The organism is Pseudomonas sp. GW822-FHT07A10 (genome assembly GCF_058798795.1).
On sequence record NZ_JBXAKV010000005.1, the window covers coordinates 170,880 to 228,550 of the forward strand.

Genomic DNA, 57,671 nt, shown 5'->3' on the forward strand with positions numbered 1-57,671 from the left:
TATCAAGCAGTACGTGGCGCAAACCGGCGTCCGAGGGCAGACCCTGGTGGCCATCGATTCCGGCGCGAATATCAACTTCGACAGCTTGCGTCATGTGGCCGAGCGCGCCGCGTTGAATGGCGCCCCGGCATAAGGGATGGGCGGATTATTCCTGAACGGCTTTCTCGACGTGGCTCGATGCCGACCAGATCCGGTAGCGCACTTCGATGTCTTTGGGCACGTAGAGCACGATCGGCAGTTTGCTGTTGTAGCGTAGCTTGAAACCATCACCGACCACTGGTACGAAGTCTTTCTTGCTCTTGCCGTCAGGGCAGGCCATCAATGTGCTCATTGGGCCGGTGACTTTTTCCAGCCGGTAGAATGGGTAGCCCCAGCCTTCGAGGTTCTTTTCCTCAAGCATGCCGCCCAGACGCTGACGGTTGCAGTCGACGGTCAGGGTCTTGCCGGCCAGAATTTCGACCTGGTAGGCGTCTTCCTGTTTTTGTGGAGCGAGATGAATGACCTGGCGGGTAAAGCCGCTCTCCGGCTTGGGGTACGGTGCGACGTCTTCGAGTGTCGCAGCGTGGGCTGCGGACGACAGAAGGACAACTATCAGCCCGACGGTCGTGTTAAAGGGCAAAGCACCCATAATGCCTCCTTGCGTGTGTGTGGGGTCAGCGGATACTGAAAAGATGGACTGCATTCTCACTGCCGTCCTTGCCCAATGTAAACCCGCCCTCAGAGGGGCTTGCAAAATGCAGGTATTGAAAACTGACCTTTCTTGCATTTTGCATGACGCAATGTGTTGCCATCTTCTCTAAAACCTTGATTTGCCGACGAGGCGCAGGGCGAAATTCCGGGCATGTTTTATGCTGAAGCTGTCTTGAGCTGACCACGGTCCCATTGAGTCAGCGCTGAAACAAAAAAACGGTCGGACGTTGGAACGATGAAGCCCGCAAGGAAGAAAAGAACGGGCGATCTGAGCTCCGACCGACAATTGATTTCGATTGGCAATCTCACAATACCGAGAGGGTGGCCATGTTTCTTTCTGCCTTGGAACTACGCAATATCGTTGAAAGCAGTTTTCTTCCGAAACGCTGCCAATGCACGCTATCGCCAGACCTGTCGATGACCGTCAAGGTGTATTCGGACAACGAGACTGACCATCTCGACTTGTGCGTTACCGGCATAGACGCCCATCGCCTCAATGGGTGTCGGGAGATTAATCATCTGATCGCCGAGTTACGCACCGACCTTGAGCACAAGACCCATAGCCAAATGTTCAGCCCAAAGTCAAAAGCCCATTAATTAACCGGCCGTTTCACGCAATTCGAGCGACACGCGCCGGGTCTGGATAAACCCCAGACCCAGCGCCAACTCCACCAGGATCGCCAGTAAGATACCCGGCCCGGCATGACCATTGAGCCATTCGCCGAAGCCCAGCGCTGCCAAGCCGAAACAGCCAACCATAAAGCCGCTGCATATCGCACTTCTCGCCGCCGAGGGCGGTGCCTGCCGCACGAGATAAAACATCACCCCAAGCGCACCGAACAGCACCGCACTGCGCCTGGCCACAAACCCCGCTGCGGACGAATACTCGATACTCCAGATCGCCAGCAGCCATTGCGGCATCAAACCCCACACCAGCGCCAGCAGAAAGCAAAGCGCGGCGGTGAACGTCGACAGTGTGCGAAACGAGAACGGCATGGCGAATCCTTTCGGCGGTAGAGGGGACGCCAAAGCATAGCGTCAGAATCCCCGCAGGCCTACCGCCAAGTGCCGAATCAGAATCGTCTGTCAGCTCTGATAACTGCACGCGTCAGAAAGTTTTCGATAGGTAATTTCTGCTGGCTTGCCCGAGGTGCTATCGATGTACTTCATGTCCGCCGTGACCACTTCGCAGTCCAGCGTCGACGGTTCGGTCATGGAAATGACCTTGCCCACATTCAGAGGCATACCGTAGTGATAAGGCACGGCCTGGGAGGACGACGTATCGTTGGCCTGAGCAAAACCGGCGAATGCGGTGCAGGCGAGGGCGGTGGTCATCAGCAGTGTTCGCATGTTCATGATTGGGTCTCCAGTGCAGAGGGGAAGCCAGTTCGATGCAAGAGCATCGAACCTGCCGCACTGGGCGTCAGAGGGTGCTGAGGGAGTGCGGTCCAGTAAAGTTTTGGACCGCAGGATTAATCGAAGGTTAAGTAGCGGGCTAATGGTTGTTGCTAGCCTGTTGTGCGGTCATCTATTCGAGGCGCACAACCTTGAACCCACGTCGATTTGGAGGCGTCTCTATACCAGCGGGTCCTTCCAACTGCCCCCTTCCAGCAACATAGTCATAGACCAGAAACTTCGCCGACACTTCATACCCGATATTAGGAATGACGAGCCGGACCTGCTCTCGTCCGAGGTACAGCCAACGTGGTAACGCCTTCTCGGCAAAATCTATTCGCTCGACGGTGTGAGTGACAGGGTTCTTGCGTAAAACGACGCCTTTTAAATACGGCGAGCCGTATGCGAAGGCGAATATCAGGCTGGAAGAAACACATTTTGCCAGGAAGACTTCGCCGAAAAAGTCGAAATCCGGGATGTCGGTAAAGGCCGGTTGGATTTTGCTGTCGAGTTTCACAAACAGGCGCTGGCCTTGCGCATTCGTTTCCGCCAGCAAGGACACCTGAGTTCTATCGGCCAAAGGGCAGGTGAGGATTGTCTGGAGTGGTTGCGCGTAGGCCGGGGCGGCTAGCAGTGCCGCGATGATGTACTTCCATGGTGTTTGCATTCGGGGAAATCCCTTCGGTTGTCGGGTCCTACATTACTCATGCGCTTTATCTGCCGACTCAGGATGGTTACGACCTGCTGCAGGTTGCGCAGCAGCGGATGATGGGGTGGAAAGCGCCGGTCTGACGGATACGGTATTACACGCAGGCCAGCCTCTTGCGGACGCTGTTGTTCGCCCATCCGAACAATGATTGGCTGAAGTCAAGTCAATCTGCCGCCACTATTATTCTTCACCTGACCAATACCAAATAGTATCGCCCCATCTCGAGTCGCTGAAGCTCGGCATGATTTCGCCCTGTTCGAAATAGCGACGAGATTCTGCTTGTGCAGGTGTAAACCAATAGCCTGCTTTACTGCAGGGTTGCCCTGCATTTATACGAGCAATCTGGGCAGTGTCGGTCGGTTGGTAATTTCTCGTGTATTCAACTAAGCCTTTTGGATAAACCCTATGATTAATTTTGCTGTCGTCGATACCGTACAGAAAAGCAATAGCACCAGCCTCCAGCGCTTCTACAAGCTTTTCCAATAATGGGATCAGGACTACGATCTCATTGCCAGCGGTGTAGCGTATCAGTATTTCCTTGAGTATCAGCTTCTGAAAGTATCTGGCTCTTAGCGATTTTTCTTGCTCGTCAGAGTCGGCCTGAAACGTATTTTCTTTGAAGAATTCAATCGAATCTTTGTAGTTGATAAAAAAATTATCGAAGCGGCTTGATCACCGTTTTTTCGGCGGCCATCCCGGAGTCCTGCTGGTAACTCACTGGCGCCAGCTTGCGGAACACCGTCTGGTCATCGCCGAACACCAGCTTGTGGCCGCTGGCCGAGTGCTGGAAGTGGAAATGGATGCCTTCCTCTTCGCAAAGACGCTGGATGAAATGCAGGTCGGATTCGTCGTACTGCACGCAATACAGGCACTTTTCGAGGCAATTGACCGCTACGTCAGATAAAAAGAAGGCCCCACAGAGGGGGCCTTCGTTTATGACTCAGCCAATGAATTCAAAGCGATTGCAGGGAAATGGTCGCGCTCTGAGAGTTTTGCTGGCTGTCAGCATCCATCCAGACCCACTGCGTACCGTCGCCTTGCAGATTATTGGAAATGCTCTGAATCTGCGAGTAACTGATCTTGACGGCCCCAACTTCACTTGCAGTAGGCCCGATCGTGGTGACTTGGCCGGAGAGCAGGCCGTTCGACGTCTCATTGACGACGAACACGGTCGCTTGCGCCTCACGGAACTGGCAGGAGAGGAACTGTGTAATGGTGCTGGTGATCGTCAGGTTCATCCATTTCGATGGGGGGACCGCATAGTAGCGGGTGTACTTGTTGAACGGATGCTGCTCACCATCGGCCGGCAGCGGATAGTTGCTGAGCCCCGATGTGTTGGTCGGCATGCTGACACTTCCCAGCCAGATTTCGACCTGTGATTTACCGGCGTTGCTGGACAGTGAGACCGAAACGGTTTGAGTATCGGTGCCCGAGACAAAACCCAACGATGCCAGGCCTGCATTGGCCGTGGTGCCAGGCACCGTGATCGGTACGGGCGGCTGGCTGTTGCTCCAGTTCACGGAGACAGTCGAGTTGTTGTCATTTTGCGCGGAGTTGTAGATAAAGATGCCATAAAGCTGGCCTGGGCTAAGTGCGGTACAGGTGGCTGTATCTCCTGCGGTGAGAGTTATACGTTGTCCGCCGTTCCAGTTAATTTGGGCAGCTGAGATAGCGACACTTTCCATGTTGGAGTTCCTTTTCCTGTTGTGGTGGTATAAGGATTCGCACAGCAGTTGTCCTTACCTGCGCCGTGCGTGGGAAAGATACTAGTTGAAGGCATGTGGCGGTCAAGCAACTACTTGGTTGTAATTGGCTGCGTGCAATTATTTTTTGGAATAGTTGCAAGTGTAAAGAGCTATAAATTTACTTCAAATTAAAAAATACATGGCTGTCAATAGCCGCTTATCTTTTGCCTGGATTTATAGTTTTAAATTGCAATAAGAATATATCTAAAAAACATAATGGGCGAAAAGATATAACGCCCAAAAGAACCATATGCAGGCTGTCTTTTATTCATGTCCGCCGGCAGGCCCTGAAATCAGGACCTGCCATAGCAGGGGAGGTATGAGGGCGTGTATTTCAGCTCAACTGCCGCCGATACGGTAAATCCGGCCCGGTCTTGCTGCAGGTCAACGCTGCAGCGCTCACCGCAAACCTGAGCATCGCGTCAATCTGCTCACGGCTCAGCCGCTGCACACCCGCAACCGAATCCAGCTGCTGCTCGGTCAGCCAGGTAATCAGCGCCGCCTGGAAGGTATCGCCAGCCCCCACGGTGTCGGCAATCTTCACCGAACAAGCCGGCACCGACCACGTGCCATGAGCCCGGCTGAACACCGTCGCGCCCTGACCGCCACGGGTCAGGAACACCAGCTGACAGCGATGCTCCAGCCAGCTTTCGATCACGCGCTGGGGATCCTGTTCGGGATACAACAGGTTCAAGTCTTCATCGCTGACCTTGATCAGGTCGGCAAGCTCCACCAGGGTGGCGATCCGTGAACGCCACAACTCGATGTTCGGCTCGGGATTCAGGCGCACGTTCGGGTCGAGGCTGATCAGGCGTTTGCCGCTTTCCCGCTGCACCAGCGCCAGCAAGGTATCGGCAACCGGTTGCACCACCAGCGAGAACGAGCCGATGTGCAAGCCGCGCACTTCAGGCCCCAGTTGCGGCAGATGCGCCAGGCTCAGCTGCCGATCCGCGCAGCCTTCGCCGCGAAAGCTGTAGTGGGGCGAGCCGTTGGCACCGACCGCCACCATCGCCAGCGTGGTCGGCGCGGCGAAGTCCACGAGGTAATCCGGGCGCACGCCTTCCTCCTGCAGCACTTGCTGCAAGCGGCGGCCAAGGTAGTCGGTCGATAGCCCGGCAAACAGCGCGGCATCCACGCCCAAACGACGCAAACCTACCGCGACGTTGAACGGCGAGCCGCCAGCAATTGCCTTGAAATTCACTTTGGACGCCAGGCCGCTGGCATCGTCTTCGCTGAAGAAATCGAATAGCGCTTCACCACACACCAGATACATAGTTGCTCGCTCTTTAAAGGGTTGCGACATGCTGTTGATAGCGTTCGTAGGCCTGCTGACAAGCCTGTACATTTTCTGCAATCGGCAAGGTTTCACTGGCCGGATCGAGCTTCACGCAGCGCTCGCACAAATCCGCCAGGCTGTCTTCGTGGCCGTTTGCCCAAGACTTGCACCACGCCGCCTGAATCGCTGCGCCAAGCGCCGCGGCCTCGCTCTGTTCGGTACAAATCACTGGCGTATTCATGATGTCGGCGACGATTTGCCGCCACACCGGGCTCTTCGAACCGCCACCGATCAGGCAGATGCTGCGGCTTTGTAAGCCATTGTGGCGCAGCAGGTCCAGCCCGTAACGCAAACCGAAGGTGGTGCCTTCCACCACGGCGCGGCACAAATTGGCCCGGGTCAGATTGGTCATGGTCAACCCCAGCAGGCTGCCGCTGGCATGGGGCAGGGCGGGAACGCGTTCACCATTGAGGAACGGCAGCATGCACACGCCTTCAGCACCAATCGGCGCGTGTTCGACCAAGGCGTTGAACTGCTCGATATCCAGTTCGAACAACTCGCGAATCGCGCCGGTGGCATTGGTCAGGTTCATGGTGCAGATCAGCGGCAACCAGCCGCCGCTGGAGGAACAGAACGTCGCCACCGAGGCGTCTGGACTGACGTGCGCTTGCTCGGCATAGGCGTAGATCGTTCCCGAAGAACCGAGGCTCATGGTGATCGCGCCGGGCTTGATGTTGCCGGTGCCGATCGCGCCCATCATGTTGTCGCCACCGCCGCTGGAGACCAGGGCCTTGGGGTTGATGCCCAGATGCTCGGCGATGCCTGGCAGGATCGTACCGACCGGCTGGTGGGCATCGATCAGCTCCGGGAGCGCGGCTTGCAGGCGCCCGGTGGGATCGATGTCGCGCAGCAGTTGCAAGTCCCACTGGCGGGTGCGTACGTTGAAATAGCCGGTGCCCGAGGCATCGCCGTACTCGCTGCAACTGCGGCCGGTAAGCCAATAGTTGAGGTAGTCATGGGGCAGCAGGATGCGGGCGGTCCGGGCGAAAATTTCCGGGTGCTGTTCTTTGGTCCAGAGCAGTTTCGACACGGTATAGCCAGGCGCGATGACCACGCCGAGGCGTTCCAGGGAGCCTTTTTCACCGCCCAGATGGGCGAGCAAGCGGTCGTTCTCCGGGGTCGATTCGGTGTCGCACCAAAGCTTGGCCGGGCGCAGTACCTGGCCGTGATCGTCGAGCAGTACCAGGCCATGTTGCTGGCCAGAGACGCCGATGCCGAGGATGGCCTGTCCGTCCACGTCCGCTGCGAGCAACGCGCGGCGGGTGGCCTGGGTAAAGGCTTCCAGCCACTGGGCAGTGTCTTGCTCGCGACGGCCATTGGGGCCGCTGATGAGGCTGTGGACAGCAGCGCCCTGACCGAGGACCTGACCGCTGTGTGCGTCGAGGATCACGGCTTTGGTGCCTTGGGTGCCGCAGTCGATGCCCAGGAATAGTTGTTGGTTTGCCATGGAAACACCCTACCGAAGATGAATGCATCAATGGACGCTCTACGTCCGCTTCTGGATGGGACGCGGAGCGTCCCGGGCTGCATTCCCACGCAGAGCGTGGGAATGATCAGACGGCCAGCACTCGTTCGAGCGTCTGCGTCACGCCAACCTCCCGCAAGCTGTTACAGCACCACTCGAACGCCGCGACGAACTCTGGCGAACGGGGAATCGCCGTGCCGAAAATCTCCTCAACCTCCAGCAGCCGCTGGGTGATCAACGCATCATCGGCCACCAGCGCCTGACAGAACGCCGCCCGCGGATCCGGAATTGTATAGGTGTGGCCATTTTCATCCACGCCTTTGAGGTACAGCGCCCAGGCCGCCACCACCAGCGCCGCACGTTTGGTCTCGCGGCCATCGGCGATCAAGCGGTTGAGGGTCGGCACGGTGAATTTCGGAAACTTCGACGAACCGTCCGAACATACACGCTCCAGCTGATCGGCAATCGCCTGATTGGAAAAGCGCGCCACCAGGGTGTTTTTATACTCGGTCAAATCGATGCCCGGCACCGGCGCCAGTTGCGGCGTCACGTCCAGGTCCATGTAGGCGCGCATGTAGCGCACGAACAGCGGGTCGTTCATGGTTTCGTGAACGAAGCGGTAACCCTTCAAGAACCCCAGGTAGGTCAGGGCCAGATGACTGCCGTTGAGCAGCTTGATCTTCATCTCTTCGTAAGGCGTGACGTCGTCGGTGAACTGCACGCCGACCTTTTCCCAGGCCGGGCGACCGTTGACGAATTTATCTTCCAGCACCCACTGCACAAACGGTTCGCAGACCACTGGCCAGGCATCGTCAATGCTGTGTTTGTCGTGCAATTGCAGGCGATGCTGGATGCTGGTCATCGGCGTGATGCGGTCGACCATGGCGTTGGGGAAGCTGACGTTGCGCTCAATCCAGTCGCGCAGGTCGGCATCGCGCAGGGCGGCGAACGCGAGCAGCGCTTTACGGGTCACCGCGCCGTTGTGCGGCAGGTTATCGCAGGACATCAGCGTGAACGCGGGCGTGCCGGCTGCACGCCGTTTGGCCAGCGCGGCGCAGAGGAAACCGAACACGGTTTTCGGCGCGTTCGGATTGCTCAGGTCGTGCTGGATCTGCGGCAAATGCGCCATGAACTCGCCGTTGCTGTCGTCGATGCAGTAGCCGCCCTCGGTGATGGTCAACGAGACAATGCGGATCTCGGGGCTGGCCAGTTTATCGATCAGCGCCTCGGCGCCGTCTTCGGCCAGCAGCATGTCGCGGATCGCGCCGATGACTCGCACTTCGGTGTCGTCGGTATCGCCGAGTTCAAACAGGGTGAACAGGTAGTCCTGTTCTTTGAGATCGTCCCGGGCACGACGGTCTTCGGCGCGCAGGCCAACGCCGCAGATGGCCCAGTCCAGTGCTTCGCCGGTGTTCATCAAAGCGTCGGTGTAGTACGCCTGATGTGCGCGGTGGAAACCGCCGACGCCAATGTGCGCGATGCCCTGGCGGGTGTCGCTCAGGGTGTAGGCGGGCAGGGCCACCTCGGGGGCGAGACGGTTGAGGTTGGACTTGTTCAGTTTCATCGCATGTTCTCTGATATCAGGCTGCGGCGCGCAGTGGACGGGTCAGCGCCACGCCGTTGGCATCGAATAAATGGCAGTGTTCGGCGTCCAGGTGCAGGCTCAGGGTTTCGCCATAACGGCTGGCCAAATCGCCGCGAACGCGCATGGTCAACGCTTCGCCGGACGACGTCAGCACATGGCAGAAGGTGTCGCTGCCCAAACGTTCGCTGACATCGGCGGTGACTTGCAACGTGCAGTCGCCAGGTTGCGCCAACTCCAGGTGTTCCGGGCGAATGCCCAGCGTTACCGCACCGCCGACGCTCAGGTTGGCAGCGCTCAGCGGCAGAGTGATGCGGGTACCGGCGTCCAGCAGCACTTCGCAGCCCTGGCTGTCGACACGGGTGACTTTGCCTTTGAGGAAGCCCATTTTCGGTGTGCCGAGAAAACCTGCGACAAACAGGTTGGCCGGCTGGTGATACAGGTCCAGTGGCGAACCGACCTGCTCGATCTTACCGCCATTGAGCACGACGACTTTGTCGGCCATGGTCATGGCTTCGACCTGATCGTGGGTCACGTAGATCATGGTGGCTTGCAGTTCTTTGTGCAGGCGCAACAGTTCCAGGCGCATCTGCACCCTCAGGGCGGCGTCGAGGTTGGACAGCGGTTCGTCGAACAGGAAAATTTTCGGGTTACGCACGATGGCCCGGCCGATCGCTACGCGCTGACGCTGACCGCCGGACAGCTGTTTCGGTTTACGTTCGAGCATCGGCCCGAGTTCCAGAATGCGCGCTGCTTCGCCGACCTTCTTCTCGACTTCGGCTTTCGCTACACCGGCCAGATCGAGGGCGAACGACATGTTTTTACGCACGCTCATGTGCGGGTACAGGGCGTAGGTCTGGAACACCATCGCCAGGTCGCGCTTGGCCGGGCTGACTTCGGTGATGTCGCGGCCATCGAGCTCGATGGTGCCGCCGCTGACTTCTTCAAGGCCGGCGATCAGCCGCAGCAGGGTGGACTTGCCGCAACCCGACGGGCCGACGAACACCACGAATTCCTTGTCGTTCACTTCCAGGTCGATGCCTTTGATGATGGAAAAACCTTCGAAGCCTTTTTGCAGATTTTTGATTTTCAGGTTGGCCATGATGGCGCTCCTTTATGTTTATTCTTTGAGGGCTATTTCACGGCGCCAAACGACAGGCCGCGGACCAGCTGTTTCTGGCTGATCCAGCCGAAGATCAGGATCGGCGCGCAAGCCAGGGTCGACACCGCCGACAACTTGGCCCAGAACAAACCTTCGGGGCTTGAGTAAGAGGCGATCAGTGCGGTCAGTGGCGCGGCTTTGGACGAGGTCAGGTTCAGCGACCAGAACGCCTCGTTCCAGCACAGGATCAGCGACAGCAACACCGTGGAGGCCAGGCCGCCCTTGGCGATCGGCAGCAGCACCCGGACCATTTCCTGCCACAGGGTGGCGCCGTCCAGGCGTGCCGCTTCGAGGATGTCCTTGGGGATGTCTTTGAAGTAGGTGTAAACCATCCAGACCACGATCGGCAGGTTGATCAGCGTGTAGATCACGATCAGCGCGATTCGTGTATCCAGCAGGCCAAAGCTCTTGGCCAACAGGTAGATCGGCATCAGCACACCCACTGGCGGCAGCATCTTGGTGGAGAGCATCCACAGTAGCGTGCCTTTGGTGCGCTGGGTTTCGTAGAACGCCATGGAGTAGGCGGCCGGCACCGCAATCAGCAGGCACAATGCCGTGGCGCTAAAGGAAATCACCACCGAGTTCCAGGCGAAACTGAAGTAGTCGCTGCGCTCGTTGATGTGCAGGTAGTTTTCCAGCGTCGGCGTGAAGATGAACTGCGGCGGCGTGGCGAACGCGTCGATTTCAGTCTTGAAACTGGTCAGCACCATCCAGAAGATCGGGAAGAAAATCACGATCGCGATGGCCCAGGCCAGGGTGCCGAGCAGCAGGCTTTGCAGACGACGGGATTGTTGAAGAGTCATGGCGCGGGCCTCAGGCTTTGTCTGTCAGGTTTTTGCCGATCATGCGCACCAGCACAATGGCCGCGATGTTGGCAATCACCACCGCGATCAAGCCACCGGCGGAGGCCATGCCGACGTCGAACTGCACCAGCGCCTGGTTGTAGATCAGGTAGGCGAGGTTGGTCGAGGCGTAGCCGGGGCCACCATTGGTGGTGGTGAAGATTTCGGCGAACACCGACAGCAGGAAGATGGTTTCGATCATCACCACCACCGCAATCGGCCGGGCCAGGTGCGGCAAAGTCAGGTGCCAGAAAATCGCGATCGGGCCGGCACCGTCCAGGCGCGCGGCTTCTTTCTGTTCCTGGTCGAGGGACTGCATGGCGGTCATCAGGATCAGGATCGCGAAGGGCAGCCATTGCCAGGACACAATGATGATGATCGACAGCAGCGGGTAGTGCGCCAGCCAGTCCACCGGCTGCGCGCCGAACAGCTTCCAGATGTAGGCGAGAATCCCTGAGACCGGGTGAAAGATCAGGTTCTTCCAGATCAGCGCACCGACGGTGGGCATGATGAAGAACGGCGAGATCAACATCACCCGCACGATGCCGCGACCGAGAAACTCACTGGCCTCCAGCAACGCGCTGATCAACACGCCGAACACCACGCTGATCAGCAACACACTGCCCACCAGCAACAGGGTATTGGTGGCGCCGGGCAGGAAACCCGAATCGCTCAGGAAGTAGCTGAAGTTCTCCAGCCCCACGAATTCGTTTTCGCCGGGGTAGAGCAGGTTGTAGCGGATCATCGAAAAGTAAACGGTCATGCCCAACGGCACGATCATCCACAGCAGCAGCAACGCCACCGAGGGGCTGACCAGAAACCAGCCGGGGTTGCTCAACCGGCTTTTACGCACCGGCTGGGGGATGTCCATGTGAGCTTTGACAGTGGTTGAAGTATTCATGGCGATCAGAACCGATTGGGAACAGACAAATGAAGATCAACTGTAGGGGCGAGGCTGTGTGGCGAGGGGGCTTGCCCCCGTTCGGCTGCGAAGCAGTCGCAAAGTGTTTTTGGGGCCGCTTCGCGACCCAACGGGGGCAAGCCCCCTCGCCACACAAGCCTCGCTCCTACAAGTGCGCGGGGTTATTTGGGATAACCGGCGCGCTTCATCTCACGTTCGGTGGTTGACTGGGCGGCGGTCAGGGCCTGGTCGACTGTGGTCTGGCCGATCAACGCGGCCGAGAACAGCTTGCCGACCTGAGTGCCCACGGCCTGGAATTCTGGAATGGTCACCAGCTGGATACCTATGTAGGGCACAGGCTTTTGCGACGGTTGGCTCGGGTCCGCGGCTTTCAGCGATTCCAGCGTCACCTTGGCGAACGGCGCGGCATTCATGTAAGCCTCGGTGTAGGTCGAGGCGCGAGTGCCTGGTGGCACGTTGGCGATGCCGTCTTTTTCCGCGACCAGGGCTCCGTACTCCTTGGACGTGGCCCAGGCGCTGAAGGTTTTCGCCGCTTCCTTGGCCTTGGAACTGGTGGGGATAGCCAGTGCCCACGAATACAGCCAGGCCGAACCTTTGTCGGTGACCTGATGCGGTGCGTAAGTAAAGCCCACGTGGTCGCTGACTTTGCTCTGGGTTTTGTCGGTCACGAACGAGCCGGCCACACTGGCATCGACCCAGATCGCGCACTTGCCGCTGTTGAACAGCGCCAGGTTCTCGTTGAAGCCGTTGCTCGACGCGCCGGGCGGGCCGGACTTTTTCATGGTGTCGACGTAGAAATTCAGCGCATTTTTCCACTCAGGACCGGTGAATTCCGGCTGCCATTTCTCATCGAACCAGCGAGCGCCATAGGCGTTGGCGACAGTGGTGATCAGCGCCATGTTTTCGCCCCAGCCAGCCTTGCCGCGCAGGCAGATGCCGTACTGTTCTTTGTCTTTATGGGTGAGTTTGCTGGCGAATTCGCCGATCTGTTCCCAGGTCGGGCGTTCCGGCATGGTCAGCCCGGCGTCCTTGAACAGGTCGGTGCGGTAATAGGTGATGGAGCTTTCAGCGTAGAACGGCAGGGCATAGAGCGAGCCCTTGACCGAAAGACCTTCACGCACCGAAGGGAAAACGTCGTCGAGGGCGTAGTTGGCCGGCAAGTCCTTCATCGGTTCCAACCAACCCTTGGCGCCCCAGAGTGCGGCTTCGTACATGCCGATGGTCAACACATCAAACTGTCCGCCCTGGGTCGCGATGTCGGTGGTCAGGCGTTGGCGCAGGACGTTTTCTTCAAGCACCACCCAATTGAGTTTGATGTCCGGGTGCTCGGCCTCGAAGGTTTTCGAGAGCTTTTGCATGCGGATCATGTCGCTGTTGTTGACGGTGGCGATGGTCAGGGTCTGAGCGCCGAGGCTGACGCTGCTGAGGGTCATGCAGGTGAGGGCAAGCAGAGCTTTTACAGAAGGTTGCATCGTGCACTCCTTTTCTGCACCCAGGGGGTTACAGAAGGACAGTTATTGTTTTTGTGTCTTCCTGCGCAGGGAAGAATGTGCAGCGATTACAGCCTTCAATTGACGGGCTGACAAATCATCCATCGCACTGTGATCGATACTTTTTTGCACTGGGCTTTGGCGGGGGAGATGCAAGGACAGGCTTTACAGAGGCGAGCGGTCATTGAATTTGTACAGGTTTCATCGGCCTCTTCGCGGGCAAACCTCGCTCCTGCAGAAGCGAGGCTTGCCCGCGAAGGCGATCTAAAATTCAGCCGAGGTTTTGCTCAGTCAACCGCTGCACCGCCAGCCGCCGATAGTGCGACGGCGTCATGCCCTTGAGCTGCTGAAAACGCCGGTTGAAGTTGGAAATATTATTGAAGCCCGACTCGAAACACACATCGGTCACCGTTTTGTCGCCATCGGCCAGCAGCTCGCAGGATTTGCTGATGCGCAGGCGATTGACGAACTCGATGAAGCAGCGTCCGGTGGCCTGTTTGAACACTCGGCTGAAGTAGGTCGGCTTCAGACCCAGATGCTCGGCCACCTCTTCCAGCGTTAAATCCTTGGCGTAATGGGCAAAGATGTAATCCACCGCGCGGTTGGTACGGTCGATATTGTGTTCATCGGCCAATTGCGGCGTCGTGGCACCGGACAGCAACTGGTAGTCATCGGACGTCGCCAGCAACTCCAGCAGAATGAAAAAATGCCCGAGCCGGGTCATGCCTTGGGTGTCGGCGATGCGCTGCATCAAGGTCATGGCCTGGCGGATGGTGCGCTTGCAGCGAAACTCGATGCCGTACTGCGCGCGCTCCAGCAAGGGCGCAATTGTCTTGAGTTCGGCGAACACCTGATGGCCGCTTTCAAACAGCTCGTCAGTGAAGTTGACCAGCATGTCGCGCTCGGGCACCACTTCGTCTTCGGCCACCTGGCTGATCCAGTTGTGGGGCAGGTTGGGGCCGGTCAGGAACAGTGTTTCCGGGTAGAAGTTACCAATGTAGTCACCAATGAACACCTTGCCGGAGCTGGCGACGATCAGGTGCAGTTCGTATTCCTTGTGGAAATGCCAGCGCACCAGGGGGCAGGGGAATCCGTGCTGGCGATAGATGATGGACAACCCGTTGTGGTCGTCCATCAATTCATAGGAAGGATCGGTGACTCTGGCTGTTCGGGTCATGTCAGGGTGCTTTTATTGTTATCGCCCCTTGATCATGCCTCTTTCGGGACGCCTAAGGCCAGCTTGCAACGCGACTGTGCTCAGGCGGGGGCGTGCAAGGCATCACCGTATACCGCTTTCATGCTGGTGGCACTCCAGCAGTAACGAACGATTTCGGATTCGTCGAAAAAGTCGGTATTGATGATGCTGCAGCGCGTCACCCAGTCCCGGGTGGGATTGAACCAGTCATTGATATGGTTTTTGATATCTTGAGGCCCTCCCAGAAACGCGTAGCTGGTGGCTGATAACGACCATAAAAATGTTTCGTAAGGCGCGTCTTTGAGTGTATTGGAAATATGGGTTTTCAGATCATCGCTATTGGTGAAGCGTCTGCCGGCCCACTTGTGTGTGATGCGCGGCCAGAAGTAGTCCTCATCGAGCTCCCGCCGTGCAGGCGCCGCCAACACTACCCTGCGACGAGCACTGATACGCTTTAGTTCGCCGATCGTTTTTGTGGCGTCACCGGGTGGTATGGCCCGCTGTCCGAGTTGACTCACCAGAAGAGCATTGAGTTTCTGATAGTCAAAGGGCTTGTTGCCGTCCCCTAGTTCATGAAAGTCGAAAACCACAAATTCGTCCGGGTTGCGATCCAGGAAAGATAATATTGCGCTGATGAGTTCATCGAGAACTCGATGTGACTGATATCCATTGTGATGGAAATAGAAAATCGACTGATCAGCCCCTTCGGTGTAGCCCAAGCGGATATCGAATGCCCGTGCGCCATTGGACAATTGCCATGTAAATGAATCGTTTTGACACGTCGTCCAGTTGCCGACGACCACCTCATAATTAGGCGCCTGTTTATCCATGCCGGCATTATGGGCGCCGGGCCAGACAACATCAGTCAGTTTTATACGATCGATGTCGAGGGCATTACTCATCCACTTTTGTTTGTCCAGCGTGATTACTGCGTTATGGGTCATGACAGTTCCTTGTCGTAGACTCGTCCCCTCCATGGAGGGGACGAGGTCCATGTTTCGGGTGTGGCTGCGTGCCATACCTCTATTACTACGCCTGCGTAGAAAGGCTTTCATGACCCAGCATAGAAGCGCGCGACAGCATTGCCAGTCACGGAAATACTTGCACAAGAAATAACCCTTTAATGGCACAGCGCTAGTTGGCGCGCTTGGCCGCTTTACTCAGGTTCGCGGTCAGGCAATATGAAACGATGTTGCTTTCTTCAATGAAGTCGACGTTGATAATGTTGCACCGTGTTGCCCAGTCGCTATTATTCGGATCAAACCACGAATTAAGCTCATCGTGAATATCTACCGGACCGCCGAGAGCGCTATAACTGGTCGCGGACAGGGACCATGGTGCCCATGAACCTGGCGGATATTTCAGCACTTTTATAATGTACTGCTCCAACTCGGCGGCACTGGTGATGCCGTTGCCAGACCATTTGTGCTCGATTTGCTGGATGAACACGTTCTTGTCAATTGCCCAGTGCCAAGGCGCAGCAACCACAACGCGTTGGCTGTCGCTGAGGCGTTTGAGTTGGCCGAGGCTCAACGAGCGATTTTGGTTGGGAATCAAGCGACGCCCAAGGAAGTGGACCATCATCTTATTGAAGTAAGTGTAATCAAAGGTATCCCCATTCAACTCATGAAAGTCCAGGATGATGAATTCATTGGGATTTTCTTGCAGAAATGCTTCTACGTCACTGACAAGGTGTCCAAGCGTGCGGCCGTTACGGTAGCCGTTGTGATGAATGCAGAACTTGCCAAGCCCCGGCGCACTGGCGTCATACATCAAACGGATGTCAAGCACTCGGGAACCGTGGCACAGTTGCGAGTAAAACGATTCGTGCTGACACGCCAGCCAATGGGCGCCCGGGATCAGCGGCCAGGATGCCTTCCAGTCGCTGCCGGCGTTATGGGTGCCTGGCAGTGTCAATTCGGCGAGCGACAAAGTATCAATCGCCGGCGTGGCGGCCATCCAATTTCTAAATGCGTAGTTGTTCTGAATAACGTTATCCATTTAATGCATCCTTGCATTGTTTTATAGGTGTTATCGGTTGATCGAATTTTATGTTTTTCACTTCGTTCAACGATTTATAAATAGGAAAGTAAAGGTGATCAATAATTGTGATAATGCAAAATATGTGTGGTTGGTTTCGTGGCTTAAGCGAGGTTTCGGTTTTTTGCCTCGATCCATTGCGCCATGTATTGCGTACTTTTATGGTGGTGGTGGCGCAACATACTGCCGGTAAAATTATCGCGTCTAAGTTGAGGCAAGTGCTGTTGGCAGTGCAACAACTTCTTGATCAATGCCGGGCCATGTTCCGACGTTTTATATCGATCGGCCAGCAACCTCTGTCCGTGGGATTGGGCTTGTGCCCAAAGCGCTTCATTCTTGTACAGCCGCACCGCACAGTCAGCCACTTCCCGTGCCGTGCGAGCAACGGCCCCAGGCCACGGATGTTCGCCGTGCATCGCTTCGGCACCGATAGGCGTTGTAACCGTGGGCGTGCCGCACAGCATGGCGTCGACAATCTTGCCTTTAATACCGGCACCGAAACGCAGAGGCGCCAGACAAATGCGTGCCGCCGACATCACTTGCAAAGCATCTTCTGCCCAGTTCATGACATGAAAACCCTGGGCCGGGTTATGCAACGCGGTAGCTTTGGGGGGCGTGTAAGCACCGTAGATATGCAACTGAGCCGCGGGCAGTTGCTCGCGGATCAACGGCCAGATGGTTGTTTTCATCCAGAGCACCGCATCCCAGTTGGGCGCATGTCGAAAATTGCCGATGCTGAGAAAGTGCGCCCGATCTTCAAAGGCTGTCGGCGGTACGCACGCAGGCTCGACCATCAGCGGACACCAGTGCAGTAAGTTGCGCGGTAGCTTGAACTGCTCGACCAGCAAATCGATCTCCACTTCAGAGATCATCAGGTTCAAGTCGCAACGGTACAGCGCAGCAATCTCCCGTTTGGCGAGATCGGTATCAGCCATAAGCTGGAACTCTTCACGCAAGGCTGGCGCGAATAGCTCGCTGAAATCGTTGGTGTCGTTACTGGCCTTCAAGCGTTCCTTGAGCCGTTGATGCCGTGCATGACGAAGGCTTTGCAGGTCAGAGGTCTCAAGCACGCGCAAGGCGTTGGGGCAGTGTTTTTCGACTCGCCAACCGAACTGTTCTTCCATCATGAACTGGTCGAACAGGACAATATCCGGTGCGAGTTCACTGATAAACGCATCGAAGCTGCTGTTGTTCAATTCGATCGGCACTTCGCGGATGCCCAGCGCGGTCAGGTCAGCACGATGCTCACCGGTTCCAGCCGGACTGCTGAAGGTGATGTCCCAGCCTTGCTGCAAGAACGTATCGAGGATTTGCATCACATGCCCGCTGGCCGCCGAAGAACGGGGCTCGGGCCAGACGTAACCAATGACAAGGACTTTGGTTGCGTGGGGCTGGATCATGTAAGGGCGTTCCTTGAGGCGGGTAAAGGGCGGGGGAGAAGATGAAGGCCGTAATTAAACCACAGCCCGCAGTGCTTTTCCGTCCGCCATCCTGCGCCAGGGACAGTGCTCGCGATCACACCGCCTCACTACGTCACGACAACAGTTGCGAGGATTTTCCCAAGTTGATTCGAACAGGGTCGATGACCCGGCCTGAACCGGCATTTTTCAACGCACGGCGCAACGCCGACAGGTTGTCGTAGAACGCCGGGGCGTTGGTCTTCAACTGGCTCAACAGTGACGTCACCATTGACTGGGAGTCGGCGTTGAGCAAAGCAGGCGCCGTATGGAAAAGCTCCGAAGGAATGAATGCCGGAGGATCCAGCAATATGGGGGCATCGGCACCTGCCAGCTTGCTGGAAAGGTCGATGTGCGTGCGACCTTTGGCCAGATTCAACAACTCGGCTACGTCCACTTCACCCGACTTCAAGGCATGTTTTTGCGATTTTTGTGCATAGAAGAAGTCCAGAGTGTCGGGACCTCCATGGGACATCTCATGGATCAACACGTCGGCGATTGCACTGTTGTCATATTTAACGCTGCGGTAAAAATCGTTCAGGTGGTCTGCATAAAATACGATGAACTCTTCAAGGGGGGCGTCGGCCTTGGACGCGGCTTGCCAGCTTCGATACTTGCCAGGGTATAACCCGCCTATGACCGATTTTTGGGTGCTGGCCTCGATGGTGAAATTGGTGGTCTTGATCGCATCAAGGTCATCTTTGATCAACAGAAGATCGTCCAGGTATCGTTCGGCAATTGCGGACGAATCGTCACCGAAAAATGTCCGGTAGACGAATTTCCTGTCAGTGTCGTGAAGGCGACTGGCTAATACCTCTATCGCATTGCTGACTTTATTTCGCGCAACAGGCAGAGCATTCTTGATGATCGCGCGGCTGTAATTTTTCGGCAGCAGTCGATGCCATCCACGAACGGGAATGAAGTCCGTCAATTTCAGGTTTCTCAGTGGCGCCCCCCATGGCGAGCCCGTTTTTACATTGAGGGCGTACCAGTCTCCGCGTTTTTCGACAATCAACAGATGGGCAGGCTCGCCTGTATCGCCCAGTTTTTTCCAGGAGCCCTGCAGGATGTCTGTGCGATTGGCTGCTTTGAGCAAGTCATAGGTTTGCGCGCTGCCCGTGAGTCGGCGGACTTGAAATGTCGCCGCCTCGATGGCCGCCAGACTGTGTTTACTGAATTGCAATGCGCCTTTCTTGATCAGGTGTGCACCGCTGAAGAGCAAATCAGGTGCGCCATCCAGCGGGTTCAAGAGTGAAACCGCCAGGCGTGAGGTGAGTTTGCCGAGTTGGGCGGACCTTGACGCAAATGAGGTCGCTTTCGAGGCGGCACTGGTGAGTTTTGCGCTGAGGCCGATTATCGAGCCGACCACCGCCAGGCCATCGAGTATGCAGCCGACAGCGCCTTCGGCCCGGGTGGTGCTGCTGTCTGATGACAGGTCTTCAATGCATTTTTTGAACGGCACGACCAAATCAATGATGAAAGTCTCGATTTTCTCTGCTTTGTCTCGCTCCAGCTCCAGCGCGGTTCGCCCTTCACCATTGCGCTTGAGTTCTTCATAGCTCGCGAAGGGGCGGTGCTGGACGATGAAAAGGGCCAGTTTTTCCAGTTGCTCATTGAGAAAGCTCTGGTAATGACTACCGATCGACGGGGCACCCGACAGGGGGGCGGCAATCATGCCGAGTTTTTCGATCACGGCGCTGCTCGAGATACCCTCGCGTGGTTCAAAGCCCTGGCTGTAAGCGAGAAAATCAATGGGCATCTGAAATGGGCTCACCGCCGGTGTTGGCTCGGTGAAGTTCCCGGTGAAGTCCACCCTGGTCGGTGAATTGATCTTTCCAGAACTGACAATCAATCGGCCCAAGGCGTTGTTCTTTCGACATTCACCACGCAGGGTGAAGAGCTCATAGCAGTCAACTTCCCCTTGGTAAGATGCGGTGATGATCACCGCGTAACGGCAAGTTGCTGCGTCTTTATCCTGTTGGGTTTCCTTGTAGTGGGTCGGTTGAATGCCGGCACCAATAAGACCGATGTTACTGACCGGTGTGGTGTAGGGACGCGCCACTGATTTGCGAACGGTATAAACACTGATTTCCCCCATTTGAAGTGCAGTGCGGTCCAGTGCCGGTAGCTGTGACAGGGCGAGTTTTATATTAGTGAGAATGCCGGCTTCCAGGTTCTGGTGGTAGGCATCGAAGGCAACCTCATACAATTCGCTTGCCGGCGTCAGATGTTCAATGTCGGGAAGTTCCGGGTAGATGTCATTGGCGTTATTCCAGTCCAGAGTGACCAGGTCATCAGACATGTGCAAATCAACGACGGACATTTTCAACCTCGACCCGCGACCCGGGTTAAAGCCCCGGCCGGTCTTGGTCAGATTCACCGTCTCCAGAAAACGGCAGTTCGGGTACGCCTTCTGCAATTGAGCAAGTGCAATGTTTCGTCGGGAGGGAAGTGGGGTGGTGAGCGAGTGAATGACTTGGTCAAAACGATTGATATGTTGTTGATAGGCATCGATCGCGACGATCAGGGACGGCTTGTCGTACTGGCCGTGTGCGTCAGGGGAGATGACCTTGTTCATGGTCGCCCAATTAATGACGGGCTTGATCGTAGAGGCGTTGTGCAGCAGTTCCAGTTCCGGGGTCACGGGCTCCAACGCCGAAAACTTCAGGAGTTCAGCGTAGGACATCAGCCGCGAGGATCCCGGGTCATAGGCCTCGGCCAAGGCAACCGCCTGCGTGAGCGCAACCCAGGCCGGTGTTCCAAGTCGTATCGATGTGGGCAGGCCTCGGACCAGAAATTCCGGCGCAATTCCCGCCAGCAAGATGAACGTGGCAAGCGGGGTGGCCACTCCCGAATCGCGGCCCAGCCCCACCAGGTGTCGGTCTAGATCCTCCCGGACTGCCTCGGGACTGCGATCGACGTTGCTGGGCTGATAAAGCTCGTAGCCGGCGACCTCACTACCTGTGATGTCTGCCAATGGGTCGATGGCAAGTATGATGGCGGCCACCAGTAGCGATTGAAGATGCTCCTTGGGGGTTTCCTGGTCTTCGTGCGCGCCGTACCAGCCTGTAACGTTGAGGTACTCTTTGGCCCACTCGATCGCTGTTGATGTCTCCAGAATCTGGTCCAGCAAGTAATCCGCGCCGGCTTGCACTTCGTCACTGGTTCTGTTGCCGATGACAGGGCGTGCGAGCTCCTCCAGCATTTGCTGGGGGCGCGAGAACGCTTGCAGAGTGAGGCGCGCCACCTCACCACGCTCAGTCTTGCTCAGTACAAAAGGCGAGTTCTCATGCCCGGAGACGGCTTGCCAACAGTTGCCGATCGGTGGGCCCGCGGGCAAGTCCAGGGACAGGAAGTCAATCAGGTTTCCGGCCTCGGCAACCGTCGTCGGAACCGTCAACTGATTAAAGCGCAGCCATTGTTCAACACTGATGTCGTGAGCGAAATAGATATACCCGCCCGCGTGAAGGGCGATCTCACCAATCATTGATAAAGTCTGCTGGAGTTTCGAGAAATACTTGATGTCTTCCATCAAGTTATGCCAGCCCCCCTGCGAGCCGGCGTAGAGGTTACCCTCGATATCCACTCGCAATGGCGGCAACATGTCCGAGGCACTCCAGGCCTCAAGTGACGCTATAAAGTCAGGACTAAGGGTGGTGCTTTCCAGTAGTTCTTTTGCAGGACCATAGATTTCATCAAACAAGGAATTCGGGCGATGCGAAATATAGAATGTTGAAAGATCAATCTCTTGCGTGCTTTCCATTCCTTTTATGTAATGCACCAAGGCGCGGACAAAGTCTTCTCGTTCTGCTTGCGTGGCTTTTAGTTGTTGTGCGTTTTCAATCGGAGGGTACACCGAGGCGTGGCTCATAAACATCCATTTAATTAATCGTCGTAGGGATGCGCCAGGCGTAAAATGTTATTGTTTTGGCGCTCGACAAGCGTAACTTCGGCGATTAATAAATGGGTAGTGCTACTTGTTTATTTAATGTGTCGGCTCGGATTTAAAGAGCAACTTGCCGCGATGAAGACGGGCTCGCTAGCATTTCAAAATACGCAATTACTTGACCCGTTCATCGCGATGCGGGGCTTTCACCCCGACGGCCCAGTCAGGGCAATATGTTCTTGACCTTGTCGCGCAACTGGTCAATGGAAAACGGCTTGCCGATCACGTGCATGCCGTCAGGCACTTCGATGCTTTCGGCATAACCGCTGGCGAACAGAATCGGCAACCCGGGGCGCAGCATGCGTGCCTGTTTCGCCAATTCCCGGCCGTCCATGACCGGCAGCCCCACATCGGTCATCAGCAGGTCGATGTGCTGGTCCTCATCGTTGATGAAATCCAGCGCCTCTTCACAGCCATCGGCCTCAAGTACCCGGTATTCCAGTTCCTCCAGCACATCGACGATCAGCGTGCGCACGATGGCATCGTCTTCGACGACCAGGATGGTGGATGTTTTGGTGGACATAGTGGGGCTCTCAAAGGTTGGATTTGCGATAGCGTCGATCGAAATCGCCGGGCTCTTGCATGAGTAAGTGACGGATCACGACAAGTTCCCGAGGCGTTACAAAGAACAATAGCCGCACAAGAGCCGCGAAGAATAACCGCTCCTTTGCGCCGGAGCAGTGAAATGCAGGATATTGCCGAAAAACGTGTCAGAAAAATGGATCCCCTCGGCCGATTTGGGGCAGACTCGATGGCTTTCAACAGTTCGACAAGGCTTCCCATGACCTCTGCGCCTGCGGTTGATGAGCAACGATTCCGTAAACTCCTGAGCCGCAACGTCAGCCTGCCGTTGGGTGTCGGTGTCATCAGCGCGGCGTTCTTTGTCTTGCTGATCACCTATCTGCTGTCGGTGATCCAGTGGGTCCAGCACTCGGACCGGGTGATCAATAATGCCAATGAAGCGGTAAAACTGACCGTCGATCTGGAAACCGGTATGCGCGGTTTCCTGCTCAGTGGCGACGAGCATTTTCTCGAGCCCTATGAGACGGCCAAGCCAAGAATAACGGTCGCCCTCAATACCTTGCTCGAACTGACTGCGGACAATTCGGTACAAACCGACCGCTTGCACCGGCTCCAGGCCTTGCAGACGGAATGGGCCAATTACGCGCAATCGATAATCGATTTGCAGCGCGCAGGCGGTGATTACCGTAGCGTCATCAAGGTCGGGCGCGGCAAACGGTTGACCGATGAGATCCGCAAGCAATTCGAAGACGTGATCGACATGGAGCAGCAGTTGCGTACCACGCGCAATGAAGAAGTGCGAAGCACCACCATCTGGAGCATCGCCCTTTATCTGTTGTTCGTGGCCGGTATCAGCGGATTGCTGGCCTATGTCGGCCGCCGGGATCTGCTCAACCTGTCCCGCAGCTACAGCGTCAACCTCGCCGCGCAACAGGCCAGCGCCCGGCGTCTGGAGCAGCAGGCCTGGTTGCGCAACGGCCAGACCGAACTGGCCGAGCAAGTCCTGGGGCAGTTATCGCTCAATTTGTTGGGGCGCAATATCCTGCAGTTCTGCGCGCAATACCTTGGCAGCGCCGTCGCGGCGATTTATGTCCGTGAGGAGCATGGTGGCCTGAAGCGCATCGCGTCTTACGGTTTCTCCCGAGAACAGGAAGCACTTGAGCAGCAGATTTACAATGGCGAAGGGATTGTCGGCCAGGTGGCGCAACAGGCGCGCCTGATTCGTCTTGATGAGGTGCCGGGGGATTACTTCAAAGTCAGCTCCGGCTTGGGCGAAGGTTTACCACGCAGTGTACTGGCGGTGCCGACCAGCGATGACGATCGCGTCAACGGGGTGATCGAACTCGGTTTCCTGCGACCGCTGACAGATCGTGACATCGAGTTGCTCGAACTGGTTGCCGGTAACATCGGCACCTCAATCGAAGCGGCGCGCTATCGCCAGCGCTTACAGGAAGTGCTGGCCGAAACCCAGCAACTCAACGAAGAGTTGCAGGTTCAGCAAGAAGAACTCAAGAGCGCCAACGAAGAGCTGGAAGAGCAGTCGCGGGTTCTCAAGGAGTCCCAGGCTCACCTGGAAACCCAGCAGATCGAGCTGGAACAAACCAACGACCAACTCGCCGAACAGGCGCAGATCCTGGCCGAGCAACGCGACGCCATGGACCTGAAGAACAGCGAACTGAATCAGGCCCAGCTTGAGCTTGAGGCCCGCGCCGAAGAGTTGCAGCGTGCCAGCAAGTACAAGTCCGAATTCCTCGCAAACATGTCCCACGAGCTGCGCACACCGCTGAACAGTTCGTTGATTCTGGCGAAATTGCTGGCGGAAAACCCGCAGGAAAACCTCAGCGCCGAGCAGGTCAAGTTCGCCGAGTCGATCTACTGCGCCGGTAACGACTTGCTCAACCTGATCAACGACATTCTCGACATTTCCAAGGTTGAGGCCGGCAAGCTTGAGGTGCGTCCGGAGAACACCAGCGTTGCGCGCCTGGTGGAAGGCCTGCGAGGAATGTTCGAGCCGTTGGCCGCGGACAAGAAACTGGATTTTGAAGTCGAATTGCGCGCTGACACCCCGCTAATGCTGTTCACCGATCGGCAGCGCCTGGAGCAAGTGATCAAGAACCTGCTGTCAAACGCGGTGAAGTTCACCGAAAAGGGCACAGTCAGCCTGATCGTCGCGGCTCAGCCAGGCGAGGGCATCGCTTTTGTCGTCCGTGATTCCGGGATCGGCATTGCGCCGGATCATCAGGACAGCATTTTTGAAGCCTTCCGTCAGGCCGACGGCACCACTAACCGTCGTTACGGCGGAAGCGGCCTGGGCCTGTCGATCTCTCGTGATCTGGCCACGTTGCTGGGTGGCTCCATCAGCCTGTCCAGCACGCCGGGGCAGGGCAGTGTGTTCACCCTGGTGTTGCCGCAGCACTACATCGAACCGGGCGATATGCCTGTCGAAACGATGAAAGCCACGCCGGTGACCATGCCGCAAGCCATCGTGGCTACCGCGCCTGTGCCGCTGATTGCCGAGGTCGAAATCGCGCGTTTCGATGATGATCGCTACAAGGCGCCGTTCGCCACTCGTTGCATCCTGGTGGTGGAAGATGAGCCGGACTTTGCGCACATCCTCTACGATCTGGCCCATGAACTGGGTTATCAGTGCCTGGTGGCCTACGGCGCCGATGAAGGCTACGACCTGGCCAGGCAATTCATCCCCGACGCGATCCTGCTGGATATGCGCCTGCCGGATCATTCCGGGCTGACGGTGTTGCAGCGCCTGAAAGAGCACGCCGAAACCCGGCACATTCCCGTGCACGTAATCTCGGTCGAAGACCGTGTCGAGGCCGCCATGCACATGGGCGCCATCGGTTACGCGGTCAAACCGACTACGCGCGAGGAGCTCAAGGAGGTGTTTGCCCGCCTCGAAGCCAAACTGACCCAGAAGGTCAAACGCATATTGTTGGTCGAAGACGACGATCTGCAGCGTGACAGCATCGCCCGATTGATCGGCGACGAGGACATCGAAATCACTGCCGTCGGCCTGGCGCAGGATGCACTCGATTTGCTGCGCACCACGATTTTCGACTGCATGATCATCGACCTGAAACTACCCGACATGCTTGGCAACGACTTGCTCAAGCGCATGTCCTGCGAGGATATCTGCTCGTTCCCGCCGGTGATCGTCTATACCGGGCGCAACCTGACCCGGGACGAAGAGGCCGAACTGCGCAAGTATTCGCGCTCGATCATCATCAAGGGCGCGCGCTCACCCGAGCGGTTGCTGGATGAAGTGACACTCTTCCTGCACAAGGTCGAATCCCGGTTATCCCATGAACGCCAGACCATGCTCAAGACCGCCCGCAGCCGCGACAAGGTGTTCGAGGGGCGCAAAGTGCTGCTGGTGGATGACGATGTACGCAATATCTTCGCCCTGACCAGTGCGCTGGAGCAGAAGGGTGCGGTGGTGGTGATTGGCCGTAACGGTCGTGAAGCAATTGAGCGATTAAATGAAGTCGAGGACATCGACCTGGTGCTGATGGACGTGATGATGCCGGAAATGGATGGTTTCGAAGCCACCCTGGAAATCCGCAAGGACCCGCGCTGGCGCAAGCTGCCGATCATTGCGGTGACAGCCAAGGCGATGAAGGACGATCAGGAGCGCTGCTTGCAGGCCGGCTCCAATGACTACCTGGCCAAGCCCATCGACCTGGATCGCCTGTTCTCGCTGATTCGTGTGTGGTTACCGAAGATGGAACGCCTCTAATGGAGCGCAGCGAAATCGAACTGAGGTTGTTGATCGAAGCGATCTACCTCAAATACAGCTACGATTTTCGCGATTACTCCGGCGCGTCGATTAAGCGTCGGGTCAACCATGCATTAAGCCAATTCGAGTGCAATACCATCTCGGCGCTGCAAGAGAAGGTCCTGCACGACCCAACCGCGTTCATGCAGCTGCTGCAATTGCTGACGATTCCGGTCAGCGAAATGTTTCGCGACCCTTCGCACTTCCTGGCGCTGCGTCAGGAAGTGGTGCCGCTGCTCAAGACCTGGCCGTCGATCAAGGTCTGGATTGCCGGTTGCAGCACCGGCGAGGAGGTCTATTCGATGGCGATCCTGTTGCGCGAAGAAGGCTTGCTGGAGCGCACCATCATCTATGCCACTGACATCAACCCGCGCTCGCTGGATAAAGCCAGGCAGGGGATTTTCTCCCTGCAGAATGTTCGAGCCTACACTCACAATTATCAGCAGGCCGGTGGTCAGCGTTCGTTCGCCGATTACTACACGGCGGCCTACGACTACGCGATTTTCGACAAGAGCCTGTGCGACAACGTTACGTTCGCCGATCACAGCCTGGCCACCGATAGCGTGTTCTCCGAAACTCAATTAATTTCGTGTCGTAATGTGCTGATTTATTTCAACAAAAAGCTTCAGGATCGAACGTTTGGCTTGTTTCACGAATCTTTGTGTCATCGGGGCTTTCTGGCGCTGGGCAGTAAAGAAACCCTGGATTTTTCGGCCTATGGCAATCAGTTTGAGCCATTGATCAAACAAGAAAGGATCTACCGCAAATCATGAACCGTGCAGGTATTCCTTGTGTAGAAGCTATCGTGATCGGTGCTTCGGCCGTCTGCGTGTCGAGCGGGAACGAATCCCATGCTAAGTAACATCCAGACCAAACTGCTGATCGTCGACGACCTGCCGGAGAACCTGCTGGCGCTTGAGGCGTTGATCAAGCGGCAGGACCTCATCGTCTACAAGGCCTTGTCCGCCGATGAAGCCTTGTCGCTGTTGTTGCAGCACGAATTCGCGCTGGCCATTCTCGATGTGCAGATGCCCGGCATGAACGGCTTTGAGTTGGCCGAGTTGATGCGCGGCACGGAAAAAACCAAAAGCATCCCGATTGTGTTCGTCAGTGCCGCTGGCCGTGATCTCAACTACGCATTCAAGGGCTACGAAAGCGGAGCCGTGGACTTTCTGCACAAGCCGCTGGATGTTCACGCGGTCAAGAGCAAGGTCAATGTCTTCGTCGATCTGTATCGCCAGAGCAAGGCGATGAAGCAACAGGTCGAAGCCCTGGAGCAAAGTCGCCGCGAACAGGGGGCGTTGCTCGAACAGTTGCAGAACACCCAGAAAGAACTGAAGCAGGCGGTGCGCATGCGCGATGACTTCATGTCCATCGTTGCGCATGAAGTCCGTACACCGCTCAATGGTCTGATCCTCGAAACCCAGTTGCGCAAAATGCACCTGGCCCGGGATAACGCCGCGGCGTTCACCCTGGACAAAATGCACGCCATGGTCGAGCGCGACGAGCGGCAGATCAAAAGCTTGATCCGCCTGATCGAAGACATGCTTGATGTGTCGCGGATCCGCACCGGCAAGCTGTCTATTCGCCCCGGTCGGTTTGACCTGGTGCAACTGGTGCGCAATCTTTTGCAGAACTTCGCACCGCAGGTTGAGGCCGCAGAGTCGTCAGTCAGCTTGATCGCCGACCAACCCGTGATGGGCGACTGGGACGAGTTTCGTATCGAACAAGTGATTTCCAATCTGCTGACTAATGCGTTGCGCTATGGTGCCAAGAGCGCGATCGACGTTCGCGTGTACAATCACCACGGGCAAGCGCGGGTTGAGGTTCAGGATCGCGGTATCGGGATCGGTGTAGAGAATCAACAGCGCATTTTTCAGCAGTTCGAGCGGGTTTCCACCAGGGCCGTGGTGGCGGGGCTGGGCCTGGGGTTGTTTATTTCGCAGCAGATTGTCGCCGCCCATGGTGGCTCCATTACCGTCGAGAGCCGGATTGGCGAAGGCGCCTTGTTTCGCGTTTGTCTGCCGCTGCAGGAAAACAGCCCGATGAACGCAACCTCTGATTGACCACATGGTCGTATCAGCAGCTATTGACCGAACAAAGGTTTTCCATGAGTGAAGATGCACAAGACGTGGTACTGATCGTTGAAGATGACCCTTCGATTTTGATGGTGCTGTCCGCTTATTTGTCGGGTGAAGGTTACCGGGTGCTGCAAGCCGAAAACGGTGAGCAGGCCTTTGAGATCCTGGCGAGCAAACCGAACCTGGACATGATGATCACCGACTTTCGCCTGCCTGGCGGGATTTCTGGCGTGCAAATCGCCGAACCTGCCGTGAAGTTGCGACCGGAACTCAAGGTGATCTTCATCAGCGGTTACCCGCAGGAAATCCGTGAGACCGACAGCCCGATCACCCGCAAGGCACCGATCCTGGCCAAGCCATTCGATCTGGATGTGTTGCAACAGATCATGCAGGACATGCTCTCCTGAAGCTGCGTCGACGGTTGTGTCGTACGGCCCCCTTTAGGGGCTGCCGAAGGCTCGGGCCGCGTTCGGACGATCTTTTGATCTTGATTAAAGCCCTTGCTGCAATGCCGGATCATCCGGATTGAGCTGCTCGAGCTGCGCCAACAGGATCTGTACGTTCTGCAACTGTCCGCTTTCCTTCCAATAGTTGATCAACAGCACGCGCGCCTTGCGATCGGCCGGGTGGCGCTGGACGATTTCCTGCAGCTGTTTCTGCGCGGCCTCCAGCTCTTGCTCACCATGCAACGTGGTGGCCAGGTCGTAGCGGTAATCCTTATTGTCGGGTTCAAGCTCCACGGCTTTGGACAGCCCGAGCAACGCGAACTCACTTTGCCCGTGATGCAGCAACCAGAGCCCCAACGCATGTTGCAGATAGGCCGAATCGGGCTGGGCCTTTAACTGCTTCGCCAACAATTGCTGGGCGGCATCGCTTTGGCCCAGTCGATCCAGCACGTCAATCTGCATCACCAGTGCCGGCAAGTTGCCGGGCGCCAGTTGCAACGTGCGCTCCAATGCCTGCTGCGCGTCCTTCAGTTCGGCATTGTGCAAATGCAGGCGTGCCAGTTGGTACTGGGTGTCGGCGCTTTCCGGCTGCTGCTTGAGGACCTGTTCCCAAGCGTCAATGGCTTGCTCCAGGGGGCCGAAATACAACCCCAGCTCATCCGGGGACAGCCCCAACAAGGCGTTGACCGCCGTAAACCGAACGCTTGGGTCGCTGTCATCGAGCAAGGGCCCGAGCAACAGACTTCGCTGTCCATTGGGCACTAAACCGCTGATGCTTTTGATCGCCGCGATGCGTACATCCGCCGATGGATGTTGCAGGTCCGCATCCGCCAGTTTCAAGGCTTGCGGGCTGGGGTAGTTGGGCAGTTCGGCATGCAGCCAGACGCGGCGCTTGTCGGACAGGTCAGGGCGGCCCAATTGCTGGTAAAGCACCCGCGCCGCCCCCGGTTGACCCGTGCGTGCCTGGGTCAGCGCTTCGCTGTAGCCGCGTCGAATTGCCTCCGGGACCACAGGCGTCGTGCTGCGCAAAAAAAACCAGGCGAGGGCGAGGGCAAACAGTGCACAGAGGCTGATGAGCAGATAGCGGCGGGACTGAGGCATGCAGGGATCCGGAAGCTGACAGGCTTTTACAAAGTCACCAGCTTCGGTCAGGCCGGGCTGTGAGTCAAACCCTGGCTCAGTTCAGCACGTAGTCATCGGGCTCAAGGGCCGGTGGCAAGTCGGTTTGCCCCAGCGCTGCCAGCACTTCGCGCTCCAGTGTGCGCAAAATCGCATTGCACGGCAGATCGTTCTCATCGAAGCCGAACGGGTCCTCCAGATCGTCGCCGATTTCGTCGAGGCCGAAAAAGGTGTAGCTGACAATGGCGGTAATCACCGGTGTCAGCCAGCCAAGAGGTTCGGCCATGGCGAACGGCAACAGGATGCAGAACAGGTAGATGGTGCGGTGCAGCAACAGGGTGTAGGGGAAGGGCAGCGGCGTACTTTTGATGCGTTCGCAACTGGCCTGGACCTGACTGAGGCTGACCAGTCGCGTTTCCAGTTGGGTATAACGCCATTCGCTGATCTGGCCGCGCTCGGCAAGGGCCGAGCACCGGACTCCGATCCGCTGCAAGAGCGCGTCAGTGATGTTCGGATGCTCTGCGTCCACGGCATCCTGCGTCCACGGTTTGATGGCTCTCATCTCGTTTTCAACGCGCAGGCGGGCGATCAGGCCATGGGCGAACCCGCAGAGTTCACGCAGCATAAGTTCACGTTCGGCCGCCACCATCAGACCCTGGGTTTGACGAATCAGCGATCGCACTTCGATGATCAACTGCCCCAGATGCTTGCGGCCCTCCCACCAGCGGTCGTAGCAGGCATTGTTGCGAAAACTCATGAAGATCGACAACGACAGACCCAGCAGGGTGAACGGCGTGGCGTTGACCTTGGAGAAATACGCCGGGTGCCAGATCTCCACCAGCACGATTACCGACGCCAGCAGGGTCACCAACAGACTGCGCAAGGCAATGCGCTTGGCAATCGAGCCTTTAAGGGAAAACAACATGCCGAGCAGATTCGGCTTGGGACGCACAATCATGGGCAGGGGCTTTATAGAGAGAGTGATGCTTTCGCAGCGATTTCAGCCTAGGGGCATGGGGGGATCCTGTCCAATCGCTTTGGCTTACGAAATGATCGACAGGCTCTATCGACGCAGGCGTGTCCATCGGCGAAATGGCCTACAGGTCTTGTCGACATTGAAACTCGTCGAAGCAAGGAAGCAATGACTACGCTTGCAGGAGATGACTCGATGAGCGCTCCCATGCAACCGTTGCTTCAATACTTCAAGGCCATTCTCAACCCCGGACGCGAGGTGCTGCTGTTTGCCCTGAGAACCATCGTGGCGGGGCTGCTGACGCTGTACCTGGCCTTTGTGTTCGACCTCGACCAGCCCAAGTGGTCGATCATGGCGGTGATCATTGTCAGTCAGCCATTGGGCGGCATGGCCCTGGCCCGAAGTTTCGGCCAGATCATCGGCACCACGTTGGGCGCGGCAGTCGCGGTGTTGATCATGGCCATTTTCCCCCAGGCGCCGCTGCCCTTCATCATCACCCTGGCCTTGTGGTTGGCGCTGTGTACCGCCGGCGGCACTTTGTTGCGCTACACCAGTTCCCAGGCGTTTGTCCTGAGCGGTTACACGGCGGTGGTGGTGGCACTGCTGGCGCAACCCGATCAGGAGGGTACGTTCCTGCTGGCAGTCACTCGCGTGACAGAAACATTGTTGGCGGTGGCCTGCGTGTGCGTTGTCAGCCTTCTGACGGCGCGACCGGAGGCGGTGGCCAAGGGTTATTTCGCCAAGATCGATCAAGTGATCAAACTGCTCGCGACTCACGCGGCAGCGGTGATTCGAACCGAGGAAAGCGAGGCCGATTTCCACAAGCGGCAAATGCAACTGTTGGGCGAGATCAGCGCCCTTGAAGGGCTGCGAAGACATTTGTACTTCGATGCACCACGGTTGCGCAGTGCCAATAGCCTGGTGCAGTTGCTTGGCAATCAACTGGTGCTGCTGACTTCGCGGCTGACGGCTTTGCGTCACCAGCGGCAATTACTCACCGAACGTTGGGAGGGCGCGTTGCCGGAAGAAATACAGCGGTTGCGCAGCGAGGAACTGGCATTCCTTGATGAGTTGGCCGTGCAAGGTCGCTCATTGTCGACCGAGGCGCGGCATCATTTTTTGACGCTGCAACAGCGTTTCGATGACCAGGCCTACAAGGCCGAACAACTCACCGAGACGATGCCTGCCACGCTGCGTTCATTGGCCTGGGCACTGCGCTGGGAGCAGGCACGGATGTTGGAGCAACTGGGGCAGATTCTGGAACTGAGCGACGCGATCCAGGAAGGACGGGAAGCCAGTTGCGTGTTCCGCGGCCAGGACAACCCGTTGCATCTGGACTTCACGTTGGCAGCAATGAACGCAGTCCGGGCATTTACCGCGTTACTGGTGGCGGGGCTGATCTGGATCGAGACTGCTTGGGATGGGGCCCGTGGCGGGATGATTGTAGTGGGGATTCTCTGTTCGCTGATGGCGACTTTTCCGCGGCCATTGCTGGCCAGTCAAAGCTTTGCCAGGGGGCTGGGTCTGGCCTTGGTGGTGTCGGCGTTCTATCTGTTCATGCTGATGCCGATGATCAGTGACTTCGAGTTACTCGCCTTGTTGTTTGCGCCATTGCTGTACGCGGTCGCGGTGGGGTTGGCCAGTCCGCCAACCACTGGCACAGGTATTGGCCTTGGACTGACGACCATGCTGTTGCTGGGTCCGCAAAACGCAGGAATCGGCCAAAACAATGCCATTCAGTGGTTTGAATTTGCCGGCGCGTATATCAGCGCCGCCGCGCTGGCGCTCAGTGTTTACGCCTTGATCTTCCCGTTCAGGCCCGATTTACGGATACGCCGGCTGTTCAATGAAAGCTGCGAGCAGGTCTACGCTTTGTTGAAGACGCCGGCCACCGATGAACAGCAATTTGCGTTTGAAAGCCGTATGGTCGATCGCCTGACCATGATGTTGGGACTATTGCCGGCAACCAGCGACAAGCACTCCCGCGAGCTGTTCGAAGTCAGCCTCGGGTGCATGGCACTGGGGGTGGCTTTGAACCAGCTCAGGCAGCAGGGGCAGAGCAATACGTTGTTGAGTACGCAACAACAGAACCGTTTGCTGGCGGCTGTCCGAGAGACAGGGCGATTGATCGCCGGGCGACCCGGGGTTGACCTTGTGCAGTTGCTCGGAAGCTTGCATGTCTTGGGCGATGAAATGGACGACTTGCATCTAGACGTTCATGAACACCTGTGGTCGGTATTCAGGATGCGCGTGGCGTTGTTGATCGTGGTGTCGTTTCTGGAGCGCCATCGTAAATATTTTCAACCCGCAGACGTGGAAGGAGTGCCGGCCCTTGCCCATTGATCTGGAAGTGGGTGGCGTCTATCTGCCGCCAATCGCCCAGGCCCTGTTGCTGGCCTTGCCGATTTTTCTGCTGTTGGACTGGACCTTGCGCCGCTTGGGGGTGTTGCGTTTTGTCTGGCATGAAGCGCTGTTCGAAGGCGCATTGTATGCCTGCGTATGCGCAACGTTGATTCTGGTGATGGGAGCCTGATGCCTTGAAGACGATCCTTGCCCGACTCGCGACCCTTGCAGTGGTGGTGCTGGCCGTCATCCTCGGCTGGTTCGCCTGGGAGCATTACACCCGCGCCCCCTGGACTCGCGATGCACGGGTTCGCGCCGATGTGGTGACGTTGTCCGCCGATGTCTCGGGGCGGATCGTCAGCCTGAGCGTTCAAGACAACCAGCGTGTCGAGAAAGGCCAGTTGCTGCTGGAGATCGACCCGGCTCGGTATACGCTGGCGGTGGAGCATGCCAAGCGTGCGGTGGAAGTTGCCAAAGCCACGCTGGGTCAGTCCGAAGCGACGATTGTCTCCAGCGAAGCGCTGCTGCGCCAGCGTCAAAGCGAAGAGCAGCGCCGTCGAACCCTTAAACAGCGCTTCGCGATCTCCGGCGAAGAGTGGGAAAAGTCCAGTACCGAAGTGGCTGTGGCGCAGGCGGAACTCTTGCGCAATCAGGCCAATCTGGGCCTGGCACATGCCAACGTGCAGTTGGCGATCGCCGCTCTGACCCAGGCCGAACTGGACTTGCAGCGCACACGGGTCGCAGCGCCTGTCAGCGGTTATGTGACCAACCTGCTGACTCGTCAGGGTGATTACGCCGCTGCCGGGGGTGCACTGTTGGCACTGGTGGACAGCGATTCGTTTTATATCAGTGGCTATTTTGAAGAAACAAAACTGCCGCGAATCAAGGAGGGCGATCGGGTCAGGATCGAGTTGATGAGCGGCGAGACCTTCGGCGGCACGGTGCAGAGCATTGCCTTTGCTATCGCCGACCGCGAGAACTCCCCCGGCAGTCGCCTGCTGGCCAACATCAACCCCAGCTATACCTGGGTCAAACTGGCACAACGGGTGCCGGTGCGGATTCAGATTGACGCCGACTATATCGCCAAAAACAGCCTGCGTGCCGGGACCACGGCCACCGTCACTGTCATGGAAAACCGGGATAACGAGGCAACCCACTAACCCCATATGGGGACGGGGTTACGTGGCGAGGGGGCTTGCCCCCGTTCGGCTGCGCAGCAGTCGTAGATTGGGGCCGCTTCGCGACCCAACGGGGGCAAGCCCCCTCGCCACAAAGGCTCGCACACAGGGAATGTGTTGAATTAAATACCGACAAAAAAAAGCCCCGCGACCGAATGAGGCGCGGGGCAAAGAATTTGGTTGGGTTGCGGCCAACCAAAGGGGCACGTTAAAGCATTACTTGCTGGCGACCGTCTCTGGCTGCCAGCCGCCGCCGAGGGCTTTGTAGATCGCGACGATGCCGCGGTACAAATCGACTTCGGCCTGGGCCTCGGTGTCTTCGGCTGCCAGACGCTCACGCTGAGCATCGAGCAGGACGAGGAAGTCCACGGTGCCTTCGCGGTAGCGAATTTCGGCGAGGTCCGCAGCGGCGCGGCTTGATTCGCTTTGACGAATCAGCGAAATCAGGCGCTGCTGGCGTTTGCCGTAATCGCTGAAAGCATTTTCCGACTCTTCCAGTGCCAGCAATACGTGCTGCTCATAGGTCGCCAGGGCGCCTTCGGCTTCAGCATCGGCGCCGCGCAAACGGGCCCGCACGCTGCCCAGGTCGAACGCCGCCCAGGTAATGCTTGGGCCCAGTGCCCAGGCATTGGCCGCCGACGAGCCGATTTGCGAACCGCGCCCGGCAGTCCAGCCAAGAAAACCGCTGAGGCTCACCCGAGGGAACAAATCAGCCTTGGCCACGCCGATACGCGCGGTGGCAGCCGCCAATTTGCGTTCGGCGCTGCGGATGTCCGGACGACGTTGCAGCAGTTCACCCGGATCACCGATGGGCAGGGCCTTGGCGATCGCCGGCAAGTCTTTTGGACTCAGGTCGACGGTCAGCTTGTCTGGACGTTCACCCAGCAGGGTGGCGATGCGGTTGCGCTGACGAACCTGTTCGGCTTGCAGTTGCGGCACGCTGGCTTCGACAGACGCCAGGCGCGCATCGGCACGAACCACGTCCAGCTGATCGCCAACACCGGCGTCACGCAGGCTTTCGGTGATCTTGCGTGACTCCTGCTGGTTGTTCAGGTTGGCCAGGGCGATTTTTTCTCGCAGTTGCGCGCCGCGCAGTTGGCCATAGGCGTCCACCAGTTCGGCAATCATGGTGACTTGCAGTTGGTAAAGATCGGCTTCGGCCGCTTGCTGTTCAGCGTCGCTGGATTCCAGGTTGCGTTGGATGCGACCGAACAGGTCCAGTTCCCAGGCCATGTCCAGGCCCAGGTCATAGCGTTCGCTGTTGACCCGTTTAGTGGTCTGGCCGGGAATCTGCCCTTTGCCCAGATCGCTGCTCGCGCGGCTGGTGATGGTCGGCATGGCGTCATTGCTGGCGTCATCGCGAATCGCCCGGGCCGCTTTCCAGCGGGCAAAAGCCACACGCAAATCACGGTTGCCTTGCAAGGATTGCTTCACCAACTGGTTGAGGGTCGGATCGTCGAATTGCTGCCACCAGATGCCTTCGAAACGGGCGCGGTCAAAGTTCTTCTGACCGGCGCTGCCATCGGTGGCGGCCGTGATGTTGGCCGCCTCGGTGGCTGGGGTCTTGTAGTCCGGGCCGACGGCACAGGCGCTCAGCGCCAGTACCAGCAGGCTCGGCAGGAAGGCTTTCAGGCTCATTGTTGCGCCTCCAGTTTCAGGGCTTTGGCCGCTTTGCGCGCTTCACCGCGTTCCACAAAGTTGCGAATCAGTACGTAGAACACCGGCGTCAGCAGCAGACCGAAGAAGGTCACCCCGAGCATCCCGGAGAACACCGCCACACCCATGGCATGACGCATTTCGGCACCGGCGCCGCTGGAGAAGACCAGTGGCACAACACCCATGATGAACGCGAAGGAGGTCATCAGGATCGGCCGCAGACGCAGACGGCAAGCTTCCAGTACCGCTGCCAGCGGGCCGAGACCTTCTTCCTGCTTATCCTTGGCAAACTCGACGATCAGAATCGCGTTCTTACAGGCCAGTCCCACCAGTACGATCAAGCCGATCTGGGTAAAGATGTTGTTGTCGCCGCCCGAGGCAATCACCCCGGTAATGGCCGACAGCAGGGTCATCGGTACGATCAGGATCACCGCCAGTGGCAGGCTCCAGCTTTCGTATTGAGCAGCGAGCACCAGGAACGCCAGCAGTACGCAGAGCGGGAACACGAACAGCGCAGTGTTGCCGGACAGAATCTGCTGGTAGGTCAGGTCGGTCCACTCGTAGGTCATGCCGTTCGGAAGTTCATCCTTGAGCAGTTTCTCGATGGCTTTCTCGGCCTGGCCGGAGCTGTAGCCTGGTGCTGCCGCACCGTTGATTTCAGCGGTGATGAAGCCGTTGTAGTGCATCACGCGGTCTGGCCCCGAGGTGTCGCTGACCTTGATGAAGGTCGCCAGCGGGATCATCTCGCCACGGTTGTTACGTACTTTCAGCTGACCAATCTGATCCGATTCGAGGCGGAACTGTTGCTCAGCCTGAACGTTGACCTGATAGGTGCGACCGAAGCGGTTGAAGTCGTTGGCATACAGCGAACCCAGGTAGATCTGCAGGGTGTCGAAGATGTCGCTGACGGCTACGCCGTGGGTCTTGGCTTTTTCCCGGTCGATGGCGGCATCGACTTGCGGCACATTCACGGTGTAACTGGTGAACAGACCGGCCAGTTCCGGCACGCTGCGGCTCTTGGCGATGATGTTCATGGTTTCTTTGTACAGCTCGTCATAGCCCAGGTTGCCCCGGTCTTCGATCTGCAGGCGGAAACCACCAATGGTCCCCAGGCCTTGTACCGGCGGTGGCGGGAAGATCGCCATGTAGGCTTCCTGAATCCCGGCGTACTGGCCGTTCAACGCACCGGCAATCGCACCGGCGGACATGCTCGGGTCTTTACGCTCGTCGAAAGGCTTCAGGGTGACGAACACGATGCCGGCGTTAGGGCTGTTGGTAAAACCGTTGATCGAAAGGCCAGGAAAGGCCACCGCGCTTTCCACGCCAGGCTGTTTCAGGGCCAGGTCGGACATGCGCTTGATCACGTCTTCGGTACGGTCCAGGCTCGCGGCATCCGGCAGTTGAGCGAAGGCCACCAGGTATTGCTTGTCCTGGCCAGGTACGAAACCGGTCGGCGTGTTGGAGAAACCGAAGAAGGTCAGCACCATCAAGCCTGCGTACAGCAGCAGGGCGATACCGCTGCTGCGGATAACGCGGCCCACGGTGCCGACATAGCCATGGCTGGCACGATCGAAGAAGCGGTTGAACGGACGGAACAACCAGCCACCGAAGATCTTGTCCAGCACCTTGGAGAAACGGTCCTTCGGCGCGTCATGACTTTTGAGCAACACGGCGGCCAGTGCTGGCGACAAGGTCAGCGAGTTGAAAGCCGAGATCACGGTCGAAATCGCAATCGTCAGGGCGAACTGTTTGTAGAACTGACCGGTCAAGCCGGAGATGAACGCGGCCGGGATAAACACCGCACACAGCACCAGCGCCGTCGCAATGATCGGACCGGTCACTTCACGCATCGCACGCTTGGTGGCTTCTACCGGAGTGAGTCCGAGCCCGATGTTTCGCTCGACGTTCTCCACCACCACAATCGCATCGTCAACCACGATACCGATGGCCAATACCAGTCCGAACAGCGACAGGGCGTTCAACGAGAAGCCGAACAGGTGCATCACGGCAAACGTACCGATCAGCGAAACCGGCACCGCCACCAACGGGATGATCGAAGCGCGCCAGGTTTGCAGGAACAGGATCACCACCAGCACAACCAGGATCAGCGCTTCGAAGAGGGTGTGAACCACCGCCTCGATGGAACCGCGCACGAAGATCGTCGGGTCATAGACGATGCTGAAGTCCATGCCTTCCGGGAAGTTCTTCTTCAGCTCGGCCATTTTCGCCCGAACGTCGTTGGAGATCTGGATCGCGTTGGAGCCTGGGCGCTGGAAGATCGGAATCGCCACCGCCGGCTGGTTGTTCAGCAAGGAGCGCAGGGCGTATTGGCTGGAGCCGAGTTCGACGCGAGCGATGTCTTTGAGGCGAGTGATTTCACCATTTTCGCCAGAGCGAATGATGATGTTCTCGAACTCTTCCTCGGACACCAGACGGCCTTGAGTGTTGACCGACAGCTGGAATGCCGTGGCATTCGGTGCGGGCGGAGCACCCAGGGCACCGGCCGCCACTTGACGGTTCTGTTCACGAATCGCGGTGACCACATCGGTGGCGGTCAGGTTGCGCGAAGCGGTCTTGTTCGGATCGAGCCACACCCGCAGCGAGTAATCGCCCATGCCGAACAGCTGCACATCACCGACACCGCCCAGACGCGCCAGCTCATCCTTGATGTTGAGCAAGGCGTAGTTGGACAGGTAGAGCATGTCGTAGCGTTTGTCCGGCGAGGTCAAGTGCACAACCATGGTCAGGTCGGGCGACGCCTTGTCGACGGTGATACCGATGCGCGTCACTTCCTCGGGAAGCTTGGGCTCGGAACGCGTCACGCGGTTCTGCACCTGCACCTGCGCGTTGTCCAGGTCGGTGCCCAGGGCGAAGGTGATGGTCAGGGTGATCTTGCCGTCAGCGGTGGATTGCGAGGACATGTACAGCATGTTCTCGACGCCGGTGATGGCTTGCTCCAGAGGAGCGGCCACGGTTTCACCGATGACTTTAGGGTTGGCGCCGGGGAAGTTGGCACGGACCACCACGGTTGGTGGCACCACTTCCGGGTATTCGCTGATCGGCAACTGGAACAGCGAGATGGCACCGGCGATCAGGATCAGCAGCGACAGTACCGCTGCAAAGATCGGCCGTGAAATGAAGAATTGGGAGAAATTCATCGGAGTAATTGCCCCTTAACCGCGTGGAGTCGCAGCAGCCAGTTTCACAACCGTACCCGGCGCGACCTTGGCAGGTGCGACTTGGGGCAGGTTGCTGGCTTCCAGCGCTTGTCGTTGTTGAGCGAGAGCCGCGAGGGTTTCCTTGCTGGCCATCGGGATCACTTCAGGGCTGACCGGCGAACCAGGGCGAACCCGTTGCAAACCCTTGACGATGATGGTGTCGTCTTTGTTCAGGCCGCTGCGCACGATGCGCAAACCTTCGATTTTCGGACCCAGCTCGACGGGGCGATAAGCCGTTTTGTTGTCGGCATCCATCACCAGCACGAACTTTTTACCCAGGTCGGTACCGACCGCTTCGTCGTTGATCAACACCGCGGAGTAGGTGCCGCTGCCCACCAGTTTCAGGCGTGCATAAAGACCCGGGGTGTAGCTGCCGTCGCTGTTGTCGAACACCGCACGACCGCGGATGGTGCCGGTCTTCGGGTTGACCTGGTTGTCGACGAAGTTCATCTGGCCCTGGTGCGGGTTACCGTCTTCATTGGACAGGCCCATGTAAACCGGGGTGGTGGCGCCGCGTTGACCCTGGCGGGCGAGCTGGGTGTATTTGAGGAATACACGCTCGTCGGCGTCGAAGTAGGCGTAGACCTTGTCAGTGGACACTACGCTGGTCAGTGCGGTGGTATCGGCGGTCACCAGGTTGCCGGCGGTGATTTCCGCACGGCTGACACGACCGCTGATTGGGGACGTCACGCGGGTGAAGCTCAGGTTCAGTTTGGCCAGATCCAGTTGCGCCTGGAGTGCGCCGACGGCAGCGCGAGCCTCTTGAGCGGCACTGGTGCGCGAGTCGGCGAGTTCGGCGGAAATCGCGTTGCTGGTGCGCAGGCGTTCACCGCGCTGGGCTTCGTTTTCACTGCGGGTAGCCGTGGCGCGAGCTTGCGCCACCAGGGCCTCGAGGCGGCGGACCTCAGCCTGGAACGGACGCGGGTCGATCTGGAACAACAGATCGCCTTTCTTGACCAATGCGCCTTCGGTGAAGGTTACGTCATCGATCTGGCCGGAGACCCGTGGACGAATCTCTACCGTTTCCGGCGCTTCCAGGCGCCCGGTGAATTCGTCCCACTCGTTGACCGGTTGCTCCAGCACCTTGGCCACGCTGACTTTGGCCGCGGGCATGGTGGCGGCAGCGTCCGGAGTCTTGCCGCAGGCGCTCATCACCATCACGGCCAACAGGGCCAAGGGGAAGCGCAAATGTTTGAGTGACTGTTCCATGGATGCATCCGCCAATGTATTGAGATGGGCGGATAATGCTTGGCGGGGCGGTATCAAACGAATCGAACGAGGCAAAGGTAACTATCATTCGGAATGATATAAGCCAGAAGCAAGCCCTCTAGCATGCACCTTTCGTTAGCGGGCTATCAAATGAAATGATGACAATTGTGTGTTGCGTGGAGTGCAAAGGTCTGGCTTGAAGCTGTGTCGCGACCATCGCGAGCAGGCTCGCTCCACAGGAGATTTCATTAACACCACGAATCCCTGTGGGAGCGGGCTTGCCCGCGAAGAGGTCATCAGCCTCGATACAAAATCCGGATCAAGCCAGGCTATCCGGATCCCCAAAGAACATCTGAATCCGCGACCGTAACCACCGCTCACCCGGATCATTATCCTGCGACCCGCGCCAGGCCATGTGCAATTCAAAGCTGCGCACCGGCAACGGCGGATCTTCCGCCCGAACACCACCGGCGGCGGTCAACGCTTCGGCGGTGTAGTCCGGGACGGTGGCCACGATGTCGGTGCCGCTGATCAGTGTGCTCAGCCCGTTGAACTGCGGCACCGCCAACACCACGTGCCGTTTGCGCCCCAGTTTCTCCAGCTCTTCATCTATAAAGCCGCTCAGGTCGCCCGCGAACGAAACCAGCGCGTGGGGGCGGGCGCAGAAGTCATCCAGGCTCAACGGCCCCGGCACGGTGTCGGCCCGCAACAGTTTCGGCATGCTGCGGCGCAATACCTTGCGCTTGGCATTGGCCGGCAGGTCGGCGGTGTAGCTGACGCCAATGGAAATTTCGCCCGAGGCCAACAGGTTCGGCATCAATATGTAGTTGGCCCGACGCACCACCAGCACGATGCCTGGTGCCTCGGCGCGCAGCCGCTTGAGCAGCATCGGCAGCAACGCGAATTCGACATCGTCCGACAGGCCGATGCGGAACACCGCGGTGCTGGTGGCCGGATCGAATTCCGCCGCGCGACTGACTGCGGTGGAAATCGAGTCCAGGGCCGGCGAGAGCAGGGCGAAGATTTCCACCGCTCGGGCGGAAGGTTCCATGCTGCGGCCGGTGCGCACGAACAACGGGTCATCGAACAGCCCGCGCAGGCGCGAGAGCGCCGCACTGATGGCCGGCTGGCCGAGGAACAATTTCTCCGCAGCGCGGGTCACACTGCGCTCGTGCATCAGTGTTTCGAAAACGATCAACAGGTTCAGGTCGACACGACGCAGGTCATTACGATTCATCTGGAGTCCTGGCAGATTCAGCAAACTTGACGTGAGCGACCATATGAGAACAATGGCCGGCGTGAATCTTACGGGGAAAGACTGGTACTCTGCACAGGGTAATTCAGTTTTCCCTGAAAGGCTGCTTCGGTTTTTACGGCATTGGATGATGTCGCCGTCGCTGCGGAATCAATGACAGGCATGTCGACTATTAATAGCCACTGATGGTCTCGGGTAGAAAGCCCAGATAGAGTTCAGGGCATTAGAGGTTACTTTGACGAGGTTTGCGATGTCCCGCACGATCCGTTTTCACAAGTTTGGTCCAGCCGAGGTGCTCAAATGCGAAGAGCATGCGGCCGCTCTGCCTGCACCGGGCGAAGTGCAGGTGCGTGTCGAGGCGATTGGCATCAGCTGGTACGACATTCTCTGGCGCCAGAACCTGGCTTCCTCCCATGCTCGCCTGCCTTCAGGCCTGGGTCATGAAATGGCCGGCGTGGTCACGGCGCTCGGCGAGGGTGTCGATGACCTGGCTGTCGGTGACAAGGTCGCCAGTTTCCCGGCCGAAAGCCCCAACGACTATCCGGTCTACGGCGAACAGATCGTTCTGCCGCGCACGGCGTTGACCCGCTACCCGGATGTGCTCAGTCCGGTCGAAGCCAGCGTGCATTACACGCCGCTACTGGTCGCCTACTTTGGCTACACCGATCTGGCGCGCGTCAAACCCGGGCAATTCGCTCTGGTGACCGACGCCAGTCACTGCGCCGGGCCGTCGTTCGTGCAACTGGGCAAAGCCCTCGGCGTGCGAGTGATCGCTGCGACCAAAACTGCGGATGAGCGTGAATACCTGCTGTCGCTGGGTGCCGAAAAAGTCATCGTCACCGAAGAAGAAGATCTGCTGATGCGGATCAACAAAATTACCGACAACCGTGGCGTCGATGTGGTTTTCGATGGCCTGGGTGGCCCGCAGATGTCGCTGCTCGGCGATGTGCTCGCGCCTCGCGGTAGCCTGGTGCTCTATGGTCTGCAAGGTGGTAACCAGACGCCATTTCCGGCCTGTGCGGCGTTCCAGAAGAACATTCAGTTCTTCGTGCACTGCATCGGCAACTTCACTGGCAAGCCGGAGCTGGGCATCCTCCAGGATCAGGCCGCACTGCAACGGGCCCTGCGCGACATCAACCAGTTGACAGCAGACCATGTGCTGCTGCCGCTCAAGACTCGGGTATTCCCGTTTTCCCAGTTTGTCGAAGCGCACCGCTACATGGACGAATGCCCATGCCGCGAACGGGTCGCCCTTGAGGTCGAACCTGCCTGAGCTTTTCGTACGAGCCTCTTTGTATAAGCCCCTCTGGAAAGGTCCGTGCAAACACGGACTTTTCCGCTGTCAAAACCTCCAAAATGAGACACCCATCGATCCTTCGGTGGGGCGGTTCAGCAACTGAACTGGTTTTTGCTCTCGATCTGTATCTTCTAATCATTATGTAAGCCCTGATAATTGAACGATTATTTCATCTCAAGGAAAGAGTCATGGCTGGGTATCAGGTTGAAACTTTTCAACGCGCATCGGCAATACATGCTCAACAAATAATTCGACGCCGCTCGGCGGCCATACATTTATTGGCAACTTCTTTCTTTATTTCTTGTATTACATGTCTGTGGGATGTTGTCGGAAATTTCCTAGGAAATCGCTCGGGGCCAAAAAGCACCCGTCCTGCCGGGCGTTGCGGCGGTCCAGTCCTGATTGAGGTTCCCGAGACATGCAACCATTTCAAATAATTACACAATGCTTAAGTGCTAGCATTTGATAACAAACCCGGCACCCCATTCATGACAGGCAATCCGTCGCGCAGTGCATGTAATTGTTTGCGTGGCGTTGAACTTATGAGTAACAGGTAAACAATGATGACCCATACCCATGAACAGGCAATGAATTATGTTTATCAACAAGTACTGCAGCGCTTGCTGAGCTTTTTCTCTCGCGCGGAGCGCACGGCATTGCAACTGATGATTCAGCGCCTGGTGGTGTCGGCTGGAGGTATGGAGCGTATCGGCGATTACAAGGTGTTGGCGATCCAGTCCGGGTCCCGTGACAGCTGCTACACACTGGCGCTGCTGCGCGCCGCGCAACTGAGTATCGCCAGTCGGGCACCGGCGACGTTTCAGTTGCGAGTGGCCACTTTGCGCTTGAATGGTACGGCTTCGACAGCACTGGAAAACATCCATCGCAGCAGCAGTGCATTGTTTCTCTACGACGATCCCCGGGTCGAAATGTTGATGGTCGATAATCGTGAGGTCCTGCCGTTCAATCACTTGGCGCCAATCTCCGAAGCCGGCCGTGAGTCGAATCGGCTTAACCTGCTGATGGTCGGGCACCGTCGCGCCTGGAACGGGCCGCTTGAGTTGTGGGACGACGGGTACCTGGCCACGGGTGAGTTTTATGGACAAATTGCCCGCTGGGACAACGGCGTCGATGTCATGATCAGCAGCGATTCCCCCCGTCGGCAGGCGCAGTTTATCGAGGGTTTGAACCGCGCTGCAGCCAAGGCTGGGCTGCACCGACGAGCCGCCATGAAACGGGCTACGAGGGATTGTTCGCGCGGCTCGATGAACTGGGCAGCGACTGCTATCGCGAGTTTTATCCCGACTTTTCTCAGGCTGCGTGGCGTCCTGCCGAGCGCTTTGAGGCCTGCCGTCGCACGACCTTCATGGACATTCACGACATGCTGGTCAGCAATCTGGAAGAGCGCTGGCCGCTGCTCACTGACTTCCTCGGGTTTCAACCTGACGAACTGACGGCTCAGCTCAGTGATAACGACTATGTCAGCCTGTCGATATCCGCGCACCTTCGCGGCTTGCAAGCGCGCTTTGTACACGGTCGCACCTACGAAGAGAGTGTCAGCGAATACCTGCAGCAGGCGTTGGTGATGATGCGCCGTAAACAATTGCCCGAGCGTTTTTGCGAGCAGGCAATGGGGACCTTCGGCAATCTGCTGACCATGGCCGATCAGCGCGGATTGGCGACGGCCGAGGCACAAAGGAACCTCGGTTTGAGTGAAGCCCAACTGGTATGCCTGCTGTTCGCCCCGTTCGTCGATAACGGCGCGGCCCTGGAGCATTTTCTTCGTCAATGCCATCCCGGGATGTTGGTGGCGCTGCCGGAATTGCACCGGGCGATGCAGGGCGGTCCGGCACCCGAGCAGGTTCTGCAGTGGATGGTTGATGTCAGCGGGTTGTCGGTCAGCCTGATCGGTACGCTTTACCGCATGGGGCCGGTGGTTCGGGACGAGGGTAGGGTGCCAGGCACGGAAAGCGGCCACGCGGGCGTGCAAGTCGAAGGCATGGACCCTGAGAATGAAACAGCAGTGACTGGCGAATGGTCGATGGGCCAGTGAACGCTCCTGGTTTGGCGGACGCATCGAGAGTGCGTCATGACGTTCGTAGCGTGTTCGGTCATCACCCATGAAAGGATCACGAGATTCCGATTTCGCGTACCAGGCGGTGTACCGCTACCTGAACAATCTGATCAATGAGCCGGGCAGCGACGTGCGAGTGCGCCTGCCCTCATTGCGGCAGTTGGCGGATCGTTTGAGTGTGTCGATTTCGACCATTCAATACGCCTATTCGCTGCTGGAGAAGGAAGGACGCATCTATTCGGTTGCCAAGTCAGGTTATTACGCACTGCCGGTGCCCTCTATCGGCCTGCCCGGCAGCGGCAAAGACCTGCTCGAAACGGTCTATGTCAACGCCAGGCGCCCCGGCATGCTGGTGTTGAGCGCCGATGAACCGGCGTTGTTACAACCCCTGGACAGCCCGTTGTTGTTGCTGGAGAGAGAATTGCTGCGCCAGTATCCGCGCCAGCCGCAACCGTCTTCACAACCCTGCGGCGAGTTGGAACTGCGCACGGCCCTTGCCGCACGCTACACCACTTCACCGACGCGCTGCTGGCATGCCGATGATGTCTATATCGGCGCAGATATGCGCGGCGTACTTGAAATATTGATCGCCGTTCTTGAGCTCAAAGATTCGGTGGTGGTGGTCGAGTCGCCGTGCGATTGGGTGATTCTGCGCTTGTTCCAGGACGCAGACGTGCAGGTTGTCGAGCTGCCGCTGCAAGCCTGTGGTGGCCTGGATCTCGAACAGCTGAGAGAACTGCTCGAGACCGGGCGGGTGCGACTGATGATGCTTTCATCTGGACTGAACATGCCGCGCGGGAGCGTGGCGCCTGACGACAACCGGCAGTCCACTGCGCAACTGCTGGAACGGCATGGCTGTTGGGTGTTGGAAAACGATTGTTACGGCGAGCTCGAATTCGAACCGAGCGGCTTGCGGTTTCGCGACCTGGTGGACCCTGATCGGCTGATCGTGTTTTCCACTTTCGAGAAAATCATTGGCTCGGAGGCACCCTTTGGTTACCTGCTCTCGCGACAACTGCGTGCCGAACTGCAACGGCACTTTCTGCTGCGGGCATTCCGTTTGTCGCTGATTCGTCAGAAAGCCATCGCACGGCTGTACAGCAACGGACGTATCGATCAACACCTGCTGGTGTTGCGTCGACTGCTCAAGGAGCGCATGGTGCTGATGACCCAACTGCTCCAGGAGCGTCTGCCGGAATCGCTGCATTTCGTCGAGCCCCAGGGCGGGGCGACGGTGTGGATTCGCTCGTTGCGCCAGGTCAATGTACATCGAGTGTTCCAGAGACTGCTCAAGCAGCAAGTGGTCATCGCACCGGGGGAGTTGTTCAGTCTGCAGGGCCTGCACGCGCAACACTTGCGCCTGAGTCATACGTTCGGTGGCGACCACGAGCTCGTCGCTGCACTGGGGCTGCTTGGGGATGCCTTGCGTCTGGAGTCGATCGATTGAGCCGAGGCGCCAGAGCTCCTCGGAACCTGACATTCGATAACGTCGCGCGACAGCCAAACTGTCAGTAAACTGCGTTCCTATCCCGAACTACTCTCTCTCAGAGGTTTTGCATGACACTCAGTCCTTTTGCGGGCAAACTGGCACCGGCAGAACTGTTGGTCGACATCCCGCGACTGGTAACGGCCTATTACACCGGCCAGCCCGATGCAGCCATTTCTACCCAGCGCGTCGCCTTCGGCACGTCCGGACACCGAGGTAGCTCGTTCGACTTGAGTTTCAACGAATGGCACGTCCTGGCCATCAGCCAGGCGATCTGCCTGTACCGCGAAGCCCAGGGCATCGATGGCCCGCTGTTCGTCGGGATCGACACCCACGCGCTGTCCACGCCGGCCGGTGCCAGCGCCCTGGAAGTGCTGGCAGCGAACGGTGTGACGGTGATGATCGCCGAAGGCGACGAGTACACTCCGACGCCGGCCATTTCCCATGCGATTCTTTGCTACAACCGCGGGCGCACTTCAGGCCTGGCGGACGGCATCGTCATCACGCCGTCCCACAACCCGCCGCAAAGCGGTGGCTACAAGTACAACCCAACCAACGGCGGCCCGGCCGATACCCACATCACCAAGTGGATCGAAGCCAAGGCCAACGAGTTGCTGGCAGCCAAACTCGCCGGCGTCAAACGCATCAGCTACGAGCAGGCCCTGAAGGCCAGCACTACCCATCGTCATGATTACCTCAACACCTATGTCGCTGACCTGATCAACGTGATCGACTTCGACGCCATCCGCGATGCGAAGCTGCGTCTGGGTGTCGATCCGCTGGGCGGAGCAGGGGTGCGCTACTGGTCGGCAATTGCCGAGCACTACCGCCTGGACCTGGAAGTGGTAAATAAACAGGTTGATGCAACGTTCCGTTTCATGACCGTTGACTGGGACGGGCAGATCCGCATGGACCCATCTTCCAGCCACGCGATGCAAGGCCTGATCGGCCTGAAAGAGCGTTTCGACGTGGCGTTTGCCTGCGACCCGGATCACGACCGCCATGGCATCGTGACCCCGTCCGGTGGTTTGCTGGCGCCGAACAACTACCTCGCGGTGTCGATCGACTACCTGTTCCAGAACCGTCCACAGTGGCGCGCCGATGCGGCCGTGGGTAAGACCGTGGTCAGCAGCGGCTTGATCGATCGCGTCGCCAAACGTCTGGGCCGTCGTCTGTACGAAGTGCCGGTCGGCTTCAAATGGTTTGCCGACGGTCTGTTTGACGGCTCCCTGGGTTTTGGCGGTGAAGAAAGTGCCGGTGCGTCGTTCCTGCGTAAGGACGGCGGTGTCTGGAGTACCGACAAAGACGGTTTGATTCCGGCGCTGCTGGCCGCTGAAATGACCGCTCGCACGGGCCGTGATCCAAGCCAGGCCTATCGCGCGTTGACCGATGAACTGGGTGAGCCGTTCTCGGTACGCGTTGACGCCAAGGCCAACCCTGAACAGAAAGCTCTGCTGAGCAAATTGTCGCCGGAGCAGGTCACCTCGACTCAACTGGCGGGCGAAGCGATCCAGAGCATCCTCAGCCATGCACCGGGCAACGACCAGGCCATCGGCGGCCTGAAAGTCATGACCGAGAACGGCTGGTTCGCGGCTCGGCCGTCGGGCACCGAGGACATCTACAAGATTTACGCAGAAAGCTTTGTCAGTGACGACCACCTGAAACAACTGGTGGCCGAGGCTCAGACACTGGTAGATGGCGCAATTTCTGCGAAGTGATTGAAGGCCCATCGCGGGCAAGCCCGCTCCCACAAGGATTTGCGCTAAACCTGTGGGAGCGGGCTTGCCCGCGATGGCGTCAGTACAGTCACCAACATTTCAGAAAAAAGGGGCGACCATCAACGGTCGCCCCTTTTTTTGCCGCGCATTTACCGCCTCAAGCCAAATCTACCAAGACGATTTCACTGTCCTCGATCGCAGTCACCCGCAACACTTGCTCATCGGCTATCGCAACCCCGTCTCGAGCTTGTGCGCGCAAGCCATTGACTTCAATCGCTCCTGTCGCTGGCACCAGATAAGCGCGACGGCCACTGTCCAGACGATATTCAGCCGTTTCCCCGGCTTTCAGGTTGGCCGCCACCAGACGTGCATCGGCGCGAATCCGCAGGCTTTGATCGTCGCCGGCCTTGCCACTGGCCAGGGTCACGAAGCCTTCGCGCTGGCCTTTGGGGAAGGGCTTGGCGCCCCACGACGGTGCCAGACCGGTTTCGTTGGGGATGATCCAGATCTGAAAGATCCGGGTCTCGGTCGCTTCCAGGTTGTACTCACTGTGGGCGATCCCGGTGCCGGCGCTCATGACCTGCACATCACCGGCTTCGGTACGGCCCTTGTTGCCCAGGTTGTCCTGGTGGGTAATCGCGCCTTCACGAACGTAGGTGATGATTTCCATGTCCCGGTGCGGGTGTTGCGGGAACCCGGTGCCGGGGGCAATCACGTCATCGTTCCACACCCGCAGGTTGCCCCAGTTCATGCGTTTGGGGTCGTAGTACTCGGCGAACGAAAAGTGGTGGTGAGCATCCAGCCAGCCATGGTGCGCGCCGCCCAGGGAGTTGAAAGGTCTGAGTTCAAGCATGATCGTCTCCTGAAAAAGGTTCGTCATGGGGGCAGAACGTCTGAGCCACAAACGAGAACCGGTGGTTGATGGTCAGTATCATCCATCAGGTACCCATCGATAAAAAGCGTAAAAAATGCCTCAATACCATCGAATTATTTGATACCGAATAATCTCGAATTTTTCTCATCCAGCCTTCACTTCATCGCATAAGCCAATGACCTGTAAGCATTTCACTAGAACTCAACGACAAATGCAGACACCATAGCCCCCGACAGCCTCACACACTGGAGTCCGCCTGCGTGCCGCAACACACACCCGATCTTCCGCCCGAACTTCGTCCCTTGGCCGAGATGCCTTTGCTCAAACGTCTGGCCGCCCGGTTCTTTGGCCACGGCCTGACCCGCTTGCGCGCGCAACACCGTGCGTCCTGGCTGCACGGGCAAGCCGATGGTTTTCGCAGCGGTCACAGCGCCGGTGTGGAATACGGCTATAAGGAAGGCAAGCTCGAGGGTCTGGAAGAAGGCCGGCAAGTGCTGCTGATCCGCGACTCGCGCTCCACCGAGCATCGACCGCCCAACGTCGATGACAACCTGTTCGACGATTGGCGCCTGCCATTGAGCGCCGAGCTGAAGAAGCGCATGAAGGCCGACGTGGCGCGACTGCTGCCTGCGCATGCCCAGCCGAGCGCTGCCCAATGGAAAATGATCTTCAGTGACACACCGTCGACTTCGGTGATCGCCGGCGCGGGCGCGGGCAAGTCGACCACCCTGGTGTTGCGTATCCTGCTGCTCAGCCATTACCTGGGGTTTGAGCTGAGCTCGATGACCGTGGTGACCTTCACCCGCGAGTCGCGCAAGGACTTCATCAATAAGCTGATCGAACTGTTTGCCGTGTGGGGCCGGGCGCTCAGCTTCAAAGAAGCGCGGGACCTGGTGCGTACTTTTCATTCGCGGATCCTGCCAATGGTGCGCAGCCTGCCGGGTTTCGAACGACTGCAAGCCTTCGAAAACCTCAGCTTTCGCGTGCAGGGCAGCGATGAGGAGGTCGACAGCAACCCCTTCGACCTGCGAATCAACGACGCCCAGCGCCAGCAGCTCAACGCCTGCTATCACAGCCTGCATACCCGCGATGAGCGTTTCCGCGAATTGATCAAGCCGTTGTCTTGTCACGCCTTGCAGCTCAAGGAACTGGAGCGCGATCACCCGGACGTGCAAAAGCGCATGGCGGTGACTGAACTGGCGGCAAAGCGCGATGAAGAGCTGTGCGACACCATCGAGGACCTGTGGTTTCGCGCCGGCGCCTGGCCGATCAAGGGCATCGAGCCGAATCGTCAGACCTTCGACATCAACGGTTCGACCTTCCATTGCCACGGTTACATTCCGGCGCTGGATGCCTGGGTGGTGCTGGGTTTCGATCCTCGGGAAAATCCCCAGGTCAGTCGCCCGAATGCCAAGCTGACCGTGCGTGCGGAATGGGCTGTAAAGCGCACCCTGTTTCAAGCTTTCTGTCGTAAGCCATTGATATGGCTCGATAGTTACGAATCTTCAAAACGTGTTTTGGCGTCGCTTGCCGGTGACGCCAGCGCCGGGCCGGGCTTCGATTACAAGGTCAAGGGCGAGCTGGCTTCCGCGCCGTTGCTGGACTGTTTTGTCGCGGCAGCCGGGTTTATCGAAAACCTCGGCCTGGATGTGCCCAATGCCGTGGGCCAGATGAGTTTCGCCAAAGATGACCCGGACCGATTCTTCTTCGAGGCCTTGAGCCTGTTCTGGCGAGCGCTGGAAGATCATCTGCTGAATCAATCGCCACCCGTGATGACCTACAACCGGATGTTTGCCCTGTTCAGCGAGCATTCACCGGAGAATCTCAAGTTGCTCGGCGATGAACTGCTCAGGCCAATGTCGCACTTGATGATCGATGAGTTCCAGGACGTGTCGCCGCAGATCGTTTCCTGGATTCGCGCCAGCCTGGCCGAGATCCGCAGTCGTGGCCCGGCCATGCACGTAGGGCGCGGGGCGCAACGTTCGTCATTGCTGTGTGTGGGGGACGACTGGCAATCGATCTACGGCTGGCGTGGCAGTTCGCCGAGCTACTTCATGGAGTTCAACAAGGAGTTCCCGTCGCCGAGCACGACCAAGGTGATGCTCAGTGACAATTACCGCAGCCATCAGCACATCATCGACGCGGCGGAGCACATCGTCCGTGCGGCACCGGCAATCGCCGGCAAGAAGGCCAAGGCCAGCGGCGAACCCAAGGCGTTGCTGCCGGTGAACGTCCTCGATCGGGATGACCAGGGCATGGCCCAGCGCCTGATCGAGCACTACAGGAAAGGCGATTCAATCTTGATGCTTTATCGAAAAAGTAGCGATAAGTCATTGATAGAAGAGCATATTCAGTCTGTAGTTAATGTGGATTCTAGCTTGCCGTACGACGCGCGACGGCTCAAGCAACTGACCTATCACAGCGCCAAGGGCCTGCAAGCTGATGCGGTATTCCTGCTGGGCGATTGCCAGCATCTGACCAGTTCGCCTTACAAGAACCAGGTCTATCGCATGGCCGGGCTCGGCAAGGCCGGCGACAGCGAGCCCTACGACAGCGCGCAGAAAGACGAGATCCTGCGTCTGGCCTACGTGGGCATCACTCGCGCGGTGAGTCATTGCTACTGGTATGTCGATGGCCAGGATACCCAGGCGGCGAACACGCCCAAGGCCTCCGACCGGATCGGCAAGGGCAAGGCGTTTTTTGCTGATCACCGTCAGGGAAAAGTGCCTGCATGAAACCGGGAACTCTCAGGTAGCGGCGTTCAGGCGACGACGTTACCGACTGGCTACGAAAAGTTGCGGGGCGCGCAATCCCGGCCTATGGTCCAAGCGAGGCTTTGCTGGCGACTGGCGCGCGATGCTCGCCGCGGGTCGCTGTCCATCCAGTGCGGATTCCGCTGCGAGGTGACGACATGCCGAACAACTCCCGTCCCGCCGTGCTCGAACTGATCGGCAATACGCCGCTGGTGCGTGTCAGCCGCTTCGATACCGGCCCATGCACGCTGTTTCTCAAACTCGAATCGCAGAACCCCGGTGGATCGATCAAGGATCGCATCGGCCTGGCGATGATCGACGCCGCCGAGCGCGATGGTCGCCTGCGCCCCGGCGGCACCATCGTCGAGGCCACGGCCGGCAACACCGGCCTGGGGCTGGCACTGGTTGGCCGCGCCAAGGGTTACCGGGTGGTGCTGGTGGTGCCGGACAAAATGTCCACCGAGAAGGTCTTGCACCTCAAGGCGATGGGCGCCGAAGTGCACATCACCCGTTCCGACGTCGGCAAGGGCCATCCCGATTATTACCAGGATGTCGCGGCGCGATTGACGAAGGATATTCCCGACGCGTTCTTCGCCGATCAATTCAACAACCCGGCCAACCCGCTGGCCCACGAGTGCAGCACCGCGCCGGAGATCTGGGCGCAGACTCAGCATGATGTGGATGCCATTGTCGTCGGAGTCGGTTCGGCCGGCACGCTGACCGGGCTGACTCGTTTCTTTCAGCGCGTACAACCGAATCTGGAAATGGTGCTGGCCGACCCGGTCGGCTCGGTGATGGCCGAATACAGCCGCAGCGGCACCCTCGGTACGCCCGGTTCCTGGGCAGTGGAGGGCATCGGCGAGGACTTCATTCCGTCGATTGCCGACCTTTCCAGCGTGCGCAAGGCCTATTCGATCAGCGACGAGGAAAGCTTCGATCATGCCCGCCAACTGCTGCGCGCCGAAGGCATTCTCGGCGGCTCTTCGACTGGCACCTTGCTGGCGGCGGCATTGCGCTATTGCCGCGAGCAAACCGAGCCGAAGCGGGTGGTCAGTTTCGTTTGCGACACCGGCACCCGTTATCTGTCGAAGATCTATAACGACCAGTGGATGAACGATCAGGGCCTGCTTGTGCGCAAACGCTACGGCGATTTGCGTGACCTGATCGCGCGGCGCTTCGAGGATGGCCGGGTGGTCAGCGTGGGGCCGGACGACACCTTGCTCACCGCCTTCCAGCGCATGCGCCTGGCGGATGTGTCGCAACTGCCGGTGCTGGTGGATGGGCAGCGGCTGGTCGGGGTCATCGACGAGTCCGATATTCTGTTTGGCGTGCATGAAGACGCTACGCATTTTCGCATGACCGTGACCAGCGCGATGACCGACAAGCTCGAAACCCTGCCTCCCGGCGCCAGTCTTGCTGAGCTGGAGGCGGTGCTCGACCGTGGGCTGGTGGCGATCATCGCCGACACCTCGGGCTTCCATGGCCTGATTACCCGCGTCGACATGCTCAATCACTTGCGGAGGTCCCTGGCATGAGTCAGCACGATGAAAGCACCGCGCCACGGGGCTTTGCCACCCGTGTGATCCATGCCGGACAAACACCGGACCCGACCACCGGGGCGCTGATGCCGCCGATTTACGCCAACTCCACCTATGCGCAGCAGAGTCCCGGTGTGCACAAGGGCTTCGATTACGGGCGTTCGCACAACCCGACGCGCTTTGCGCTGGAGCGTTGCGTGGCGGACCTTGAGGGCGGCACCCAGGCGTTCGCCTTTGCTTCCGGACTGGCGGCGATCGGCACCGTACTCGAACTACTCGACGCAGGCGCGCACATCGTCTCCGGCAATGATCTGTACGGCGGGACTTTCCGCCTGTTCGAGCGGGTACGCCGGCGCAGCGCCGGGCATCGCTTCAGCTTCGTCGATATGACTGATCTGGCGACCTTCGAAGCCGCGCTGCAGGACGACACGCGGATGGTTTGGGTCGAGACACCGAGCAATCCTTTGTTAAGCCTGACCGACCTCGCCGCCGTCGCGCGGATCTGTCGCGAGCGAGGCATCATCTGCGTGGCGGACAACACCTTCGCCAGCCCGTGGATCCAGCGTCCTCTGGAATTGGGCTTTGATATCGTGCTGCACTCGACGACCAAGTACCTCAATGGTCATTCCGACGTGATCGGCGGCATTGCAGTGGTCGGGCAGAATGCGGAACTGGCCGAGCGCCTGGGCTTTCTGCAGAACGCAGTGGGGGCGATCGCCGGGCCGTTCGACGCGTTCCTCACCTTGCGCGGGGTGAAGACCCTGGCGCTGCGCATGGAACGTCATTGCAGCAACGCGCTGGAGTTGGCGCAATGGCTGGAGCGTCAGCCGCAAGTGGCACGCGTGTATTATCCGGGCCTGCCATCGCACCCGCAGCACGAATTGGCGCGGCGGCAGATGCGCGGGTTCGGCGGGATGATTTCCGTCGAGCTGAACAGCGACCTGACGGGCGCCAGACGTTTTCTCGAGAGTGTGCGGATCTTTGCCTTGGCCGAGAGCCTGGGCGGGGTGGAAAGCCTGATCGAGCACCCGGCGATCATGACTCACGCCACCATTCCCGCAGAAACACGCGCACAGCTAGGTATCAGCGATGCGCTGGTGCGTTTGTCTGTGGGGGTGGAGGATGTCGAAGACCTGCGCGCCGATCTGGCCCAGGCGCTGATGCAAGTTGCGGCGACGCATTCCTTGTAGCAGCTGCCGAGCAGCGCGAGGCTGCGTTCGGCGGCGAAGCCGTCGTAAAATCATAACTCGCGGTGTATCAGGCAGACGGTGTCAACAGGATTCACGACGGCTTCGCCGCCGAACGCAGCCTCGCAGGCTCGACAGCTGCTACAAGCCGATCGGGCTCGACAGCTGCTACAAAAAGCCCGCTAAATCGATAAGCGGGCTTTTTGTCGGGTGTTGGCTGTCAGGCATAACTCCTGAGCGTCTGCGGAGGAATGAACGCTTCCAGCTCATCCTCGACCGCTTCGATAATCCGCTCTACATCGGCGGCATTCATGACCGTTGCACAAGGAATGCCGGCAATGGCGATCATGGTTTCGCCGCTGGCTCGGTCGAATAGACGAGCAACCATGCTGCCCGGTGCATCCATGGTCGCTTCGAAACCCATGGGATGAAAATGCCAGCGCATCAGCTGGCAGGCATTTGGAAAAGTGACCTTGCTGAATGAACCTTGATTCATGTGTTGCCCACCTTCTTCATCGAGCGCTTCCTTTAGCTCATGTTAGGAGGGAAGAGCCTTCAATGGCTCAACCGGTGACTGTCTTTAAAAGTAGCACCCGGATGTGAAAATCATGTGGAATTTTTCAGACCGTTCAGCGATTGGTTCAGTTTTTTTTGATGCAGGTCATGAGATACCGGCATCTCGGCCAAGGGCCAGCATTACCGGGCATCCCATTGGTCATTGAAGCCCGGACAGAACTTCGGCAAGCTCGGTTTTTTCTCGTCGAGTCCTCTATGCACGCCGATGATGATGGTCCGTTGCAAACCCAGGCCACGGGCGACACGGTCATGCGTTACCACCTGCGCTGGAAGCACCGGGATCTGGATGGTGTGATGGCGCTTTATCACCCGGACATTCAGTACAACGACTTTTTCCAGAACCGCGTGATGGGGCTGGATGCGTTGCGCGACTACGTGCGCGACAGCATGCCCCGGGATCCGGATGAGGCGCTGGAGCACTCGGACCGTATTCGACTGGATGGCAACACGGCGTTCATTCAATACCGCATCACCCTTCGCGGCGGTGAAGGGCTGGTGTCGTTTCGGACCAGCGAGGCGATCACCGTACGTGACGGGCTGATCTGGCGGGTCAATGAATACGCCACCCTTGTACATGAACAAACATCCGGCAAAGCCGCCCGCAACCTGCGCCCGGCGGTCAGTCGGCTCGGGTTGTCACCGCGACAGCTGAGTTTCATGGCCGAAGACTTGCAGCAGTATTTCCAGGGACAGCAGCCGTACCTGGATCCCGAACTCGACCTGCAACGGGTGGCGAAGGAGTGCGGTTACAGCCGCAATCAGATTTCCTACCTGTTGAACCAGGTGCTCGGCCAAAGCTTCTACCGTTACGTCAATCAGGCGCGGTTGCAGCATTTGCTCGCGGCACTGGACAGTGCCACTCCACCACTGCGTATCGATGAGCTGGCCTTTGCCGCAGGCTTCAATTCGCTGTCGGCGTTTTACAGCTGTTTCCGCCAGCACACCGGTCTGTCGCCCAAGGCTTACGCCAAACAAATTTCTTTGCGTGCACGCGCGCAAGACAGCCCCTGAACCCACGCACTAGGATCGACGCCATCGAAGTATTGAGTGGCGGAGTCTGGCATGGCAGCGTGGCGCACGATCAGTTTGTGGATGGATCAACTCGACGAGCCGTTACTGGCGCGCCCGGCGCTGGAAAAGGACCTGGACGTCGACGTGGCCATCATCGGCGCCGGGTACACCGGGCTCTGGACCGCGTACTACCTCAAACGCCTGGCGCCGGGACTGAACATCGCCATTGTCGAAGCCCAAACCGCGGGTTTTGGTGCGTCGGGCCGTAACGGCGGCTGGTTGATGGGCAACCTGCTTGGCGAGGATCGCTTGCTCGCCGGTTTACCGGTCGAACAACGTCGCGCCTCTTACGATCTGTTGCACGGCATCCCCGATGAAGTAGAAATCGTCCTCGAACGAGAAGGCATCGACTGTGATTATCGCAAGGGCGGGGCGCTTTACTGTGCGGCCCGTTACCCGGAACAGGAAGCCAGCCTGCGCGATTATCTGGACGCGCTCTACCGCCAAGGGCTGACCGAGGCCGACTACCGCTGGCTCAACCCCGAGCAATTGGCGCAACAGATCAGAATCGCCAAACCTTATGGCGGTATCTATGCACCGCACGTGGCGACCATTCACCCGGCAAAGTTGGTGCGAGGTCTGGCACGGACGGTGGAGCGCATGGGGGTCAACATCTACGAGAACAGCCCGGTCACCCAATGGCAGTCGGGCAGTCTGCGTACAACCAACGCGCAGGTTCGCAGCCGTTGGATCGTGCCGGCGGTAGAAGGTTACGCGGTCACGTTGCCGCCGCTGGGCCGTTATCAATTGCCCGTGCAGAGTTTACTGGTGGCGACCGAACCGCTGTCCGCCGCGACCTGGGACGACATCGGCCTCAGCCATGGTCAGGCGTTCAGCGAAAGCAGCCGCCAGGTGACCTACGGCCAGCGCACGGCCGACAACCGTCTGGTGTTCGGCGCCCGTGGCGGCTATCAGTTTGCTGGCAAGTTGCGCCATGACTTCGAGCTGAGCGCCAGCGAAGTGCAGTTGCGACGCTACCTGTTCGGTGAACTCTTCCCGCAGCTCAAGAACGTGCGAATCACCCACGCCTGGGGCGGAAACCTGGGGATGTCCCGGCGCTTCAAGCCGCACATGCTCTGCGATCAGGCCAGCGGCATCGCCTTGTCGGGCGGTTATGGCGGGGAGGGCGTCGGTGCCAGCAACCTCGGCGGGCGGACGCTGGCCGATCTGATTCTTCAGCGCGATACCGAGTTGGTGCGCCAGCCGTGGGTGATTGCTCAGGGCGGTCTCGACGCGCTCAAGGCGTGGGAGCCGGAGCCCTGCCGCTGGCTGGGCTACAACGCAATCATCCGCAGCTTCGTTCACGAAGACCAGACCCTGGCCAACCCGTC

Annotated in this window: 43 protein-coding genes and 3 pseudogenes (2 of these 46 cut by a window edge); 18 read left to right on the forward strand and 28 right to left on the reverse strand. The window is 58.3% G+C overall.

The window, feature by feature from the left end; translation table 11 throughout:
• Positions 1-115: pseudogene (gene ilvA, locus AC1RL4_RS10995) on the forward strand (threonine ammonia-lyase, biosynthetic); its annotated part reaches 881 nt to the left of the window's first position; the annotation flags it as partial.
• A 30-nt stretch (positions 116-145) separates the two neighbouring features.
• Here ilvA and eco read toward each other — a convergent pair.
• Positions 146-628 carry a serine protease inhibitor ecotin gene (eco, locus tag AC1RL4_RS11000; protein WP_230172616.1) on the reverse strand — a complete coding sequence of 161 codons (483 nt, stop codon included), beginning with the start codon at positions 626-628 and terminating at the stop codon, positions 146-148.
• A gap of 389 nt (positions 629-1,017) precedes the next feature.
• On the opposite strand from eco, the gene AC1RL4_RS11005 reads away from it, so the two are divergent.
• Positions 1,018-1,287, forward strand: a complete 270-nt coding sequence (locus AC1RL4_RS11005; protein ID WP_026331664.1) for a DUF1652 domain-containing protein — start codon at positions 1,018-1,020, stop codon at positions 1,285-1,287.
• On the opposite strand, the gene AC1RL4_RS11010 is transcribed toward AC1RL4_RS11005, so the two are convergent.
• The 19 genes and pseudogenes from AC1RL4_RS11010 to AC1RL4_RS11100 form a co-directional block, all read right to left on the reverse strand.
• The gene (locus AC1RL4_RS11010) at positions 1,288-1,686 is read right to left on the reverse strand and encodes a hypothetical protein (protein ID WP_028940527.1); all 399 of its coding nucleotides are present in this window, start codon (positions 1,684-1,686) and stop codon (positions 1,288-1,290) included.
• A gap of 90 nt (positions 1,687-1,776) precedes the next feature.
• The gene (locus AC1RL4_RS11015; protein ID WP_018926051.1) at positions 1,777-2,046 is read right to left on the reverse strand and encodes a DUF2790 domain-containing protein; all 270 of its coding nucleotides are present in this window, start codon (positions 2,044-2,046) and stop codon (positions 1,777-1,779) included.
• Between the two features lie 172 nt (positions 2,047-2,218).
• Positions 2,219-2,752, reverse strand: a complete 534-nt coding sequence (locus tag AC1RL4_RS11020; protein ID WP_028940529.1) for a hypothetical protein — start codon at positions 2,750-2,752, stop codon at positions 2,219-2,221.
• 222 nt (positions 2,753-2,974) lie between these two features.
• Positions 2,975-3,442 carry a DUF1911 domain-containing protein gene (locus tag AC1RL4_RS11025; RefSeq protein WP_230172708.1) on the reverse strand — a complete coding sequence of 156 codons (468 nt, stop codon included), beginning with the start codon at positions 3,440-3,442 and terminating at the stop codon, positions 2,975-2,977.
• Between the two features lie 19 nt (positions 3,443-3,461).
• Positions 3,462-3,659, reverse strand: a pseudogene (locus AC1RL4_RS11030) (contractile injection system protein, VgrG/Pvc8 family); the annotation flags it as partial.
• Between the two features lie 88 nt (positions 3,660-3,747).
• The gene (locus tag AC1RL4_RS11035) at positions 3,748-4,479 is read right to left on the reverse strand and encodes a hypothetical protein (RefSeq protein WP_018926045.1); all 732 of its coding nucleotides are present in this window, start codon (positions 4,477-4,479) and stop codon (positions 3,748-3,750) included.
• Between the two features lie 394 nt (positions 4,480-4,873).
• Positions 4,874-5,812 (reverse strand): carbohydrate kinase family protein, encoded by a 939-nt coding sequence (locus tag AC1RL4_RS11040; protein ID WP_230172617.1) that lies wholly within the window; start codon positions 5,810-5,812, stop codon positions 4,874-4,876.
• Positions 5,813-5,825: 13 nt separating this feature from the next.
• Complete coding sequence (xylB, locus tag AC1RL4_RS11045) at positions 5,826-7,322, reverse strand: xylulokinase (protein ID WP_230172619.1); 1,497 nt, start codon at positions 7,320-7,322, stop codon at positions 5,826-5,828.
• 106 nt (positions 7,323-7,428) lie between these two features.
• Positions 7,429-8,904 (reverse strand): mannitol dehydrogenase family protein, encoded by a 1,476-nt coding sequence (locus tag AC1RL4_RS11050; RefSeq protein WP_230172625.1) that lies wholly within the window; start codon positions 8,902-8,904, stop codon positions 7,429-7,431.
• A gap of 16 nt (positions 8,905-8,920) precedes the next feature.
• The gene (locus AC1RL4_RS11055; protein WP_019579065.1) at positions 8,921-10,024 is read right to left on the reverse strand and encodes an ABC transporter ATP-binding protein; all 1,104 of its coding nucleotides are present in this window, start codon (positions 10,022-10,024) and stop codon (positions 8,921-8,923) included.
• A 32-nt stretch (positions 10,025-10,056) separates the two neighbouring features.
• Entirely contained in the window at positions 10,057-10,887 is an 831-nt protein-coding gene (locus AC1RL4_RS11060; RefSeq protein WP_230172626.1) for a carbohydrate ABC transporter permease, read from the reverse strand.
• A 10-nt stretch (positions 10,888-10,897) separates the two neighbouring features.
• On the reverse strand, positions 10,898-11,827 hold the full coding sequence (locus tag AC1RL4_RS11065; RefSeq protein WP_028940533.1) for a carbohydrate ABC transporter permease: 930 nt from the start codon (positions 11,825-11,827) through the stop codon (positions 10,898-10,900).
• Between the two features lie 182 nt (positions 11,828-12,009).
• On the reverse strand, positions 12,010-13,320 hold the full coding sequence (locus tag AC1RL4_RS11070) for an ABC transporter substrate-binding protein (RefSeq protein WP_028940534.1): 1,311 nt from the start codon (positions 13,318-13,320) through the stop codon (positions 12,010-12,012).
• 289 nt (positions 13,321-13,609) lie between these two features.
• Positions 13,610-14,515 (reverse strand): AraC family transcriptional regulator, encoded by a 906-nt coding sequence (locus AC1RL4_RS11075; RefSeq protein ID WP_026331663.1) that lies wholly within the window; start codon positions 14,513-14,515, stop codon positions 13,610-13,612.
• 80 nt (positions 14,516-14,595) lie between these two features.
• Positions 14,596-15,477 (reverse strand): phosphatidylinositol-specific phospholipase C domain-containing protein, encoded by an 882-nt coding sequence (locus AC1RL4_RS11080; RefSeq protein ID WP_230172628.1) that lies wholly within the window; start codon positions 15,475-15,477, stop codon positions 14,596-14,598.
• Between the two features lie 190 nt (positions 15,478-15,667).
• On the reverse strand, positions 15,668-16,534 hold the full coding sequence (locus AC1RL4_RS11085; protein WP_019579059.1) for a PI-PLC domain-containing protein: 867 nt from the start codon (positions 16,532-16,534) through the stop codon (positions 15,668-15,670).
• A 143-nt stretch (positions 16,535-16,677) separates the two neighbouring features.
• A complete protein-coding gene (locus tag AC1RL4_RS11090; protein ID WP_096480164.1) occupies positions 16,678-17,973 on the reverse strand; it encodes a glycosyltransferase in 1,296 nt (431 codons plus the stop codon).
• 133 nt (positions 17,974-18,106) lie between these two features.
• Positions 18,107-21,901, reverse strand: a complete 3,795-nt coding sequence (locus AC1RL4_RS11095; RefSeq protein ID WP_230172635.1) for a hypothetical protein — start codon at positions 21,899-21,901, stop codon at positions 18,107-18,109.
• Between the two features lie 238 nt (positions 21,902-22,139).
• The gene (locus AC1RL4_RS11100) at positions 22,140-22,499 is read right to left on the reverse strand and encodes a response regulator (RefSeq protein ID WP_028940539.1); all 360 of its coding nucleotides are present in this window, start codon (positions 22,497-22,499) and stop codon (positions 22,140-22,142) included.
• 258 nt (positions 22,500-22,757) lie between these two features.
• Here AC1RL4_RS11100 and AC1RL4_RS11105 point away from each other — a divergent pair, with 258 nt between their 5' ends.
• From AC1RL4_RS11105 to AC1RL4_RS11120, 4 genes are all read left to right on the forward strand, one after another.
• The gene (locus tag AC1RL4_RS11105) at positions 22,758-26,249 is read left to right on the forward strand and encodes a response regulator (protein WP_096480167.1); all 3,492 of its coding nucleotides are present in this window, start codon (positions 22,758-22,760) and stop codon (positions 26,247-26,249) included.
• On the forward strand, positions 26,249-27,061 hold the full coding sequence (locus AC1RL4_RS11110; protein ID WP_019579053.1) for a CheR family methyltransferase: 813 nt from the start codon (positions 26,249-26,251) through the stop codon (positions 27,059-27,061). Before AC1RL4_RS11105 ends, AC1RL4_RS11110 begins: the two co-directional genes overlap by 1 nt.
• Before the next feature lie 78 nt (positions 27,062-27,139).
• Complete coding sequence (locus tag AC1RL4_RS11115; RefSeq protein ID WP_230172637.1) at positions 27,140-28,354, forward strand: hybrid sensor histidine kinase/response regulator; 1,215 nt, start codon at positions 27,140-27,142, stop codon at positions 28,352-28,354.
• Between the two features lie 44 nt (positions 28,355-28,398).
• Positions 28,399-28,776 carry a response regulator gene (locus AC1RL4_RS11120; protein ID WP_018926027.1) on the forward strand — a complete coding sequence of 126 codons (378 nt, stop codon included), beginning with the start codon at positions 28,399-28,401 and terminating at the stop codon, positions 28,774-28,776.
• Positions 28,777-28,860: 84 nt separating this feature from the next.
• Here AC1RL4_RS11120 and AC1RL4_RS11125 read toward each other — a convergent pair whose 3' ends face one another.
• Together AC1RL4_RS11125 and AC1RL4_RS11130 are read right to left on the reverse strand one after the other, a co-directional pair.
• A complete protein-coding gene (locus AC1RL4_RS11125) occupies positions 28,861-29,916 on the reverse strand; it encodes a tetratricopeptide repeat protein (protein WP_019579051.1) in 1,056 nt (351 codons plus the stop codon).
• Positions 29,917-29,992: 76 nt separating this feature from the next.
• A complete protein-coding gene (locus tag AC1RL4_RS11130) occupies positions 29,993-30,892 on the reverse strand; it encodes a bestrophin family protein (RefSeq protein WP_019579050.1) in 900 nt (299 codons plus the stop codon).
• 210 nt (positions 30,893-31,102) lie between these two features.
• On the opposite strand from AC1RL4_RS11130, the gene AC1RL4_RS11135 reads away from it, so the two are divergent.
• Genes AC1RL4_RS11135 through AC1RL4_RS11145 form a run of 3 tightly spaced genes read left to right on the forward strand, consistent with a single transcriptional unit; the run spans position 31,103 to position 34,410 of the window.
• On the forward strand, positions 31,103-33,250 hold the full coding sequence (locus AC1RL4_RS11135) for an FUSC family protein (RefSeq protein WP_493119597.1): 2,148 nt from the start codon (positions 31,103-31,105) through the stop codon (positions 33,248-33,250).
• Positions 33,240-33,440, forward strand: a complete 201-nt coding sequence (locus tag AC1RL4_RS11140) for a DUF1656 domain-containing protein (RefSeq protein ID WP_008026537.1) — start codon at positions 33,240-33,242, stop codon at positions 33,438-33,440. The genes AC1RL4_RS11135 and AC1RL4_RS11140 overlap by 11 nt, the downstream gene beginning before the upstream one ends.
• A 4-nt stretch (positions 33,441-33,444) precedes the next feature.
• The gene (locus AC1RL4_RS11145; protein ID WP_028940542.1) at positions 33,445-34,410 is read left to right on the forward strand and encodes an HlyD family secretion protein; all 966 of its coding nucleotides are present in this window, start codon (positions 33,445-33,447) and stop codon (positions 34,408-34,410) included.
• Between the two features lie 234 nt (positions 34,411-34,644).
• Here the strand turns inward: AC1RL4_RS11145 and AC1RL4_RS11150 are convergent, their stop codons facing one another.
• From AC1RL4_RS11150 to AC1RL4_RS11165, 4 genes are all read right to left on the reverse strand, one after another.
• The gene (locus tag AC1RL4_RS11150; protein ID WP_230172641.1) at positions 34,645-36,066 is read right to left on the reverse strand and encodes an efflux transporter outer membrane subunit; all 1,422 of its coding nucleotides are present in this window, start codon (positions 36,064-36,066) and stop codon (positions 34,645-34,647) included.
• Positions 36,063-39,242, reverse strand: a complete 3,180-nt coding sequence (locus AC1RL4_RS11155; RefSeq protein WP_019579046.1) for an efflux RND transporter permease subunit — start codon at positions 39,240-39,242, stop codon at positions 36,063-36,065. The genes AC1RL4_RS11150 and AC1RL4_RS11155 overlap by 4 nt, the downstream gene beginning before the upstream one ends.
• A 15-nt stretch (positions 39,243-39,257) precedes the next feature.
• Positions 39,258-40,511 carry a multidrug efflux RND transporter periplasmic adaptor subunit MexE gene (mexE, locus tag AC1RL4_RS11160; RefSeq protein WP_096480171.1) on the reverse strand — a complete coding sequence of 418 codons (1,254 nt, stop codon included), beginning with the start codon at positions 40,509-40,511 and terminating at the stop codon, positions 39,258-39,260.
• Between the two features lie 319 nt (positions 40,512-40,830).
• A complete protein-coding gene (locus AC1RL4_RS11165) occupies positions 40,831-41,748 on the reverse strand; it encodes a LysR family transcriptional regulator (protein WP_019649901.1) in 918 nt (305 codons plus the stop codon).
• 268 nt (positions 41,749-42,016) lie between these two features.
• Between AC1RL4_RS11165 and AC1RL4_RS11170 the strand changes: the two genes are divergently transcribed.
• From AC1RL4_RS11170 to pgm, 4 genes and pseudogenes are all read left to right on the forward strand, one after another.
• A complete protein-coding gene (locus AC1RL4_RS11170; protein ID WP_019579026.1) occupies positions 42,017-43,039 on the forward strand; it encodes a zinc-dependent alcohol dehydrogenase family protein in 1,023 nt (340 codons plus the stop codon).
• Positions 43,040-43,626: 587 nt separating this feature from the next.
• Positions 43,627-45,116: pseudogene (locus AC1RL4_RS11175) on the forward strand (hypothetical protein).
• Positions 45,117-45,183: 67 nt separating this feature from the next.
• Entirely contained in the window at positions 45,184-46,584 is a 1,401-nt protein-coding gene (locus AC1RL4_RS11180) for an aminotransferase-like domain-containing protein (RefSeq protein WP_019579024.1), read from the forward strand.
• A 110-nt stretch (positions 46,585-46,694) separates the two neighbouring features.
• Positions 46,695-48,341 carry a phosphoglucomutase (alpha-D-glucose-1,6-bisphosphate-dependent) gene (gene pgm, locus AC1RL4_RS11185; protein WP_230172643.1) on the forward strand — a complete coding sequence of 549 codons (1,647 nt, stop codon included), beginning with the start codon at positions 46,695-46,697 and terminating at the stop codon, positions 48,339-48,341.
• Positions 48,342-48,498: 157 nt separating this feature from the next.
• Here the strand turns inward: pgm and AC1RL4_RS11190 are convergent, their stop codons facing one another.
• Positions 48,499-49,194: a pirin family protein gene (locus AC1RL4_RS11190; protein ID WP_019579022.1), complete on the reverse strand. Its 696-nt coding sequence runs from the start codon at positions 49,192-49,194 to the stop codon at positions 48,499-48,501.
• Between the two features lie 281 nt (positions 49,195-49,475).
• On the opposite strand from AC1RL4_RS11190, the gene AC1RL4_RS11195 reads away from it, so the two are divergent.
• From AC1RL4_RS11195 to AC1RL4_RS11205, 3 genes are all read left to right on the forward strand, one after another.
• Positions 49,476-51,950: a UvrD-helicase domain-containing protein gene (locus AC1RL4_RS11195; RefSeq protein ID WP_230172645.1), complete on the forward strand. Its 2,475-nt coding sequence runs from the start codon at positions 49,476-49,478 to the stop codon at positions 51,948-51,950.
• A gap of 176 nt (positions 51,951-52,126) precedes the next feature.
• Entirely contained in the window at positions 52,127-53,503 is a 1,377-nt protein-coding gene (locus tag AC1RL4_RS11200; RefSeq protein ID WP_493119598.1) for a pyridoxal-phosphate dependent enzyme, read from the forward strand.
• Positions 53,500-54,696 carry a cystathionine gamma-synthase gene (locus AC1RL4_RS11205; RefSeq protein ID WP_028940547.1) on the forward strand — a complete coding sequence of 399 codons (1,197 nt, stop codon included), beginning with the start codon at positions 53,500-53,502 and terminating at the stop codon, positions 54,694-54,696. Before AC1RL4_RS11200 ends, AC1RL4_RS11205 begins: the two co-directional genes overlap by 4 nt.
• 217 nt (positions 54,697-54,913) lie before the next feature.
• Here the strand turns inward: AC1RL4_RS11205 and AC1RL4_RS11210 are convergent, their stop codons facing one another.
• Positions 54,914-55,189, reverse strand: a complete 276-nt coding sequence (locus AC1RL4_RS11210; protein ID WP_018926009.1) for a DUF1652 domain-containing protein — start codon at positions 55,187-55,189, stop codon at positions 54,914-54,916.
• 275 nt (positions 55,190-55,464) lie between these two features.
• On the opposite strand from AC1RL4_RS11210, the gene AC1RL4_RS11215 reads away from it, so the two are divergent.
• A complete protein-coding gene (locus tag AC1RL4_RS11215) occupies positions 55,465-56,280 on the forward strand; it encodes a helix-turn-helix transcriptional regulator (RefSeq protein WP_230172650.1) in 816 nt (271 codons plus the stop codon).
• A gap of 51 nt (positions 56,281-56,331) precedes the next feature.
• Positions 56,332-57,671, forward strand: the 5' portion of a protein-coding gene (locus AC1RL4_RS11220; RefSeq protein ID WP_019579017.1) for an NAD(P)/FAD-dependent oxidoreductase. The gene runs 67 nt beyond the window's last position; only the first 1,340 of its 1,407 coding nucleotides appear in the window; the start codon lies at positions 56,332-56,334; its stop codon lies off the right edge, out of view.

What these genes read in the sequence shown, in the direction of transcription:
- eco (WP_230172616.1), bottom strand. Translation starts at nt 628, where the DNA reads ATGGGTGCTTTGCCCTTTAACACGACCGTCGGGCTGATAGTTGTCCTT.
- AC1RL4_RS11005 (WP_026331664.1), top strand. Translation starts at nt 1,018, where the DNA reads ATGTTTCTTTCTGCCTTGGAACTACGCAATATCGTTGAAAGCAGTTTT.
- AC1RL4_RS11010 (WP_028940527.1), bottom strand. Translation starts at nt 1,686, where the DNA reads ATGCCGTTCTCGTTTCGCACACTGTCGACGTTCACCGCCGCGCTTTGC.
- AC1RL4_RS11015 (WP_018926051.1), bottom strand. Translation starts at nt 2,046, where the DNA reads ATGAACATGCGAACACTGCTGATGACCACCGCCCTCGCCTGCACCGCA.
- AC1RL4_RS11020 (WP_028940529.1), bottom strand. Translation starts at nt 2,752, where the DNA reads ATGCAAACACCATGGAAGTACATCATCGCGGCACTGCTAGCCGCCCCG.
- AC1RL4_RS11035 (WP_018926045.1), bottom strand. Translation starts at nt 4,479, where the DNA reads ATGGAAAGTGTCGCTATCTCAGCTGCCCAAATTAACTGGAACGGCGGA.
- AC1RL4_RS11040 (WP_230172617.1), bottom strand. Translation starts at nt 5,812, where the DNA reads ATGTATCTGGTGTGTGGTGAAGCGCTATTCGATTTCTTCAGCGAAGAC.
- xylB (WP_230172619.1), bottom strand. Translation starts at nt 7,322, where the DNA reads ATGGCAAACCAACAACTATTCCTGGGCATCGACTGCGGCACCCAAGGC.
- AC1RL4_RS11050 (WP_230172625.1), bottom strand. Translation starts at nt 8,904, where the DNA reads ATGAAACTGAACAAGTCCAACCTCAACCGTCTCGCCCCCGAGGTGGCC.
- AC1RL4_RS11055 (WP_019579065.1), bottom strand. Translation starts at nt 10,024, where the DNA reads ATGGCCAACCTGAAAATCAAAAATCTGCAAAAAGGCTTCGAAGGTTTT.
- AC1RL4_RS11060 (WP_230172626.1), bottom strand. Translation starts at nt 10,887, where the DNA reads ATGACTCTTCAACAATCCCGTCGTCTGCAAAGCCTGCTGCTCGGCACC.
- AC1RL4_RS11065 (WP_028940533.1), bottom strand. Translation starts at nt 11,827, where the DNA reads ATGAATACTTCAACCACTGTCAAAGCTCACATGGACATCCCCCAGCCG.
- AC1RL4_RS11070 (WP_028940534.1), bottom strand. Translation starts at nt 13,320, where the DNA reads ATGCAACCTTCTGTAAAAGCTCTGCTTGCCCTCACCTGCATGACCCTC.
- AC1RL4_RS11075 (WP_026331663.1), bottom strand. Translation starts at nt 14,515, where the DNA reads ATGACCCGAACAGCCAGAGTCACCGATCCTTCCTATGAATTGATGGAC.
- AC1RL4_RS11080 (WP_230172628.1), bottom strand. Translation starts at nt 15,477, where the DNA reads ATGACCCATAACGCAGTAATCACGCTGGACAAACAAAAGTGGATGAGT.
- AC1RL4_RS11085 (WP_019579059.1), bottom strand. Translation starts at nt 16,534, where the DNA reads ATGGATAACGTTATTCAGAACAACTACGCATTTAGAAATTGGATGGCC.
- AC1RL4_RS11090 (WP_096480164.1), bottom strand. Translation starts at nt 17,973, where the DNA reads ATGATCCAGCCCCACGCAACCAAAGTCCTTGTCATTGGTTACGTCTGG.
- AC1RL4_RS11095 (WP_230172635.1), bottom strand. Translation starts at nt 21,901, where the DNA reads ATGAGCCACGCCTCGGTGTACCCTCCGATTGAAAACGCACAACAACTA.
- AC1RL4_RS11100 (WP_028940539.1), bottom strand. Translation starts at nt 22,499, where the DNA reads ATGTCCACCAAAACATCCACCATCCTGGTCGTCGAAGACGATGCCATC.
- AC1RL4_RS11105 (WP_096480167.1), top strand. Translation starts at nt 22,758, where the DNA reads ATGACCTCTGCGCCTGCGGTTGATGAGCAACGATTCCGTAAACTCCTG.
- AC1RL4_RS11110 (WP_019579053.1), top strand. Translation starts at nt 26,249, where the DNA reads ATGGAGCGCAGCGAAATCGAACTGAGGTTGTTGATCGAAGCGATCTAC.
- AC1RL4_RS11115 (WP_230172637.1), top strand. Translation starts at nt 27,140, where the DNA reads ATGCTAAGTAACATCCAGACCAAACTGCTGATCGTCGACGACCTGCCG.
- AC1RL4_RS11120 (WP_018926027.1), top strand. Translation starts at nt 28,399, where the DNA reads ATGAGTGAAGATGCACAAGACGTGGTACTGATCGTTGAAGATGACCCT.
- AC1RL4_RS11125 (WP_019579051.1), bottom strand. Translation starts at nt 29,916, where the DNA reads ATGCCTCAGTCCCGCCGCTATCTGCTCATCAGCCTCTGTGCACTGTTT.
- AC1RL4_RS11130 (WP_019579050.1), bottom strand. Translation starts at nt 30,892, where the DNA reads ATGATTGTGCGTCCCAAGCCGAATCTGCTCGGCATGTTGTTTTCCCTT.
- AC1RL4_RS11135 (WP_493119597.1), top strand. Translation starts at nt 31,103, where the DNA reads ATGAGCGCTCCCATGCAACCGTTGCTTCAATACTTCAAGGCCATTCTC.
- AC1RL4_RS11150 (WP_230172641.1), bottom strand. Translation starts at nt 36,066, where the DNA reads ATGAGCCTGAAAGCCTTCCTGCCGAGCCTGCTGGTACTGGCGCTGAGC.
- AC1RL4_RS11155 (WP_019579046.1), bottom strand. Translation starts at nt 39,242, where the DNA reads ATGAATTTCTCCCAATTCTTCATTTCACGGCCGATCTTTGCAGCGGTA.
- mexE (WP_096480171.1), bottom strand. Translation starts at nt 40,511, where the DNA reads ATGGAACAGTCACTCAAACATTTGCGCTTCCCCTTGGCCCTGTTGGCC.
- AC1RL4_RS11165 (WP_019649901.1), bottom strand. Translation starts at nt 41,748, where the DNA reads ATGAATCGTAATGACCTGCGTCGTGTCGACCTGAACCTGTTGATCGTT.
- AC1RL4_RS11170 (WP_019579026.1), top strand. Translation starts at nt 42,017, where the DNA reads ATGTCCCGCACGATCCGTTTTCACAAGTTTGGTCCAGCCGAGGTGCTC.
- AC1RL4_RS11180 (WP_019579024.1), top strand. Translation starts at nt 45,184, where the DNA reads ATGAAAGGATCACGAGATTCCGATTTCGCGTACCAGGCGGTGTACCGC.
- pgm (WP_230172643.1), top strand. Translation starts at nt 46,695, where the DNA reads ATGACACTCAGTCCTTTTGCGGGCAAACTGGCACCGGCAGAACTGTTG.
- AC1RL4_RS11190 (WP_019579022.1), bottom strand. Translation starts at nt 49,194, where the DNA reads ATGCTTGAACTCAGACCTTTCAACTCCCTGGGCGGCGCGCACCATGGC.
- AC1RL4_RS11200 (WP_493119598.1), top strand. Translation starts at nt 52,127, where the DNA reads ATGCCGAACAACTCCCGTCCCGCCGTGCTCGAACTGATCGGCAATACG.
- AC1RL4_RS11205 (WP_028940547.1), top strand. Translation starts at nt 53,500, where the DNA reads ATGAGTCAGCACGATGAAAGCACCGCGCCACGGGGCTTTGCCACCCGT.
- AC1RL4_RS11210 (WP_018926009.1), bottom strand. Translation starts at nt 55,189, where the DNA reads ATGAATCAAGGTTCATTCAGCAAGGTCACTTTTCCAAATGCCTGCCAG.
- AC1RL4_RS11215 (WP_230172650.1), top strand. Translation starts at nt 55,465, where the DNA reads ATGCACGCCGATGATGATGGTCCGTTGCAAACCCAGGCCACGGGCGAC.